Origin of the sequence: Cupriavidus sp. WGlv3 (genome assembly GCF_023952475.1) — a bacterium.
In the GTDB taxonomy this organism is placed as follows: Bacteria; Pseudomonadota; Gammaproteobacteria; order Burkholderiales; family Burkholderiaceae; genus Cupriavidus; species Cupriavidus phytorum.
The window spans coordinates 115,343-172,103 of record NZ_JALHRX010000007.1 but is presented as its reverse complement, the minus strand read 5'-3'; the positions used below and the strand labels follow the sequence as shown (position 1 = coordinate 172,103).

51 protein-coding genes and 1 pseudogene (2 of these 52 cut by a window edge) are annotated in these 56,761 nt (G+C 63.4%); 28 read left to right on the top strand and 24 right to left on the bottom strand.

Translation table 11 applies throughout. From position 1 onward, the window contains the following. The 4 genes from MKD38_RS14495 to MKD38_RS14480 form a co-directional block, all read right to left on the bottom strand. Positions 1–424 carry the 5' portion of a CBS domain-containing protein gene (locus MKD38_RS14495; RefSeq protein ID WP_092315278.1) on the bottom strand. The gene continues 17 nt to the left of window position 1, outside the view, so the window shows 424 of its 441 coding nt (coding positions 1–424); its start codon is at positions 422–424; the stop codon falls past the left edge of the window. Positions 425–581: 157 nt separating this feature from the next. Then, on the bottom strand, positions 582–2,003 hold the full coding sequence (gene dbpA, locus MKD38_RS14490; protein ID WP_252677800.1) for an ATP-dependent RNA helicase DbpA: 1,422 nt from the start codon (positions 2,001–2,003) through the stop codon (positions 582–584). 22 nt (positions 2,004–2,025) lie between these two features. Beyond that, the gene (locus tag MKD38_RS14485; RefSeq protein ID WP_252677799.1) at positions 2,026–2,973 is read right to left on the bottom strand and encodes a DUF72 domain-containing protein; all 948 of its coding nucleotides are present in this window, start codon (positions 2,971–2,973) and stop codon (positions 2,026–2,028) included. A gap of 152 nt (positions 2,974–3,125) precedes the next feature. After that, positions 3,126–4,328: a DUF4382 domain-containing protein gene (locus tag MKD38_RS14480; RefSeq protein WP_252677798.1), complete on the bottom strand. Its 1,203-nt coding sequence runs from the start codon at positions 4,326–4,328 to the stop codon at positions 3,126–3,128. Positions 4,329–4,630: 302 nt separating this feature from the next. Here MKD38_RS14480 and MKD38_RS14475 point away from each other — a divergent pair, with 302 nt between their 5' ends. Next, a complete protein-coding gene (locus MKD38_RS14475) occupies positions 4,631–6,430 on the top strand; it encodes a methyl-accepting chemotaxis protein (protein WP_252677797.1) in 1,800 nt (599 codons plus the stop codon). A 12-nt stretch (positions 6,431–6,442) separates the two neighbouring features. On the opposite strand, the gene MKD38_RS14470 is transcribed toward MKD38_RS14475, so the two are convergent. Further along, positions 6,443–6,886: a helix-turn-helix domain-containing protein gene (locus tag MKD38_RS14470; RefSeq protein WP_252677796.1), complete on the bottom strand. Its 444-nt coding sequence runs from the start codon at positions 6,884–6,886 to the stop codon at positions 6,443–6,445. Positions 6,887–6,951: 65 nt separating this feature from the next. Here MKD38_RS14470 and MKD38_RS14465 point away from each other — a divergent pair, with 65 nt between their 5' ends. Together MKD38_RS14465 and MKD38_RS14460 are read left to right on the top strand one after the other, a co-directional pair. Continuing rightward, a complete protein-coding gene (locus MKD38_RS14465) occupies positions 6,952–7,842 on the top strand; it encodes a class I SAM-dependent methyltransferase (protein WP_252677795.1) in 891 nt (296 codons plus the stop codon). Then, positions 7,835–8,356 (top strand): DUF2938 domain-containing protein, encoded by a 522-nt coding sequence (locus MKD38_RS14460; RefSeq protein WP_252677793.1) that lies wholly within the window; start codon positions 7,835–7,837, stop codon positions 8,354–8,356. The genes MKD38_RS14465 and MKD38_RS14460 overlap by 8 nt, the downstream gene beginning before the upstream one ends. 19 nt (positions 8,357–8,375) lie before the next feature. Here the strand turns inward: MKD38_RS14460 and MKD38_RS14455 are convergent, their stop codons facing one another. The 3 genes from MKD38_RS14455 to MKD38_RS14445 all read right to left on the bottom strand — a co-directional run bounded on the left by MKD38_RS14455 (position 8,376) and on the right by MKD38_RS14445 (position 9,410). Then, positions 8,376–8,699: a nucleotide pyrophosphohydrolase gene (locus MKD38_RS14455; RefSeq protein WP_252677791.1), complete on the bottom strand. Its 324-nt coding sequence runs from the start codon at positions 8,697–8,699 to the stop codon at positions 8,376–8,378. A 94-nt stretch (positions 8,700–8,793) separates the two neighbouring features. Then, entirely contained in the window at positions 8,794–9,135 is a 342-nt protein-coding gene (locus MKD38_RS14450) for a type II toxin-antitoxin system RelE/ParE family toxin (RefSeq protein ID WP_252677789.1), read from the bottom strand. Beyond that, complete coding sequence (locus tag MKD38_RS14445) at positions 9,135–9,410, bottom strand: type II toxin-antitoxin system Phd/YefM family antitoxin (RefSeq protein WP_252677787.1); 276 nt, start codon at positions 9,408–9,410, stop codon at positions 9,135–9,137. Before MKD38_RS14445 ends, MKD38_RS14450 begins: the two co-directional genes overlap by 1 nt. Positions 9,411–9,626: 216 nt before the next feature. Between MKD38_RS14445 and MKD38_RS14440 the strand changes: the two genes are divergently transcribed. The 9 genes from MKD38_RS14440 to MKD38_RS14400 all read left to right on the top strand — a co-directional run bounded on the left by MKD38_RS14440 (position 9,627) and on the right by MKD38_RS14400 (position 17,600). Continuing rightward, positions 9,627–10,421 (top strand): IclR family transcriptional regulator, encoded by a 795-nt coding sequence (locus tag MKD38_RS14440; RefSeq protein ID WP_252677785.1) that lies wholly within the window; start codon positions 9,627–9,629, stop codon positions 10,419–10,421. Positions 10,422–10,504: 83 nt separating this feature from the next. Then, on the top strand, positions 10,505–11,260 hold the full coding sequence (locus MKD38_RS14435; RefSeq protein WP_252677783.1) for a glutamine ABC transporter substrate-binding protein: 756 nt from the start codon (positions 10,505–10,507) through the stop codon (positions 11,258–11,260). 18 nt (positions 11,261–11,278) lie between these two features. Continuing rightward, positions 11,279–11,947 (top strand): amino acid ABC transporter permease, encoded by a 669-nt coding sequence (locus MKD38_RS14430; RefSeq protein WP_012351355.1) that lies wholly within the window; start codon positions 11,279–11,281, stop codon positions 11,945–11,947. Beyond that, positions 11,944–12,705, top strand: coding sequence for an amino acid ABC transporter ATP-binding protein (locus MKD38_RS14425; protein WP_018006726.1), 762 nt, complete (start codon positions 11,944–11,946; stop codon positions 12,703–12,705). The genes MKD38_RS14430 and MKD38_RS14425 overlap by 4 nt, the downstream gene beginning before the upstream one ends. Beyond that, positions 12,702–13,661, top strand: coding sequence for a formimidoylglutamase (hutG, locus tag MKD38_RS14420; RefSeq protein ID WP_252677781.1), 960 nt, complete (start codon positions 12,702–12,704; stop codon positions 13,659–13,661). Before MKD38_RS14425 ends, hutG begins: the two co-directional genes overlap by 4 nt. Before the next feature lie 184 nt (positions 13,662–13,845). Continuing rightward, the gene (locus MKD38_RS14415) at positions 13,846–15,240 is read left to right on the top strand and encodes a saccharopine dehydrogenase NADP-binding domain-containing protein (protein WP_252677779.1); all 1,395 of its coding nucleotides are present in this window, start codon (positions 13,846–13,848) and stop codon (positions 15,238–15,240) included. Further along, positions 15,240–16,415: a glutathionylspermidine synthase family protein gene (locus MKD38_RS14410; protein ID WP_252677777.1), complete on the top strand. Its 1,176-nt coding sequence runs from the start codon at positions 15,240–15,242 to the stop codon at positions 16,413–16,415. The genes MKD38_RS14415 and MKD38_RS14410 overlap by 1 nt, the downstream gene beginning before the upstream one ends. Positions 16,416–16,418: 3 nt before the next feature. After that, positions 16,419–17,141: a hypothetical protein gene (locus MKD38_RS14405; RefSeq protein WP_252677775.1), complete on the top strand. Its 723-nt coding sequence runs from the start codon at positions 16,419–16,421 to the stop codon at positions 17,139–17,141. 60 nt (positions 17,142–17,201) lie between these two features. Beyond that, entirely contained in the window at positions 17,202–17,600 is a 399-nt protein-coding gene (locus tag MKD38_RS14400) for a DUF350 domain-containing protein (protein WP_115679043.1), read from the top strand. A gap of 112 nt (positions 17,601–17,712) precedes the next feature. Here MKD38_RS14400 and MKD38_RS14395 read toward each other — a convergent pair whose 3' ends face one another. The 4 genes from MKD38_RS14395 to MKD38_RS14380 all read right to left on the bottom strand — a co-directional run bounded on the left by MKD38_RS14395 (position 17,713) and on the right by MKD38_RS14380 (position 20,340). After that, positions 17,713–18,171 (bottom strand): DUF2846 domain-containing protein, encoded by a 459-nt coding sequence (locus MKD38_RS14395; RefSeq protein WP_252677774.1) that lies wholly within the window; start codon positions 18,169–18,171, stop codon positions 17,713–17,715. Continuing rightward, positions 18,168–18,497 carry a hypothetical protein gene (locus tag MKD38_RS14390; RefSeq protein ID WP_252677772.1) on the bottom strand — a complete coding sequence of 110 codons (330 nt, stop codon included), beginning with the start codon at positions 18,495–18,497 and terminating at the stop codon, positions 18,168–18,170. Before MKD38_RS14390 ends, MKD38_RS14395 begins: the two co-directional genes overlap by 4 nt. A gap of 77 nt (positions 18,498–18,574) precedes the next feature. Further along, the gene (locus MKD38_RS14385) at positions 18,575–19,192 is read right to left on the bottom strand and encodes a hypothetical protein (protein WP_252677770.1); all 618 of its coding nucleotides are present in this window, start codon (positions 19,190–19,192) and stop codon (positions 18,575–18,577) included. A gap of 377 nt (positions 19,193–19,569) precedes the next feature. Continuing rightward, positions 19,570–20,340, bottom strand: coding sequence for a GntR family transcriptional regulator (locus MKD38_RS14380; protein WP_371925696.1), 771 nt, complete (start codon positions 20,338–20,340; stop codon positions 19,570–19,572). Positions 20,341–20,447: 107 nt separating this feature from the next. Here MKD38_RS14380 and MKD38_RS14375 point away from each other — a divergent pair, with 107 nt between their 5' ends. The 3 genes from MKD38_RS14375 to MKD38_RS14365 all read left to right on the top strand — a co-directional run bounded on the left by MKD38_RS14375 (position 20,448) and on the right by MKD38_RS14365 (position 23,662). After that, complete coding sequence (locus tag MKD38_RS14375; protein WP_252677766.1) at positions 20,448–21,230, top strand: SDR family oxidoreductase; 783 nt, start codon at positions 20,448–20,450, stop codon at positions 21,228–21,230. A 71-nt stretch (positions 21,231–21,301) separates the two neighbouring features. Next, positions 21,302–22,234 carry a 3,5-dioxohexanoate:acetyl-CoA acetone transferase gene (gene kce / locus MKD38_RS14370; RefSeq protein WP_252677764.1) on the top strand — a complete coding sequence of 311 codons (933 nt, stop codon included), beginning with the start codon at positions 21,302–21,304 and terminating at the stop codon, positions 22,232–22,234. Between the two features lie 120 nt (positions 22,235–22,354). Then, positions 22,355–23,662, top strand: coding sequence for an MFS transporter (locus MKD38_RS14365; RefSeq protein WP_371925695.1), 1,308 nt, complete (start codon positions 22,355–22,357; stop codon positions 23,660–23,662). Between the two features lie 22 nt (positions 23,663–23,684). Here the strand turns inward: MKD38_RS14365 and MKD38_RS14360 are convergent, their stop codons facing one another. Together MKD38_RS14360 and MKD38_RS14355 are read right to left on the bottom strand one after the other, a co-directional pair. Further along, complete coding sequence (locus tag MKD38_RS14360) at positions 23,685–25,043, bottom strand: XAC2610-related protein (RefSeq protein ID WP_252677760.1); 1,359 nt, start codon at positions 25,041–25,043, stop codon at positions 23,685–23,687. Further along, complete coding sequence (locus tag MKD38_RS14355; protein WP_252677758.1) at positions 25,040–25,639, bottom strand: hypothetical protein; 600 nt, start codon at positions 25,637–25,639, stop codon at positions 25,040–25,042. Before MKD38_RS14355 ends, MKD38_RS14360 begins: the two co-directional genes overlap by 4 nt. 177 nt (positions 25,640–25,816) lie before the next feature. Between MKD38_RS14355 and MKD38_RS14350 the strand changes: the two genes are divergently transcribed. Beyond that, complete coding sequence (locus MKD38_RS14350; RefSeq protein WP_252677756.1) at positions 25,817–26,650, top strand: YdcF family protein; 834 nt, start codon at positions 25,817–25,819, stop codon at positions 26,648–26,650. Between the two features lie 36 nt (positions 26,651–26,686). Here MKD38_RS14350 and MKD38_RS14345 read toward each other — a convergent pair whose 3' ends face one another. After that, the gene (locus tag MKD38_RS14345; RefSeq protein WP_252677754.1) at positions 26,687–27,589 is read right to left on the bottom strand and encodes a LysR family transcriptional regulator; all 903 of its coding nucleotides are present in this window, start codon (positions 27,587–27,589) and stop codon (positions 26,687–26,689) included. A 110-nt stretch (positions 27,590–27,699) separates the two neighbouring features. Between MKD38_RS14345 and MKD38_RS14340 the strand changes: the two are divergent. Then, positions 27,700–28,601 (top strand): annotated as a pseudogene (locus tag MKD38_RS14340) (aldo/keto reductase family oxidoreductase). Between the two features lie 1,001 nt (positions 28,602–29,602). Next, positions 29,603–32,245 (top strand): bifunctional diguanylate cyclase/phosphodiesterase, encoded by a 2,643-nt coding sequence (locus tag MKD38_RS14335; protein WP_252677750.1) that lies wholly within the window; start codon positions 29,603–29,605, stop codon positions 32,243–32,245. Positions 32,246–32,406: 161 nt separating this feature from the next. Here the strand turns inward: MKD38_RS14335 and MKD38_RS14330 are convergent, their stop codons facing one another. The 3 genes from MKD38_RS14330 to MKD38_RS14320 all read right to left on the bottom strand — a co-directional run bounded on the left by MKD38_RS14330 (position 32,407) and on the right by MKD38_RS14320 (position 34,934). Further along, a complete protein-coding gene (locus MKD38_RS14330; protein ID WP_252677748.1) occupies positions 32,407–32,736 on the bottom strand; it encodes a DUF1484 family protein in 330 nt (109 codons plus the stop codon). A gap of 366 nt (positions 32,737–33,102) precedes the next feature. Beyond that, positions 33,103–33,831, bottom strand: a complete 729-nt coding sequence (locus tag MKD38_RS14325; RefSeq protein ID WP_252677746.1) for a hypothetical protein — start codon at positions 33,829–33,831, stop codon at positions 33,103–33,105. Between the two features lie 107 nt (positions 33,832–33,938). Beyond that, on the bottom strand, positions 33,939–34,934 hold the full coding sequence (locus MKD38_RS14320; RefSeq protein WP_252677744.1) for an HNH endonuclease signature motif containing protein: 996 nt from the start codon (positions 34,932–34,934) through the stop codon (positions 33,939–33,941). A 507-nt stretch (positions 34,935–35,441) separates the two neighbouring features. Here MKD38_RS14320 and MKD38_RS14315 point away from each other — a divergent pair. Further along, a complete protein-coding gene (locus MKD38_RS14315) occupies positions 35,442–37,313 on the top strand; it encodes an AAA family ATPase (RefSeq protein ID WP_252677742.1) in 1,872 nt (623 codons plus the stop codon). Then, positions 37,291–38,667, top strand: coding sequence for an LlaJI family restriction endonuclease (locus MKD38_RS14310; protein WP_252677739.1), 1,377 nt, complete (start codon positions 37,291–37,293; stop codon positions 38,665–38,667). Before MKD38_RS14315 ends, MKD38_RS14310 begins: the two co-directional genes overlap by 23 nt. Here the strand turns inward: MKD38_RS14310 and MKD38_RS14305 are convergent. The 5 genes from MKD38_RS14305 to dnaA form a co-directional block, all read right to left on the bottom strand. Then, positions 38,560–39,957 carry a DNA adenine methylase gene (locus tag MKD38_RS14305; protein ID WP_252677738.1) on the bottom strand — a complete coding sequence of 466 codons (1,398 nt, stop codon included), beginning with the start codon at positions 39,955–39,957 and terminating at the stop codon, positions 38,560–38,562. The genes MKD38_RS14310 and MKD38_RS14305 overlap by 108 nt on opposite strands. Before the next feature lie 16 nt (positions 39,958–39,973). Then, a complete protein-coding gene (locus MKD38_RS14300) occupies positions 39,974–41,500 on the bottom strand; it encodes a DNA adenine methylase (RefSeq protein WP_252677736.1) in 1,527 nt (508 codons plus the stop codon). 571 nt (positions 41,501–42,071) lie between these two features. Next, complete coding sequence (gyrB, locus tag MKD38_RS14295; protein ID WP_252677734.1) at positions 42,072–44,597, bottom strand: DNA topoisomerase (ATP-hydrolyzing) subunit B; 2,526 nt, start codon at positions 44,595–44,597, stop codon at positions 42,072–42,074. A 253-nt stretch (positions 44,598–44,850) separates the two neighbouring features. Further along, entirely contained in the window at positions 44,851–45,966 is a 1,116-nt protein-coding gene (gene dnaN / locus MKD38_RS14290; RefSeq protein WP_062796045.1) for a DNA polymerase III subunit beta, read from the bottom strand. 369 nt (positions 45,967–46,335) lie between these two features. Then, complete coding sequence (dnaA, locus tag MKD38_RS14285; protein WP_252677732.1) at positions 46,336–48,102, bottom strand: chromosomal replication initiator protein DnaA; 1,767 nt, start codon at positions 48,100–48,102, stop codon at positions 46,336–46,338. An 812-nt stretch (positions 48,103–48,914) separates the two neighbouring features. On the opposite strand from dnaA, the gene rpmH reads away from it, so the two are divergent. From rpmH to tam, 5 genes are all read left to right on the top strand, one after another. Continuing rightward, positions 48,915–49,049 carry a 50S ribosomal protein L34 gene (rpmH, locus tag MKD38_RS14280; protein ID WP_008650850.1) on the top strand — a complete coding sequence of 45 codons (135 nt, stop codon included), beginning with the start codon at positions 48,915–48,917 and terminating at the stop codon, positions 49,047–49,049. Positions 49,050–49,110: 61 nt separating this feature from the next. Continuing rightward, positions 49,111–49,626, top strand: coding sequence for a ribonuclease P protein component (gene rnpA, locus MKD38_RS14275; RefSeq protein WP_256504871.1), 516 nt, complete (start codon positions 49,111–49,113; stop codon positions 49,624–49,626). 10 nt (positions 49,627–49,636) lie between these two features. Then, positions 49,637–49,918 carry a membrane protein insertion efficiency factor YidD gene (gene yidD / locus MKD38_RS14270; protein WP_082818812.1) on the top strand — a complete coding sequence of 94 codons (282 nt, stop codon included), beginning with the start codon at positions 49,637–49,639 and terminating at the stop codon, positions 49,916–49,918. Positions 49,919–49,939: 21 nt separating this feature from the next. Beyond that, positions 49,940–51,610 carry a membrane protein insertase YidC gene (yidC, locus tag MKD38_RS14265; RefSeq protein ID WP_252677728.1) on the top strand — a complete coding sequence of 557 codons (1,671 nt, stop codon included), beginning with the start codon at positions 49,940–49,942 and terminating at the stop codon, positions 51,608–51,610. A 289-nt stretch (positions 51,611–51,899) separates the two neighbouring features. Next, the gene (tam, locus tag MKD38_RS14260; RefSeq protein WP_252677726.1) at positions 51,900–52,670 is read left to right on the top strand and encodes a trans-aconitate 2-methyltransferase; all 771 of its coding nucleotides are present in this window, start codon (positions 51,900–51,902) and stop codon (positions 52,668–52,670) included. Positions 52,671–52,730: 60 nt separating this feature from the next. On the opposite strand, the gene MKD38_RS14255 is transcribed toward tam, so the two are convergent. Further along, positions 52,731–53,168, bottom strand: a complete 438-nt coding sequence (locus MKD38_RS14255; protein ID WP_252677724.1) for a PaaI family thioesterase — start codon at positions 53,166–53,168, stop codon at positions 52,731–52,733. A 179-nt stretch (positions 53,169–53,347) separates the two neighbouring features. On the opposite strand from MKD38_RS14255, the gene MKD38_RS14250 reads away from it, so the two are divergent. The 3 genes from MKD38_RS14250 to MKD38_RS14240 all read left to right on the top strand — a co-directional run. After that, positions 53,348–54,166, top strand: coding sequence for a CHAD domain-containing protein (locus tag MKD38_RS14250; RefSeq protein ID WP_252677722.1), 819 nt, complete (start codon positions 53,348–53,350; stop codon positions 54,164–54,166). Between the two features lie 81 nt (positions 54,167–54,247). Then, complete coding sequence (gene mnmE, locus MKD38_RS14245; RefSeq protein WP_252677721.1) at positions 54,248–55,675, top strand: tRNA uridine-5-carboxymethylaminomethyl(34) synthesis GTPase MnmE; 1,428 nt, start codon at positions 54,248–54,250, stop codon at positions 55,673–55,675. Between the two features lie 127 nt (positions 55,676–55,802). After that, positions 55,803–56,761: the 5' portion of a glycosyltransferase gene (locus MKD38_RS14240; protein ID WP_252677720.1), read on the top strand. It continues 286 nt past the right edge of the window; the window shows 959 of its 1,245 coding nt (coding positions 1–959); it begins with the start codon at positions 55,803–55,805; its stop codon lies off the right edge, out of view.

Sequence of the window (56,761 nt, the reverse complement as noted above, 5' to 3'; positions counted from 1 at the left end):
TGATGTAATGCTCCAGCTGCTCGATGATGAACTGCTGTTCCGAGATGATGTCCTTGACCAGGTCGCCGATCGACAGCATGCCGATCAGCTCGTCGCCCTGCATCACCGGCAGATGGCGCAGCCGGTGCCGGGTCATCAGCGCCATGCATTCGTCGGTAGTCTGGTTGGCGCTGACGTAGATCACCGCGTTGGTCATGATGTCGCGCACCAGCGTCTCGCGCGAGGTGCGCTGCATCAGGATCACCTTGCGCGCGTAGTCGCGCTCGCTGAGGATGCCCTTGATCTCGCCATGCTCGATGACCAGCAGCGCGCCGATGCCCTTCTCGGCCATCAGCTGCAGCGCGGCATAGACGGACGCCGTGGGCGGAATGCTGTAGATGGCCTGACTCGGCTTGGACTCCAGAACCTGGCGTGCGGTTTTCATCACCAACTCCTTTTCCGTCGAGAAAACATGCGGCTGGCGCTACCTGCCTTGCTGCCAATGGAAACAGAGTAGCAAAGGATCGCGCGGGCTTACAGGGTGACTTACGCTAATCTTTGTAAGCAAGGGTGTGGCGCCGCCACTACTGCCGCCGCCCGCACTACTCGGTCAGCATCCGCACCTTCACCTTCTTGCCCTTGACCTTGCCGGCGTTGAGCCGCTTCACCGCCTCGCGCCCGATGCTGCGCTCGACGGCGATATAGGTCGACATTTCCAGCACATTGATCTTGCCGATCTGCTCCTTGGCAAAGCCGGCCTCGCCGGTCAGCGCGCCCAGGATATCGCCGGGGCGGATCTTTTCCTTGCGGCCGCCCAGCATCTGCAGCGTCACCATCGGCGGCAGCAGGCGCTCGGTGCTGGCCGGTGTGAGCTCGGCCAGCGGGTGCCATTCGAACTCGCCGCCGTGGTGCTGCTCCAGATTGCCCACGCGCCCCATCTCGTCCATGCTGACCAGGCTGAAGGCCCAGCCCTCCTGATCGGCGCGGCCGGTGCGGCCGATGCGGTGCACGTGGACTTCCGGGTCGGGCGTGATCTCGACATTGATCACCGCTTCGAGTTGCGCGATATCCAGCCCGCGTGCGGCCACGTCGGTGGCCACCAGCACCGAGCAGCTGCGGTTGGCAAACTGCACCAGCACCTGGTCGCGCTCGCGCTGCTCCAGTTCGCCATGCAGCGCCAGCGCCTGGTAGCCCTGCGCGCGCAGCAGCTCCACCAGGTCGCGGCAGCGCGCCTTGGTATTGCAGAACGCCAGCGTGCTGGCCGGCCGGAAGTGGTCCAGCAGCCGCCCCACGGCGTTCAGACGCTCACTTTCTTCCACCTCGTAGAAGCGCTGGCGGATGGTGCTGTTGTCGTGCGTCGCCTCCAGCTTGAGCGACTGCGGATGGCGCAGGAAGCGGTGGCTGAGCTTGTCGATGCCGGGCGGATAGGTTGCGGAGAACAGCAGCGTCTGCCGGTCGCGCGGGCAGCGGCTGGCCACATAGGCGATATCGTCGAAGAAGCCCATGTCGAGCATGCGGTCGGCCTCGTCCAGCACCAGCGTGTTGATGGCCGACAAGTCCAGGCTGCCGCGATCGATATGGTCCAGGATTCGCCCCGGCGTGCCGACCACGATATGCGCGCCGTGGATCAGGCTGTCGACCTGCGGGCGCATCGGCGCGCCGCCGCACAGCGTCAGCACCTTGACGTTCTCTTCGGCGCGCGCCAGGCGGCGGATCTCCTGCGTGACCTGGTCGGCCAGCTCGCGCGTCGGGCACAGCACCATGGCCTGCACGTCGAAGCGGCGCGGCTCGAGCCGGTGCAGCAGCGCCAGCCCGAACGCCGCGGTCTTGCCGCTGCCGGTCTTGGCCTGCGCCACCAGGTCCTGGCCGGCCAATGTGATCGGCAGGCTGGCCGCCTGGATCGGCGTCATTTCGTCATAGCCCAGCTGCGCCAGCGTGGCGAGCATGGCGGGCGACAAGGGCAGGGTGGAGAAAGCGGGGCCGGCTGGCGGCGGCGCGGGGGCTTGGACGGGGGTCGAGTTCATGCGCGATTATAGCGAGCCGGCGTCAGGCATCCGCGGCGGCGGACGGGCTCCAGCCCAGCCGCTCCAGTAGGGCCTGAGCGGCGGCCGGCGCGCGTTCCTTGGCACCGTTGATAAAGAAGATAAAGACCTCGCGCTTGCGTGCCGCGGGCTTGCGGTCCTCGAGCATCGGCAGGTCATCCGGCTGCGCGCCCTGCGCCCACGTCTGCGCGCGTGCGGCCCATGCGTCGAGCGCCTTCGGACCATAGCCGGTGTTCAGCTTCGCGCTGCTTTCCATCAGCCGCGCGTAGACAAAATCCGCGGTCAGGTCGGCCATCGACGGGAATTTCTGCGCGTCGGTAAAAACCGTCGCGGCCTTGTACTTGCGCGCGAGCTTGAGGTAGTCGGCCGACCTGAAACTGTCGTGCCGCACCTCCAGCACGTGGCGCAGTGTCACGCCTTCGACGGAGGCCGGCAGCAATTGCAGGAAGGCCTCGAAGTCTTCCGCATCGAACTGCTTGGTCGGCGCGAACTGCCACACCACCGGCCCCAGCTTGCTGCCCAGCTCGGCAATGCCGCTGTCGATAAAGCGCGCGATGGAGTCGCCGGACTCCGCCAGCACGCGGCGGTTGGTGGCAAAGCGCGAGGCCTTCACCGCAAAGACAAAGTCATCCGGCGTCTCGTCGCGCCACTTGGCGAACGAGGTGCGCTTCTGCGTACCGTGATAGGTGCTGTTGATCTCGATTGCGCTGAGATGCCGGCTGGCATAGGCCAGTTCGCGCGACTGCGCCAGCTTGGCGGGATAGAAGTTGTCGCGCCACGGCGCGTAGTTCCAGCCGCCGATGCCGACGCGCACCAGCCGAGCCGGCGCGGCGGCCTTGCGCGATGGCGCGGTCGATGGGGATTTGGACGCGGCTTTGGTTGCGGCTTTGGTTGCGGCCGCAGAGGTTGCGGCAGGCGTGGATGCGGCCTTCGCCGCGGTGCGTGCTGGCATGGCGCGGTCTCCCGAGACGCGAGACTGGCAGTCTAGCGGGAAACCGCGCGATGCGGTAACGGTGCGGTGGCGATGGCGGCCAAACCGATCGCCCATGAAAAAACCGGAAGAGGGCAATGCCCCCTTCCGGCCCGCTCCCCGATCCCCCGGGTTCAGAACGAGAAATTCAGCAGCACGTCCGCGATATTGACGTCCGCGGGCTGCGCCTGCACGGCCCCGCCAACGCTGGTGGCCTGGATGCTGTACTTGCCTGCCGCGGCGCCATCCGGCGACAGCGGGATCGGCAGCGCGGCCTGGTAGGTGCCGATCACCGGCGCGGCAACCGGCAGCGCGGGTTCGGTCGCGAACAGGCTGTAGGCACCGGTATCGCTGGCCGCCGCGGTCGCGGCGATTTCAAAGGTGCCGCCGCTGACCAGTTGCAGCGCGCGCAGCGTGGCTTCGGCCGAAGCCGGCGCCACCACGCCCGAGACGCGGCGATAGGTGGATGCCGGCAGCGTCATCGGCGCCGCAGCGGTCGAGATCGCCGTGGGCGTGCCCACCACCACCGGCACGGCGCGCACGATGCCCGCCGCCTTGGCGTTGGCCGCACCCGGCACCACCACCACGTCGACCGGACCGGCCGTGCTGCTTTGCTCGATCGGCGACAGGCGGAAGCTGCCGTTGGCATCCGCCACGGTCGACTTCACCACCACGCCGTTGCGTTCGGCGTAGACGCGCGCACCCGGGGCCGCGGCCACCACGCCGTTGACTTCGCCGCTGACGGTCATCGGGATCGCGGTCACCACCGGCTTCAGGCCATAGGTGCCATTGCCGCGCGTCACCACCGACTTGCAGGCGTCGAAGTCGAGCACCAGGTCGGTCAGCGTGTCGCGCGCCACCGTGAACGGACGATTGATCTTGATGCCCGACTGCACCGCGCTGGGCGTGTCGAGCGGCTGCTCGGCGCCACCCACGGGCACCACCGAATTGGCCAGGGCCGAGGCACCGCTGCCGCGGTTGGCGTCCAGCACCAGGCGCACCTGCTGGTAATCGCCGGCCGGCAGTGCGGTCTGGCCCAGCACCGTCATCACGCCGTTGGTCAGCGACAGCAGGTCGATCCTGCGCGCGGGCACGACGTCGATATCGACCCAGCCCCCGGCGCTGGCCTCGGCGCTGGCGCTGCTGTGCACGCGCACCTTGTTGACGGTGACGAAGACATTGTTGAAACCGCAGGCCGGCGCATCGGTCATCGATACCTGCAGCGTGCCGCGCCCGGGGCCGTCATCGCCGCCGCCACCGCCGCAGGCGGCCAGTGCAAGCACGCCGCTCAGGGCCAGCAGTCGCAACGGTGCAGAAGTATTAGAAAGGACTGACACGGTGGGTTCTCCGCATTGTTGTTCGTGGGTTGATCGCAGCATATGTCGCAGTTCGCATATCCGTTGTAAATCTTTGTAATCCATTGTGAAAAAGTCCGTGCATTGCTTTGCATAGGCGCGCAGGAGATCCCAGACGATCGCAACGGTATGCGGGGCATTGTCTCGTCAACGCCCGGCACCGCGCGCGAATGCATCACATCGCTCAAGTCGGGAGGCCGCGCTCCGTATACAGCGGAGTGGAAATCCCACGCCGCAGATTCCTGCAAACGCCCCCAACGATTCCTTACGAAGGATTCCCCTTGATGTTCATTACCATCCGCGCGCGGATCGTCGCCCTGTGCGTCGCCATCGTGGTCGCCGCGCTCGCCATCAATACGGCACTGAACCAGTTCGTTGCCAATCGCCATAACGAAGACGCCATCGACAGCAGCCTGGCCGCAGTGCAAAGCGGCCACGCCAGCGCCATCGTCGACTGGGTGGCCTCGCACAGCCGGATGATCGATTCGCTGCAGGACGCCGTGCTGCAGCCCGAACCCGATGCCGCGCTCAGGCAGATCGCGCAGGCCGGCGGCTTTACCAACGTCTACGTCGGCTACGCCGACAAGACCGCGAAGTTCTCCAACCCGCAAGGCATCCCGCCCGGCTACGACCCCACCGGCCGCCCGTGGTACCAGCAGGCCGCCGCGGCCGGCAAACCCGTGGTCACGCCGCCTTACGTCGATGCCGGCACCGGCAAGCTGGTGGTGGCGTTTGCCGCGCCGGTGGTGCGCGACGGTGCGGTGCAGGCCGTGGTGTCCGGCGATGTGGCGATGGATACGGTGATCGCCAACGTCAAGGCGATCCACCCGTCGCCGGCCAGCTTCGGCATGCTGGTGGCCAGGGACGGCAACATCGTCGCCCACACCGACGACAAGCTCACGCTAAAGCCCGTCACGGAACTCGTGCCCGCGCTGAGCGCCGACAAGCTCGCCGCGCTGGCCGACGCCAAGACGCCGCTGGAAGTCGACGTGCACGGCAGCGCCAAGCTGCTCGGCGCGCGCGCCATCCCCGGCACCGACTGGCTGGTCATCGTCGCGCTGGACCAGGCCGAGGCCACCGCCGGCATGCGCTCCGTGCTGTTCGCCTCGGTGATCGCGCTGGTGCTGATCGCCGGCGTCGCCGCCGCGGTGGTGTGGGGCGTGGCGACGATGTCGCTGCGCGGCCTGTCAACCGTGCGCGACGCCATGGACGCGATCGGCTCCGGCGACGGCGACCTGACCCAGCGCCTGCCCGCCGACGGCAACGACGAGGTCGCGCAGATCGCGCGCGCCTTCAATACCTTCGCCGACAAGCTCTGCACCATCATGCGCCAGATCCGCGACGCCAGCGAATCGGTGCGCGCCGCGTCCGACGAAATTGCCGCCGGCAACATGGACCTGTCGCGCCGCACCGAGTCCGCCGCCGCCAGCCTGCAGCAGACCGCCGCGTCGATGGAAGAAATCACCGCCACCGTCGGCCAGTCGGCCAGCTCGGCGCAGCACGCCAACGAATCCGTCGCCGCCGCCTCGCGCGTGGCCGGCGACGGCGGCGTGGTGATCGGCGAAGTGATCAGCACCATGGGGCAGATCGAGACCGCGTCGGTGAAGGTGTCGGACATCATCGGCGTGATCGAGGGCATCGCCTTCCAGACCAACATCCTGGCGCTGAACGCTGCTGTCGAAGCCGCGCGCGCCGGCGACCAGGGCCGGGGCTTCGCCGTCGTTGCCGGCGAAGTGCGCGCGCTGGCCCAGCGCAGCGCCCAGGCCGCGCGCGAGATCAAGATCCTGATCGAGACCACCGTAGGCAGCGTCGCCTCCGGTTCCGAACAGGTGCGCCGCGCCGGCGACACCATGGGCGAGATCGTCAGCAACGTCTCGAAAGTGACCGGAATCATTAACGAGATCACTCACGCGACGATGGAACAGACGCGCGGCATTCAAGAGGTGAATATGGCGGTGAGCCAGCTCGACCAGATGGTGCAGCAGAACGCTGCGCTGGTGGAGCAGTCGACCGCGGCGGCGGCGGCGCTGCAGACGCAGGCCAGCAGTCTTGCCGGGGCGGTGGGGCAGTTCAGGCTGGGCTGAGATCCCCGGCACTCATCGCGCTTTGGCGGGCGGCACGGCTGCCCGCTCACGCCGCCCGCCGATCGCCCCCGTGCCCGCCGCCTGCACGATGCGCCGGAACGTCGGGCATTCCATATGGCTGGGCGCCGGGCACACCGCCGCGTGCCGCAACCCGTCGCGCATCGCCGTAAGCTTGCGGATGGTGCGGTCCAGCTCATCGGCCTTGGCGGCCAGCATCTGCCGGTCGATGCGCGGCTGGCCCTGCGGCGAGAACATCCGCGCGATGTCGTCCAGCGAGAAGCCGGCCGCACGGCCCAGCGCGATCAGCGCCAGCCGCTCCAGCACCCCCGCGTCGAACACGCGCCGCATGCCGCGCCGGCCGATCGATGCGATCAGTCCCTTTTCCTCGTAGTAGCGCAGCGTCGAGGCCGGCACGCCAGCCTGCCGCGCCACTTCCGCAATATCCAGGCTTTTCACCGCTTGACCTCAAGTCGACTTGAACTGGCACAGTGTAGCTTCCAGCCAAGCAAGGGGATACGACCATGGGTGAACAACGGCAAATCAGGAGCAACGGCGGCGAACAGGCCGCACTGTGGAACGGTGCATCGGGCCAGGCGTGGGTCGAGCACCAGGGCCTGCTGGACGACATGTTCCGGCCCCTGGAAGAACAACTGGTCCAGGCCGCCGGCATCGCCGCGGCACAGCGCATCCTCGATGTCGGCTGCGGCACCGGCAGCACCACGCTGGCGCTGGCGCGGCACATCGGTGCGCAAGGCCACTGCACCGGCATCGACATTTCCGCGCCGATGCTCGCCGCCGCACGCTCCCGCGCACAACGCAAGGGCATCAACGCAAGCTTTGTCCACGCCGATGCGCAGGAGCACGCCTTCGCGCCGGCAAGCTTCGACCTGATCGTGTCGCGCCTGGGCGTGATGTTCTTCAGCGACCCGGTGCGCGCCTTCGCCAACCTGCACTGGGCCGCGACGTCCGACGCCACGCTGCACTGCATCGCCTGGCGCAGCGCCGCCGAAAACCCCTTCATGACCACCGCCGAACGCGCCGCCGCGCCGCTGCTGGATCTGCCGCCGCGACAGCCGGACGCGCCCGGGCAGTTTGCCTTCGGCGACCGCGAGCGCGTGTTGTCGATCCTGCAAGCGAGCGGCTGGGGCGATATCGAGCTCCGCCCGACCGACGTGACTTGCACGCTGCCGGAGCCGGCCCTGGCGGGCTACCTGTCGCGGCTCGGCCCGGTCGGGCTGGCCCTGCAAGGCGCCGACGCCACCACGCGCGAGCGCGTCGCCACCATCGTGCGCGCCGCATTCGAGCCTTACGTGCACGGCGACACCGTGCGCTACACCGCGGCGTGCTGGACCATCACGGCCCGCGCGACCGCGGCCGCGCCGTGCAACGGCAAGGACGCCGGCCATGCCTGATAGCACGACAACGATGCTGCTCCATGCCACGGTGATCGGCACCGGCGCCACGCTGGTCATGGACGCCTGGGCCATCCTGCGCAAACGGCTGCTGGGCGTGCCCGCGTTGAACTACGGCCTGGTCGGGCGCTGGCTGGCCTGGCTGCCACGCGGACGTTTCCACCATCACCCCATCGCCGCGACTCCACCGGTGCGCGGCGAGCAGGCCATCGGCTGGATCGCGCATTACCTGACCGGCATCGCGTTCGCGGGAATACTGCTGGGGCTTTGGGGCCTGGACTGGGTACGCCAGCCGACGCTGGCGCCGGCCCTGGCGGTCGGCATCGGCAGCGTCGCAGCGCCCTTCCTGCTGATGCAGCCCGCGATGGGCGCAGGTATCGCGGCCAGCCGCACGCCACGGCCGAATCTGGCGCGGATGCATAGCCTGGTCACGCACGCGGTGTTTGGAGTGGGGATGTATGCGGCGGGTTGGGCGGCGCGACTGATCGCCTATCCGGGTTGGTCCTGGGCGTGAACGCACCCGGCTGTGCAACTCACTCCGGCACCGGATACTTCCTTGCATTGCTTTCCATCTTCGCCCGCACCGCGGCGTCGAGGTCCACGCCGAGCGCCGTCACCAGCTGGGTCAGATAGATGGTGATATCCGCCAGCTCCTGCTCCACGTGCTCGCGCTTGGGCGTGGTCATGATGGCGCGCGATTCGTCCTCGGTCTGCCACTGGAAGATTTCGACCAGTTCAGAGACCTCGACGCTCAGTGCCATCGCGAGGTTCTTGGGACTGTGGTACTTGCCCCAGTGACGGGCTTCGCCGAAATCGTAGGCGGCTTGCTGGAGGTTCTTGATATCGATCAGCGGCATGGTGGTCTGGCGAATGCTTCGTTCAGCGCACGCCTGCACTGGCGTGCGCAATGGTTGAGTTGCCCTGGGGCAGGCAGCGGAGGGCCTTCGCGGCTCAAGCGCCGAGCAGTCGGCGCGCCAGCAATGCCTGCAGGTCGCGCCGGCCATCCGCGATGACATAGATGATCACGCTGTCGTCAATCAGGCGATAGATCACGCGATACGGCTTGAATGCGGTCTGGCGATATTCCCGGATACCCAGCGCGATCAGTTCGGCCGGATAGTTGCCCTTCTCGGGGAAGCGCGCAATCTGGTCCACCGCTTCCAGCAACCGGTCCAGCACGTAGTCCGCGTTATCGACACTGTCGAATTCCGCAATGTAGTCGTGGATGGATTCCAGGTCCTGTTCGGCCCCGGCGGTAAGCAGGACCTCATGGCGCTTGCCGCCCGCCGACATCAGCCGGCGGCCCGCTTGCTGCGCAGGCGCGCGACCACGTCCTTGACCGGTTTGAGCTTGCCGGCGGAGATTTCCTGGTTGCCCAGCGCCAGGATCTTGAGCAGGGCCAGCGTTTCCTGCGTCTGCTCGAACGACGCAACGTCCTGCAGCACCGCGCGGGCCTCGCCGTTCTGGGTGATCACCAGCGGCTCGCGCCGCTCGTTGACTTGCTCCAGTACCTCGGCGGCATTGGCCTTCAGGTAGCTGATCGGCTTGACCTGGGAAGAGTAGCGCATGATGTGGGCCTGACTGTGCAATGGACCGAATATAGACTTTATTCGGTCCTGCCACAACCGCCGGCACCTGGGCGAGTTTTCTCCCGCACCAAGCGGCGCCTCACGCACCTAGCCGCACAAATTGCCATTGAGCAAGGGTTATCCCTAGGCACGCATTCCCATTTTCCGGGACTAGCGGTTTTGATTTCCGGGAATCCGGTCCTATTCTTGGGCCCCATGTTGAATGCTGTCGACCCAACCATCGCCCCGGAACTGACGGCTCCCACGTCCACCGAATCGGCCCAGCCCGCTGGCGGCGCCGATCGCGTGCTGTTCGTGCTGGCCGCGCTGGCGCACCATGGCGCGCCGATCACGGTGCGCGAGCTGGTGGCCCGGACCGGCCTGCCCAAGAGCACGCTCTACCGCCAGCTGATGCTGCTCAAGCGCTGGGGCTTCGTGCTCGAGTCCGACGGCGAATACGCGCCGGGCCCGATCAGCCTGCAGCTCGCGCTGGGGTTCGACATGGCCTCGCACCTGGCCCGCGAAGCGCTGCCCGACATGCGGTTGCTGGCACAGCAGTCGGATGAAAGCGTCGGCCTGGTAGTTGCGGTCAAGGACCACGCGGTGTGCCTGGAGATGGTGGAGAGCCGCCAGTCGCTGCGCTGCTCGTTCGAGAAGGGCCGCGGCGTGCCGCTGCGCGCGGGCGCATCAGCGAAATCGCTGCTGGCCTTCATGCGCGACGATGCGCGCGAGCGCGTGGTCCGGGCCCAGTGCGAGCCGGCCGAAGCGGAACAACTGCTGGCGGAACTCGCTGCGATTCGCGCGACCGGCTATGCCGTCAGCGAGGGTGAAGTGGACCCCGGCGTGTGGGGCGTGAGCGCGCCGCTGTTCTCGCGGCGGGCCAAGGCCGACGCGCTGGGCTCGATCACGCTGATGGTGCCGGCCACGCGCCGGCAAGGGCGCGAAAGCGCGCTGATCGACATGACCGTGGCGGCAGCCATGCGGATTTCCGCGCGGTTGCAGTCTTACTGAACACAGCAGAGCAATCTTTTACCGCACCGTCCGCAGGCCTGCGCGACGGCAGATTTCCCGTTCCCGGAAAAAAGGAGACCCCCATGAACCTTCGTCGCAAATGCCTGATCGCCGGCCTCTCGGCCGTGGCCGGACTGACCTTCGGCGCGGCCGCGCACGCGCAGGACAGCAACGTGCTGCGCGTCGCCACCGACGCCACCTTCCCGCCGATGGAATTCATCGAGAACGGCAAGCGCACCGGCTTCGACGTCGAGCTGGTCGAGGCCATGGCCAAGACCATGGGCAAGCAGGTGGAATGGACCAACATCGACTTCAAGGGCCTGATCCCGGGCCTGGTCTCGCGCCGCTTCGACATGGCCGTGTCCGGCATCTACATCACCCCGGAGCGCCGCAAGGTGGTGGACTTTACCGAGCCTTACTACACCGGCGGCCTGGTGGCGCTGGTCAAGAGCGGCAACACCGCCATCAACAAGCCGGAAGACCTGAACGGCAAGAAAGTCAGCGTGCAGGTGGGGACCAAGTCAGTCAGCTTCCTGCGCGACACCTATCCGCAGGTGCAGCGCGTGGAAGTCGAGAAGAACCAGGAAATGTTCAACCTGGTCGAGATCGGACGGGCCGATGCCGCCGTGACCGGCAAGCCCGCCGCGATGCAGTACGTGAAGACCCGCGGCGGACTGCGCATGGTGGAGCAGCAGCTGACCACCGAGGAATACGGCATGGCGGTGCGCAAGGACACGCCCGAGCTGACCCGCGCGCTGAATGCCGCGCTGGCCAAGGTGAAGGCCGATGGCACCTACGCGAAGCTGACCCAGAAGTGGTTCGGCGCGGCCGCCAAGTAAGCCAGGCGGACCAATACCATGGAACTGGATTTTTCTCCCGTCTTCGCCGGGTGGCCTGACATCCTGCACGGTGCCGTCATCACCGTGCAGGTGACGGCCTGCGCGCTGGTGCTGGGCTGCGTGATGGGCCTGCTGGTCGGCATCGGCCGGCTGGACCCGAAGCGCCGCGTCATCTACGGCATCTGCACCGCCTACGTGACCTTCATCCGCGGCACGCCGCTGCTGGTGCAGCTGTTCCTGCTGTTCTTCGGCCTGCCGCAGTTCAACATCCTGCTGCCGGCCTTTGTGTGCGGCGTGATCGGGCTGGGCATCTATTCCGGCGCCTATGTCTCGGAAATCGTGCGCGGCGCGATCCAGTCCGTCGACAAGGGCCAGATGGAAGCCGCGCGCTCGATCGGCATGTCGTCCGGCCAGGCGATGCGCGCGATCATCCTGCCGCAGGCCATCGTGCGCATGATCCCGCCGCTGGGCAACGAGTTCATCGCGCTGATCAAGAACTCGGCGCTGGTGTCGCTGCTGACCATTGCCGACCTGATGCACGAGGGCCAGAAGATCATCAGCGTGTCGTACCGGTCGCTGGAGGTCTACCTGGCGATCGCGCTGGTGTATCTGATCCTGACGAGCGCGGCCGGGCTGATCCTGCGCCGCGCCGAACAACGGCTGCGCATGGGAGGCATGGTGCAATGAGCGATTCCGCAATCATCCGGATCCGCAACCTGGGCAAATCGTTCGGCAGCCACACGGTGCTGCGCGGCATCGACTTCGACGTGGAACCGTCGCAGGTGGTGGTGGTGATCGGCCCGAGCGGCTCCGGCAAGAGCACCTTCCTGCGCTGCTGCAACGGCCTGGAGCAACCCGAGGCCGGCACCATCGACATCGTCGGCAAGCGCCTGGTGACCGACGGCCAGCTGATCGACGAGCAGGGGCTGAACCAGCTGCGCACCGAAGTGGGCATGGTGTTCCAGTCGTTCAACCTGTTCCCGCACCTGTCGGTGCTGCATAACGTCACGGTGGGGCCGCGCATGCTGCGCGGCGTTTCGCGCGACGACGCCGAGCGCAAGGCAATGAGCCTGCTCGAGAAAGTCGGCCTGGCGCACAAGGCCCACGCCATGCCGGCCAGCCTGTCCGGCGGCCAGAAGCAGCGCGTGGCCATCGCCCGCGCGCTGGCGATGGAGCCGCGCGTGATGCTGTTCGACGAGCCGACCTCCGCGCTGGACCCCGAGCTGGTGGGCGAAGTGCTGCAGGTGATGAAGGTGCTGGCCGCCGAAGGCATGACTATGGTCGTGGTCACCCATGAAATGGGCTTTGCCCGCGAAGTGGCCGATGTGGTCGTGGTGATGGATGGCGGCGGCATCATCGAGGCCGGGCCGCCGTCGGTGATCTTCTCCGCGCCGACGCAGGAACGCACGCGCGGCTTCCTGCAGGCGGTGCTGACGCGGGCATGAGGATGGCAGTGACGCAAAACCCCTGGCAGGGCCGTATCGACCACGGCGAGCAGGGCGACACCACGCGGCTGTTCCGCATCGTGCAGGCGCTGGATACCGCGGACAACGCGGACACCGCGCCGCTGGACCACGCGCCGGTATTGCTCGGCTTTCGCTGCGATGCCGGCGTGCTGCGCAACCAGGGCCGCCCCGGCGCCGCCCACGGCCCCGACGTTATCCGCCAGGCGCTGGCCAACGTGCCGGCGCACGGCCTGCCGGCGCTGTACGACGCCGGCAATGTCAGTTGCGACGACGGCGACCTGGAATCTGCCCAGCAGGCGCTGGCGGACGCCGTGCGCGCGGTGCTGGCGCGAGGCGGCTTTCCGCTAGTGCTGGGCGGCGGCCATGAAGTGGCCTGGGGGACGTGGCAGGGCCTGCGTGCGCACCTTGACGCGCAGGATGACGGCGGCCGCGTGCTGATCGTCAATATCGATGCGCACTTCGACCTGCGCTCCAGCCGGCCCGCCAGCTCCGGCACGCCGTTCGACCAGATCGCCCATGCCTGCGCGGAGCGCGGCCAGCCGTTCGACTATGTCTGCCTGGGCGTCAGCCGCCTCGCCAATACGCCGGCGCTGTTCGGCCGTGCAGAGACGCTGGGCGTGTGCTATGTGGAAGACGTCGACATGCAGGAGCGCCACCTGGCTGCGCGGCTGGCGGAGCTGTCCGCGCGCATCGATGCGGCCGACCATGTCTACCTGACCATCGACCTCGACGCCCTGCCGGGCGCGGTGATGCCGGGCGTGTCGGCGCCCGCCGCCTACGGCGTGCCGTTGCCGGTGGTGGAGGAAGTCGTACGGCTGGTCCGCCGCAGCGGCAAGCTGCGCGTGGCTGACCTTGCGGAGTACAACCCCCAGTACGACCGCGACCACCTGGGCGCGCGCGTGGCGGCGCGGCTGGCCTGGCGCCTGCTGCGCTGAAGCGCGGGCCATAGGCCCGGCCGGCAGTTGGCAGCCGCCGCGCGCGGCGATAGTATTGCCCTTCGCTAGATTTAGCGATTCTGATCAGAATTGATAAAGCCAGGCAAGGGCAGTCCTGCGCCGGCGCGGCCGTGGCCGCGTCCGGGGATCCGCCGCTTGCCGTTTCTCGGGCGGAAGGGTCTGCGTGATCGAACAAATCGTCATCGTTGGTTTCGGCTGCATCGGCCAGGCCGTGCTGCCGCTGCTGGAGCGGGCCTGGCCGCGGGCAGCGATCACCGTGGTCGACCGCGTGCTGGACCGCGCGCGCCAGCAACTGGTCGCAGCGCACAAGCTGCACGCCATCCAGGCCACCATTACCGCGGCCAACTACGAAACCATGCTGGCCCCGCTGCTTCGGCCCGGCACTTTCCTGCTGAACCTGGCGCCGTCCGTCTGTAGCCGCGACCTGATTGCGCTGGCGCAAGCGCACGGCGCGTTCTATGTCGATGCTGGCATCGAACCCTGGGACTACGAAGCCGATCCGCGGGCCTCGCACCTGAGCAACTACGCGCTGCGCCACGAGCTGCTGGCCTTCGCCAGCGGCCGCGAGACCCTGCCGACCGCGCTGGTGGCGCATGGCGCCAATCCCGGACTGGTTTCGGTGCTGGTCAAAGCCGCACTGATGGCACTGGCCGGCAAGGCCGGATTGAATCAGCCGGAACCCGGCGATCGCGCCGCGTGGGCCGCGCTGGCGCGCACGCTGGACGTGCGCGTGATCCAGGTCGCCGAATATGACAGCCAGCAGGCCCCCGGCTATCCGCGCGACGGCGAGTTCGCCAACACCTGGTCCGCCGAAGGCTTTATCACCGAGTGCCTGCAGGATGCCGAACTCGGCTGGGGCAGCCATGAACCGCGCTTGCCGCCCGATGGCTACCGCCATGGCTACGGCAACGGCGCGGCGATCGCGCTGGACCGGCCGGGTCATCGCACGCGCGTGCGCTCGTGGTCGCCGGTACACGGTCCCTTCGACGCCTACCTGATCACGCACAACGAATCGATCTCGATCGCCGAATACCTGACCGACACCCGCGCCGGCCAGCCGCCGTATCGCCCCACCGTCTACTACGCCTACCGCCCCACCGCTGCCACGCAGGCCTCGATGCAATGGCTGGACGACCGCGCCGCCCCGCGCGTGCGCGGCGAACGCATCCTGCGCGACGAGATCCAGTGCGGCGAAGACGAACTCGGCGTGCTGCTGATGAGCGGCCGGCACGGCGCGGTCTGGCATGGCTCGCGACTGTCGGTGCAGCGCGCGCGCTCGCTGGCACCGTACAACACCGCCACCAGCCTGCAGGTGGCATCGAGCCTGGTCGCCGGCATGCGATGGATGCTGGCCAATCCGTCGCGCGGCGTGGTGGAATCCGATGCGCTCGACTTCGGCCCCGTGCTGGCCGATGCCGCGCACTGGTGGGCGCCGCTCAGCATCGCATTTACCGACTGGCTGCCGCGCCCCGGCGCCGCCTCGCTCGCCTTCACCGACTTCCTGCTGGACGGCACCACGGTCCGGCCCGAACCCTCCCTGCTGACCATTGCCTGCTGATGCAACGCATCCCGCAAACCCCGCGACGCAACTGGCCGCGCGAACTCGAGAAGGTGGGTTTCCACTTCCATTCGCTGGACGAGTTCAACGTTCCGCGCGAAGTCGATGACCACACCTTCTTCTACTGGCGCGAAGACGCCGCCTACGCCTTCAGCAAGCAGGAGGTCGAAACGCTCTATGCCGCCGCGCACGACCTGAACCAGCGCTGCCTGGAAGCCGTGCAGCACGTGATCGACCACGACCTGTTCGCGCGCCTGGCCATCGACCAGGACTTCGCGCAGCTGATCCGGACCTCGTGGGACCGCGACGAGCCCACGCTGTTCGGCCGCTTCGACATGACGCTGGACCAGCACGGCGTGCCCAGGCTGTACGAGTTCAACGCCGACACCCCGACATCGCTGATCGAATCCGCCGTCGCGCAGTGGTACTGGAAAGACGCCGTGCAGCCGCAGGCCGACCAGTTCAACAGCCTGCACGACGCCCTGGTGGCACGCTGGCAATGGCTGCGCAACCACTACCGCAGCGCCAGCCTGCTGCACCTTGCCTGCATGTTCGACAGCCAGGAAGACGTCTGCAACACCGAGTACCTGATGGACACCGCGCTGCAGGCCGGCTGGTCCGTCAAGCTGATCGACCTGCAAGACATCGGCACCGACGGCCGCGGCAACTTCTACGACGCCGACAACGTGCCTATCGAAGTCGTGTTCAAGCTCTACCCATGGGAATGGCTGGCCACCTCCGACTACCGCGACCAGCTGGCGCACAGCCCGGTGCGCTGGGTCGAGCCGCCCTGGAAGGCGGTGCTGTCCAACAAGGCCATCCTGCCAATCCTGTGGGAGCTGTTTCCCGGACATCCGAACCTGATCGAAGCCAGCTTCGACGCAGGCCACTTCGCCGGCCGTCCGCACGCGAAAAAGCCCTTCCTGTCGCGCGAAGGCGAAAGCGTGACGCTGCTCACCCCGGAAGGCGACCGCGTCCACAACCCCGGCGAGTATGGCGAGGAAGGCTTCGTCTACCAGGCCTACGAACCCGCGCGGCGCTTTGACGGGCGCTACACCACGCTGGGCGTCTGGATCGTCGACGACGTGCCCAGCGGCCTGTGCGTGCGCGAAGAATCCGGGCCCATCGCCAAGAACACCAGCTTCTTCGTCCCCCACTACTTCACCCCCGCATAAGCCATGGCCAACAAGAAGAAGGGCACCAAGCGCTCCAAGTACGGCAGCCCATACATGCCCGGCCGGGGCGGCTCCGGCGGCCCGTCGCCGCGCATCGCCGCCTACCAGGCCGAGCAGAAAAAGCAGGGCGGCTCGCCCGCGCTGTGGATCGTCGGCGCCTGCGCCGTGGTCGCCGGCGTGGCCGTGCTCGGCTCCTGCAGCGACGACGCCGACGACGACCCCGGCGTGACCGTGCGCCGCGCCAGCTACGCCACGCTGGAAGACTGCGAGGCCGACTGGAACACGCCCAACGACTGCGAAAGCGTGCCGCTCGACGACCCCAGCACCATCTACAGCTCCAGCCTCGACGCCCCCGCCAGCGACGCCGCCGGCTCCGGCACCACCCACAGCAGCAACGCGTACTACGCACGCTGGTACGGCCCGTACTACACCGCCAGCGGCACCGTCTACCACCCCAACGGCACCCAGACCCAGCGCGATATGACGTCCGGCCCGCTGCGCCCGATGCAGGTCTACGACCGCAACGGCACGCCCACGCAATCCTTCACCAACGCCACCCCGCGCGCCGCCATGGTGGAAGAAGCCACCGTGCGCCGCAACTCGCTAAGCGGCGGACGCTCCATGGGCCTGACCATGCGCTCCGCCGCCGTATCGCGCGCACCGGTGGTATCGCGCGGCGGCTTCACCAGCCGCTTCGGCAGCTTGGGGCGCTCCGGCGGCGGCTGAATGCCCCTGCCGAACGCCATCCCGCACGCAAACCCAGACAACCGACAACGAGTCCATCCAATGGTCAATACCATGCACCCGGCGCTTGCCTACCTGATCTACATCGTCACCGGCTTTGCCATGCTGGGGCTGTTCCTGCTGGTCTATACGCGCGTCACGCCGCATCGGGAATTCACGCTGATCCGCGAGGGCAATATCGCGGCGGCATTGTCGCTGGGTGGGGCGGTGCTGGGGTTCTCGCTGACGCTGTCGTCGAGCATTCAGCACAACGCTACGTTTGCGATGTTCTTGCTGTGGGCGTTTGGGGCGTTTGCGGTGCAGGTGCTGGCTTACCTGGTGGCGGCGCGGGCGCTGGGGGGTGTCAGTGAGGCGATCTCAAGTGATAACCGCGGGGTGGGGGCGGTGATGGGGGTGATTTCGTTGTCGGTGGGGGTGGTGAATGCGGCTTGTTTGACGTGAGGCGAACTCGAGAGAATTCCGAAGCCCCGTAACCAATATCGCCTCTCCGCGCTGACACAGACGCTTACCTCCCAGGCTCCCCGACGGAGACCCTGGGGGGCGGCCGCGCCGCTTACTTCGCCGGCGCCTTGACTACGTCGCCGGTGTAGCTCAGCGATGCCAGATCTGCCTTGGCCTTCTCAGGCGTCTCGAGTTCCAGCACGACGCGGCCCACCATCAAGCCCATCGACGGTGAACTGCGCACGTATTTCGTCTCGCCGGCGTCCAGCACGAAGCTAAGCGTCTTTTCGGTTTCGGTCGAAGCCGAGGCCACGTACTTGCCGGCAGGGCGATCCACAAAGAAGAAGCCGCCGGGCTTGGACTCGCCCACTACCTCGTTGTTCAGACGCAGATCCGGCTGGATCGCCGCGCCGAACATCGATGCCGAGCGCAGGAAGTAGACCCGGCCGTCACCCCGCTTCAGCGTCGGAATCGACGCCTCCATGTCGGCGTGTTTTACGCCGGAAGCACACCCGGCCAGCAGTGACGACACCGCCAGTCCGGCGAACAGCATGCGTGCGACCCGTTTCATTCTGATTCTCCCAAGTTCAAAGGTACGGCTGTGGATAGCGGGGAATAGTTCTGTTCCCCGGGCAAATAGAAGCCCACCAGGGTCTGGTTATGGATGACCAGGTAGGCTTCGTGTACCTGGCGTCCTTCGATGGTGAAGATGGTGCCGACAGGCCGGAAGACATCGCCCTGTGGAACGCGGCCTGCTTTCGACCAGACTGACTTTTCAGGCAGCGTGCGGGAATAGCCAGTGTCAAGTTTGATGGTTGTAGCGGTCAGGATCTGGATGCGTCGGGCGGCCGCGCTTGGTTGGGTGACCTCGATAGCCGATGGGGCCGTTGCAATCATCGGGGCACAGGCAGCAAGCGCTAAGCAACATCCAGCAGCAAGTCCATATCGCCGCATGTGGTGTGGAAATGACAATTTCACTCGGGTAACCGTTTGAATCGATATTTTGAAAAATGCTTGGCCGTGCCAGTAGGAATCCCGCCAAGCCGCAGGCTCATGTGAACCTGCATCGAATCCTCCGAAACCAGATTCCCTTGATCATCTAGGTAGAGCATTGCCACCGAATCCGTGGTATTCGGTCCGAATTCTGATCTGCCACCTTTGCTAGCTCCTCCCCATATGATCTTTCCATGAGAACCGGTGCATACGAGTCTGCCTTTGTCTTCAAACGAGAGGGCACGTGATGCGCTTTTACCATTCTCATAGTTCACGCTAACTCGGAATGACCGCGCGGCGAACCTCGTCACTTCTCCGTATTTTGGATACGAGGTACGGCTTGAATCAGATCTTGCTGCGCTCATAAATTTCATCGCGTCTGCGCTACTAGCAAATGGGAAGACATAGTCAATGCGCATAGTCTTGGCCCATCCTTGAGCCGTGGCGTCCCCATCCAAGAGTTCGCCGCTGCCCTCATATCGGCCACTCAGGTCGGGGCAAGCAACGCTGGCGTAGTCAGCCGGATCAATATTGTTACCACCGGCCCCTGGGTAGTTCGGCGGCGAATGAAGGCAGCCTGAACAGACCAGGGCCATCATCAAAACTATTGGCCATGCGGCTATGGCTAGCCCTGACGTGCCTTCGTGATACGTACTTGCCCGTATTTGACCCATCGCCCGCGCTCCTGCCTTGCTGAATGGGCGCGGCTTCAGCTCCTGGTCGCTACGGAGACATCTCGATCACTTCAAGGCGTCCGTAGCGCTATTCGCCGCGCTAAGTTTGGGGCGAAAGTAACAAGCGGACTCCAGGGCAAATATAGGGGGCTTCTTAATTCTTATCGAACCTTACATTTCGTTGGATGAATTCAACGGAATCCCGAAACACTTCAGCATCAAAACATATCAGCCGGAACTTTGATTTAGGCCATTTTTATAGCCCGCTGATATGGGCGAGCAGGCGACCTGGCCGATGCAGATCAGCCCTTCAGCCCGGCACGCCCTGCCTTGGTACCGCGTTTCACGGCCATCAACGTGGCTTCCGTTCCCTTAGCCGTCTCCGTACTGACTAGCACCCCCGCCGAGACAATATAGACGGCCGCGCTCTCGATATCCCCGCGCAGCGCCGCACAGGCCGCCGCACCGTCATGCTTGCGCAGCGCCTCGACCAGCTTGTCGTGATGTTTGACCGCGACGCGTTCCTCCACGCGGCGCGACCCGGAGCGCAGATCATGGTTCAGGATCGGCCCGATGCGCAGCCACTGTGACTCGATCATCTGCAGCAGGATCGGCATGCCCGCCGCCGCGTAGACGGCAAAGTGGAAGGCCTGGTTCGCGGCGATGACAGCGGCGCCGTCGGGATTGCGCTTGGCCATCTCGTCGGCAAAGCGGCGGTGCAGGGCCTGCACCTGCTTCAGCTCCTCGTCGGTGATGCGCTCGGCCGCGGTCGCGGTGGCGAGCCCTTCGAGCTCGATCCGGATCTTCGTGATTTCCTCGAACTGGCTGACGCTCATGCGCGGCACGCGCAGCGCGCGGTTGGGCGTGAGTTCGAGGGCCTGTTCGGCGACCAGCCGGTGCACCGCTTCGCGCACCGGCATCACGCTTACGCCTAGGGCTGCAGCGATGTTGCGCAAGGAAATCTGCTCGCCGGGCATCATCTGGCCGCTGACCAGCAACTCGCGCAGCTGCGTGTAGACGTCGCGGCTGAGGGTCTGGCGGACTAGAGGCGTCACAAGGTCATTCAGGCTCATGCGGCGAAGCATAGCACATAGGGTTATTCTCTATACTTGATCTGTGATCACAGTTTTAATCTTCGTCCGGAAGGCAGGCACCGGCCTGCCCTGAGGAGATTGAAACCATGTGGAAGGATGAATCGCTCGCCGGCAAACGCGTGCTGGTCACTGCGGGTGCCAGCGGCATCGGGCTGGAAATTGCACGGGCGCTGGCCGAAGCGGGCGCCCGCGTCGCGGTCTGCGACGTGGCCGGCGACGGACTGGAACGCGTGTGCGCCGAGTTGCCGGGCGTGGTGGCCGTCAGGGCCGATGTGTCGAAGGAAAGCGACGTCGAGGCGCTGTTCCAGGCGTTGGACCAGGCCTTTGGCGGCCTTGACGTGCTGGTCAACAATGCCGGCGTTGCCGGACCGACCGGCGGCGTCGAAACGCTGTCGCTGGCCGACTGGGAACGCACGCTGGCCGTCAACATTACCGGCCAGTTCCTGTGCGCCCGCGCCGCGGTGCCGCGCCTGCGGCAAGGCCGCTCGCCGTCGATCGTCAACCTGTCTTCCGCCGCCGGGCATCTCGGCATGCCGGGCCGTTCGGCCTACTCCGCCTCGAAATGGGCGGTGGTGGGCTTTACCAAGTCGCTGGCGCTGGAACTGGGCGCCGACGGCATCCGCGTCAACACGGTGCTGCCCGGGGCGGTCGACGGGCCGCGCATCCGCGCCGTGATTGCCGCGAAGGCCGAGTCGCTGGGCAAGCCGCTGGAGGAAGTGACGCGCGACTACACCTCGCAGGCGGCGCTGGGCCGCATGGTGACGATGCGCGATATCGCCGACATGGTGCGCTTTCTGTGCAGCGACCAAGCCGCCAGCGTGCATGGGCAGGAGATGGTCGTCGACGGCCTGACCCAGGCGCTCAGCTAGCGCGCCTCTCGCATTCCTTGCACCGCGGGTTATCCGCGATGCGGACCACCAACATCGACAAGGGAACCACCATGGCCAAGCGAGCCAAAGCCATCATCACCTGCGCCCCGACCGGCGCGATCCACACGCCCAGCATGTCGCCCCATTTGCCGGTGACTGCCGACGAGATCGCCACCGCCGCCATCGACGCGGCACGCGCCGGCGCCGCCATCCTGCACCTGCACGCCCGCGACCCCAAGGACGGACGCCCGTCGCAGGACCCGGAGCTGTTCCGGTCGTTCCTCGCCAGGATCCGCGCCGAGACCGATGCCGTGATCAATATCACCACCGGCGGCAGCCCGCACATGACCGTCGACGAACGCATGCTGCCGGCCACCACCTTCAAGCCGGAGCTGGCTTCGCTGAACATGGGTTCGATGAACTTCGGCCTGTTCCCGATGCTGGAGCGCTTCAAGGATCTCCGTCACGACTGGGAGCGCGAGCACCTGGAGAACAGCCGCAACCTGATCTTCAAGAACACCTACCAGGACATCGAGAACATCCTGCGCATCGGCAATGCCAACGGCACGCGCTTCGAGTTCGAGTGCTATGACATCAGCCATCTCTACAACCTGCGCCACTTCCTTGACCGTGGGCTGGTCAAGGGTCCGGTGTTCATCCAGTCGGTGTTCGGCATCCTGGGCGGCATCGGCCCTGATCCGGAAGACCTGATGCACATGCACCGCACCGCGCAGCGCCTGTTCGGCGACCAGTTCCGCTGGTCGATCCTGGGCGCCGGCCGCAACCAGATCCCGCTGGCCACCATCGGCGCGGCGATGGGCGCCAACGTGCGCGTCGGCCTGGAGGACTCGCTGTGGATCGGCCCGGGCCAGCTGGCCGCGTCCAGCGCCGAGCAGGTCACGCGCATCCGCACCGTGCTGGAAGCGCTGAACATCGACGTCGCCACGCCCGACGAAGCCCGCGACATCCTCGACCTCAAGGGCGCCGCAGGCACCGCGTTCTGAACCGCCGGGCCGCCATGGCGCGGCCCGGGCAGGCATCGATCACCGAAGACATCAAACAGGCCGAACGGCAAGCCCGCGCCACGGGCGCGGCGCCCGGATCCGCCGATGGAGACCACGCACATGCAGACCGTACCCGCCTCGGGCGCACCGCCGCTGGCCGCGCCCACCGACCGCCCGCTGACCGCGCTACTGTTCCGCAAGCTCGTGCCCTTGCTGGTGCTGTCGTATGTGATCAGCTTCCTGGACCGCACCAATATCGCGTTGGCCAAAACGCACATCGCGGTCGACCTGAACATCTCGGCCGCGGCCTACGGGCTGGGCGCCGGCCTGTTCTTCCTCAGCTATGCCTTCCTGGAAATCCCGAGCAACCTGATCATGCACCGGGTCGGCGCCCGCTTCTGGATCACGCGCATCATGGTGACGTGGGGCCTGCTGTCGGCGGCAATGGCCTTTGTCCAGGGCGAGACGTCCTTCTACATCATGCGCGTGCTGCTTGGCGCGGCCGAGGCGGGACTTTTCCCCGGCGTGATGCTCTACCTGACCTACTGGTTCGGTCGCGAAGACCGCGCGCGGGCGGTGGGTTACTTCCTGCTGGGGGTCTGCATCGCCAACATCGTCAGCGGCCCGCTGGGCGGGGCGCTGCTGGCCATGGATGGCATTTGGGGCTTCAAGGGCTGGCAATGGATGTTCGTGCTCGAAGGCCTGCCCGCCGTGTTCCTGGCCGCCGTGGTCTGGAAGAAGCTGCCCGACGGACCGGACAGCGCGCCATGGTTGACTCCGGCACAGGCCCAGGCCGTGCGCAGCCGACTTGCCGCCGAAGCTGCCGATGCCAGCACCGGCAAGGCCGGACACTCCTTCCTTGGCGCCATGCGCGATCCGCAGGTATGGCTAGCGATCTTCATCTACTTCTGCCACCAGATCTCGATCTACACGGTGATCTTCTTCCTGCCGGGCATCATCGGCACCTACGGCAAGCTCACGCCCGTGGAGATCGGCCTGCTCAACTCGCTGCCGTGGATCGCTGCCGCCATCGGAGCCGCCTGGCTGCCCCGCCATGCCAACACCCCGGGCCGCGGCCGCCGATTGCTCTGCCTGGGACTGGCCGTGATGGCTGGTGGCCTGCTGATCGCCGCCTTCGCCGGCCCGGTGATGGCGCTGGTGGGCTTCTCGCTGACCGCGCTGATGTTCTTCGTGGTGCAGTCGATCGTGTTCCTGTTTCCGTCGTCGCGCCTCAAGGGTGTAGCGCTGGCAGGCGGGCTGGCGCTGATCAATACTTGCGGGCTGATTGGGGGATTCATCGGGCCGTCGGTGATGGGGCTGATCGAACAGGCGACCGGTAGCACGCGTAATGGACTGATCATCATGGCGGCGCTGCTGCTGGTGGCGTGTGCGGTGGCGCCTGCGTTGCGGCAGGGGCAGGAGCGATGAGAGGAGGTGCCGGGGCGAGTGCTCAATCGCCCGGAGATCGCCTACGTGTTTCGCGGTAGTGCATCTTCCCGTCGCGTAGGCGACCGGTCGTGATACTGACCCACTCGCCGTTCGCGTACTCATCCTTGCTGAATACAAGCGTCAACTTGCCACGCACGTAGCGATAGACCTCGGAATAATGGCTGCAACAGCTGCCACGCTGCGCGCTGTGAACGGTCCGTGTCTTTGGGTCGATCCACAGCTGAGTCAGCTCTGACAATTCCCGGGAGAAACCGAACTGGCGCCGCGCCGGGTCGTACAGGAACACATTAGTGGTACTGTTAGGGCCCGCGCCGCCAGACATGCCGTGTATCGCAATATCCGGATGGCCGTCGAAGTTGGCGTCTACCACTTCGATCGCTTCCTCGCGCAGCACATAACCGCCATCCGATTGGAAATCGCGCAGTACCTGCAGGCGATGGCCGCCGTGCCGCGACAGCACTTCAATGGCAACCGGTTGAGGCTCATCCGTGTCGCTGACGCCAGGTACCACGCCTACGCGAAATCGGAAGTCACGGGTCGTGGCGCGCTGCGCCACCCACTGCACAGGGTCGACATCGTCGCGGTCGATCCACCCATGGCGAGCTTTGCCATGTTCGAAGTAATCGACCTCGAACCATTCCGACTGACGGTCCAGTACTGCGAGGAACGTTCCTGCCTTCAGCTCGGAACGGTTATTCGTGCGTTCACGTGAAGCAAACATCGGGACCGCGCTTCCTAGGAAGAGAATGTCCTGGTAAGGACGTACCTTTTCCAGCGTAAAACGATCGGTACGGTAGGTGACCTCGACGCGCTCGATCCACTTGCCATAGGCGGCGGAGTCACACACGCCGAGCAGGCAGCCGACCCTGTCGTCCTGAGTGGGAGTACGTTCAGGCGGGTTATGCATGCCGGCAAGATCGCGTCGCCGGGGCGGCTGGCGCAGGACAAAGCAAGCAAGGGTCCGCTCGGACAGCGCTTCCTCGCCAGCACAGAACGGATTGGTGGTCGAATAATCGTTCCAGCCTGGCATGGCATAGGCAATGCAAGACCGTTCGCCACGCTCGGCCTTGTAGCCGTCCACGGTCAGGAACAGCACCCTGTTGCGCTCGGGTTCGGCATATCTCGCTTCGCGTGACACCACGGCATACGTGACACCGGCCGCTGCGGGGAAAGCATGCTCGAATCTCTCTTCGATGTGCTTATTGGTCCCGGCTTCAGCGCGCTGCACAGCGGTCACGTAGGAACCGGCGTCTATGCGGTAGATGCCTGGGGTCAACGCGGCGCCATAGGCGTGTCCGGCAACAGCACCGCCAAGTATCAGCCGGGCAAGTGGGAGGAGTCTCACGGATGAGAGGTTCATTTAGTTTCCACCGGCTTGAACTCCTTCACATTCGTCATCTTGTAATACAGCTGCAAAGTCGCAAGTTCCGATGATGGGATTCGCCCCACATAAGCAGACCTGACGAAGGCGGCACTGCCGCTTCCATTGCTTTCCATCACACACACATATCGTCGCCCATGTTGGCGCAGCAGAGCATAGCCAGCAAGGACCGGCTGTTCGACTCGCGAGGGTCGGTGCTTTCCAAGAGCGACCGCACGTCTGATGTACCCGCGACGCACTCCGACGAAAATGAAGTCGTTGCTTCCGCGCTTGCTGGTTGCGTAGCCAATCGTATGCTTGTTGTTTGCGCCCCCGGGATTGAATAACTGGTAACCGGGTACAGTAACGTCGTCCAAAAGATCCGCCTCTCCCTCAATCTGGGTGATTGAGATCGAAGCGTCCGACGGTCTGTCGAAGAGCAGGCAACTGTCGATGATGGCTGCCGGTACATGCCCAGCGTGAGCGGGTACGGATAGCACAAGCAGGGAAACTGCAACGGCCATCCATTCGTGGTGCCAAAAAATCGCTCCATCCAAACGCGCGCCGTTTCGGAGTGCAAAACGAATGTCAGGCATTGTGGCTCCAGGTTGGCTGCTCCCGCGCCAAGGTTTAGCTAACAATGACTCGTGGATCCATAGGCCGAGCCTTAAACTCGCTCTTTTCCATGACCACACCTTCACATATCGCTGAGATCCTCGCCCTGGCCGAAGTCCAGTCGCAGACCGTCGGCACGTCGCTCTATCAGGTGGTCTATGCCGTTTGATAATCCAGCAATCAACGATCTGGAGATCCCTGCATTGAAACGAAACACCCGCTGGATACGCCTTGCCCTGGCGCTGGTAGGCGCCGTGCTGATCGGCGATGCCGTCGCACTGATGGGGATGGGCTTGTTCAACTTCGGCATCACGTTGCCGGCGTGCATTGGCATCGCGTTCCTGCTGCTCGCGCTGTGCTGGAATGGCGTGGCGCGATGGCGGAAAGCGGATCGGCGGCGGCAGTGGCTTTGGCGTGCCGGATGGATGGCGTTCGCGGTGTGGCTGGTTACTGTCGGTGTTTTCTTTTATGGCATCCGCAGCGGCATGGGCGCTTCCGTACCCGCGGGGACAGCGGTGAAGGCGATCATCATTCTTGGATCTGGCACCCCTAACTGCAAGGCGTCGCCGACATTGATTGCGCGACTGGATCAGGGACTAGTGCAGGCGCAACGGTGGCCGCAGGCCAAGGTCGTTGTGAGTGGCGGGCAGGACTTTGGGCTGCAGTGTGTCGAGGCGGACATCATGGCCGACTACCTCGTTGCGCGCGGGATAGCGGCGGACAGGGTGATTCGCGAAGGACGCAGTACCAGTACCGAGGAGAACCTGGTGTTCAGCCGGCGGTTGCTGGAGCAGCAGGGCGTCGATGCTGCCGGTGCGCTTGTCGTGGTGACCAGCGATTTCCACGTGCGGAGGGCGGTGGGGATCGCGCGGAAGGCGGGGTTCGGGGAGGCATTCGGCGTGGGGGCCCGGACGCCTTTGTATCTTCGATTCAATGCGTGGTTGCGAGAGTATTTTGCGGCGATCAGCAGCTGGATTTTGAGGGAGTACTGAGGCCTCGCCTTGCGGCACTTCGCAGCACCCGCGTGCTCAATCCGCTGCCGCCGGCGCCTTCAAAAAATCCACAAACGCCCGCAACGGCGCCGGCAAGTGCCTTCGCCCGGGATAGTAAAGAAACGGCCCCGAGAACTTCTGCCACCAAGGCTCAAGAATCGGCTCCAGCGCCCCGCCGTCGAGATACGGCCGCAGCTTGCCCTCGAAGATGTGGATCACCCCAACCCCCGCCAGCGCCGTACTGATCGCCAGGTCGATCGATGCAGCAGGCCGGATCAGCAACCGGTGCGGAGGATCCAGTCGCAACTCCTCCCCATCCCGCTCGAACACCCACGGTGGCGTGGCGCCGCTGGCGAACTGCCCGCGCAGGCAGACGTGCGAGAGCAACTCGCGCGGGTGCTCCGGCCTGCCGTGCCGGTCGAGATAGCCAGGCGTTGCCGCCGTCGCGAAGCGTTGCACGCGCGGCCCGATCGGGATGGCGACCATGTCCTGCTCAAGCCGCTCCTCGTAGCGGATGCCTGCGTCGCAGCCGATGGCCAGCACGTCGACGAACCCATCCTCGACCACAAGTTCTACGCGGATGTCGGGGTAGGCCTCCAGGAACGGCGGGAGGATGGCTGGCAACACCGTCCACGCGGCGCTCGACGGCACGTTCAGCTTGAGCGTGCCGGACGGCTTGTCACGGAAGGCGTTCAGGACGTCCAGCGCGGACTCCATCTCGCTGAACAGCGGCGTGAGCCGCTCAAGCAGGCGCAGCCCCGCTTCGGTCGGGGCGACGCTGCGGGTGGTGCGGTTAAGCAGGCGCAGGCCCAACTTCGATTCCAGGCGGCGCACGGCGATGCTCAGGCTAGACGCCGACACGCCGCTGATCCGCGCCGCATCCCGAAAGCCCCCGGCGCGGGCCACCGACACAAACGCGGCCAGATCGTTGAATTCCATCTCAGTGTTCAAATTTTGAAACAGCCCATTCAATCTAGGCCGGATTATCAAACACTGCAACGCCAAACATACTGCCGCCACTGTTCAGCCAAACCGAATCAAGGAGCGCCATGTCCCCCATGTCCCAACCTCGCCGTCCCGCCACCACCTACACGCTTGCCGGCCGCACAGCAACCGCATGGGCTACGGCGCCATGCAGCTCGCCGGGCCTGGCGTGTTCGGCCCGCCGAAGGACCGCGGCGCGGCCATCGCAGTGCTGCGCGAAGCCGTGGCGTCCGGCGTCAACCACATCGATACGAGTGATTTCTACGGGCCGCACATCACCAACCAGCTCATCCGCGAAGCCCTCCATCCTTACCCGGATGACCTGGCGATCGTCACCAAGGTAGGCGCCCGCCGCGGCGAAGACGCCTCGTGGTTGCCGGCACTTGAGCCGGAGGCCATCCGGCAAGCAGTCCATGACAACCTGCGCAATCTGGGTGTCGAGGTGCTGGATGTCGTCAACCTGCGGATCATGGGGGATATCCATGCGCCATCGGAAGGCTCGATCGAAAGGGAAGTCACTGCGCTGGCCGAGCTGCAAAGGCAGGGACTGGTCCGCCACATCGGGCTGAGCAACGTAACTTCGGCACAGGTGGCGCAGGCGCAGAAGATTGCGCCGGTTGTCTGTGTGCAGAACCAGTACAACCTGGTGCAGCGTGGCGATGATGCGCTGGTGGATGAGCTGGCGGAGCGGGGGATTGCGTTCGTGCCGTTCTTCCCGCTCGGCGGGTTCACGCCGATTCAGTCGGCGGGGTTGTCAAAGGTGGCGGAAGGGATCGGAGCGACGGCGATGCAGGTGGCGCTGGCCTGGTTGCTGCATCGGGCGCCGAACGTGCTGTTGATTCCCGGGACTTCGTCGGTGGGGCATTTGAGGGAGAACTTGAAGACGGGGGAGATTGTGTTGACCGATGCGGTACTGGCGGAGCTGGATGCGATTGGCGGAGCTATGCGCGGGCATGCGTTTGCATGAGGATGTCGCGGCGATCAGCGGCTCGGTCGTGAGGGAATACTGCGGCTTCAGCCCATGGATACCCGCCACATGCTGGCGGAGCTGAAGCCGACGCCGGACCAGCTGGAACGTGCCCGTGCGCACCGAAGGAGCGAGCAGAACGACATAGGGTGACTGTGTCAGCACAAATAGAGGTGTTCGAAGACAGAGGCTTCATTCCCTGCAGAGAGAGACGCAATGACCGACAACGATGACAAGAAACCGCCGCCGCCTCCCTGGTGCACGGGCTTTGGGCTCGCTCGCCTTCTTTGCGCCCTGGTGCTGGGTCTTGGGGGCTTCCTTTGGTCCGTCTGGCTGTTGGTCACCGGCCGAGGGGAAGAATCCATGCTCCTGATGCTTGTAACGTGGGCATGTGCACGCTTTTTGGCCGGTAGCTTGAACGGCTACAAGGGATAAAGGCAGCGTAATCCCGTGCAATTGAATTGCGCTTGCTTGAGTAGGCCTCAGCGATCAGCGGTTCTATCTTTAGGGACACCGAAGCATCAACTTGCCCACTGATTTGGTGGCCGACCAGAACGGCGCGAGGCCAGACGGCTCGCGCCGTTCTGCGATCAGCGGATGGGTGTTGAGGGAGTATCGAGGCTTCTGCGTCCGTTGTGTCGAGCCGCACATCCTCCACCAATTGCGAGAATGAGGCCCACGTCTTTCGCGGGTTCCACGGCCGTAAAGGATGCCTGATGTTCGCCTGCGCGGGCAAGAATGCGGTGCCACGATGTCTGCCGCTAAAATGCCTTAGCCCCTTTGGGGGGCGTCAATCAGCCGGAATGGCACATAGGTTTCCATAATGACCCCGCCCTTCGCAGTCGCGAGCGGGGCAAAATCAAGACGTTACGCTTTCGGCGCAAGCCGGCCCCGGCTCCGCGGTGAGCACGGGACTAAAGTGCGTGCTACTTGTCGGGCCCGCTGACCTCGACTAGCCTGCTATGGCTGCCAATCATTCGCTGCGCTGCGATACCCATTTGATGCCAGAACGCCCGACCACCCGCTATGACAAGGCGCTGCAGCGCCTGCGACGGGCCTTTTCCCCGTTGAACCTGGCGGCGGCTGCGTGGCTGATCGCAACATGGGCGTTCGCGGCGTATCAGCTCGTGAGCGAGCGGGATCGCTTGCTGCACGACGCCGCGAAGCGTACCCAGGCGCAGGCCCAGGCGTTCGGCGCGTACTCCAAATCCAGCATCCTGCGACTGTCCGAGTTCCTGCTGGACCTGCGGGCCAGTTGGCTGGTCAGCCAGCCTGGGTTCATCGACATGGTGCGTGAGCGGCAGAACCTGGTGGTGGACCTGTCGTTCCAGGTGTCGGTGATCGACAAGCATGGCCTGCTCATCTACTCGTCCATCGCCGGGCCCGCGCCCGGCCAGAAGGTCGACCTGAGCGGGCGCGAGCATTTCCGGGTCCATCAGAACGCGGGCGGGCGCGACATGCTGTTTATCAGCGACCCGGTGAAGGGCAAGGTCTCGGGCAAATGGTCGATCCAGTTCACGCGCCCCATCCTGCGCGCCGGCAGCTTCGACGGGGTCATCGTGGTCTCGGTCAGTCCGGAGCAGTTCGCCAGCTTTGCGCAGACCTTCACTGAACGCGATGGCGAGGTGGCCTCGGTCATCAAGACTTCCGGAATGGTCCTTGCGCGCGTGCCGGCGCTGGAGGGCACGCTGGCCAGGGCGGTCAGCAACAGGCCGTACCTCGCCAGCGGGTCGCCCGCGACCGGTAGTTATCGGGCGGTGTCGGGTTCCGAAGGCGTGGAGCGGGTCTTCGGCTATTACCGTTTGCCGGAGTACGGGCTCAATTTCGTGGCGGGCGAGGCGGTCAGCCTGGTGCTGGCGCCCTACGAGGTCTATCGCCGCGTGGCCCTGGCCGGTGCCATGGCTTCCACGCTGCTGCTTGCCCTGCTGTACTACAGCCTGCGCCGCTCCATGGCGGAGCGACAGCGCCATATGGAGGAAATGCGGCTGGCTTCGCTGGTCTATTCGTCCAGCAGCGAGGCCATGATGGTGACGTCGCTCGATGGCACCGTCATCGACGTGAATCCGGCCTTTGCCGCCGCCACCGGTTATACCGCCGCGGAGATCAGGGGCCGCCCGGGCTACAGCGTCAGCGGGGCGGGCAATGCGGCGGGGCTGGTCGATCGCCTGCGGGCCACCGTGGCAAACAAGGGAAGCTGGAGCGGCGAACTCTTCATCCGCCGCAAGGACGGCAGCGAGTTTCCCGCCTACCTGACCGTGGATACCTACCTGGCCCACGCGTATGGCGAACGCTGCCGCGTTGCGCTGATCCATGACATGACCGAGAAGCGCCAGGCGGAGGAAGTGATCCGGCACCAGGCCAATTTCGATGCGCTCACGGACCTGCCCAACCGCCGCCTGTTCTTCGACCGGCTGGAGCAGGAGATCGGGCGTTCGCGCGGCACGCAGGATGCGGTGACGCTGCTGTTCATCGACCTGGATCGCTTCAAGGAGGTGAACGATACCCTCGGCCACGACCAGGGCGACCAGTTGCTGCTGGAGGCGGCGCGGCGCATTGCGGCATCGGTGCGCGCGACAGATACCGTGGCGCGGCTGGCCGGCGACGAGTTCACCGTGATCCTGCCCGCGGTGGGCGACGCCGGCGTTGCCGGGGACATTGCCCAGGCGATCCTGCAGCGGATTGCCGCGCCTTACCGCCTGGCCGGCGAGCTGGTGGTGGTGTCGGCCAGCATCGGCGTGGCGACCTGGCCCAGGGACGCCGACAACGCCGAGGCCCTGCTGGTGTGCGCCGACCAGGCGATGTTTGCCGCCAAGGCTGAGGGCCGCAATCGCTGGAAGGTCTTCTCGCAGGCGCTGCTGCAGGTGGAGCGGGAGCGCCTGCGCATCACGCAGGACCTGCGCACGGCGCTGGCATCCGGGCAGTTCGCGCTGCACTACCAGCCCATTGTCGATCTGCGCACCGGCAAGGTCTGCAAGGCCGAGGCCCTGATCCGCTGGGACCATCCGGTGCGCGGGCCGATCCGTCCGGCCGATTTCATTGCCGTTGCGGAAGAATCCGGCCTCATCATCGACATCGGCCGCTGGGTGCTGACCGAAGCGCTGGACCAGCTTGCGCGCTGGCAGGTGATGCTGGGCAAGGACTTCCAGATCTCGGTCAACAAATCACCCGTGGAGTTTAGCGCCCCTGCGAGCGGGCCCGAGTCCTGGTCCAGCATGATCGAGCGCAGGAACGTGCCGGTGGGCAGCCTTGTCATCGAGATCACCGAAGGCTCGCTGATGGAGCAGAACGCCGATGTCATGGACCAGCTCTCCCGCTTCCAGGCGGCCGGCATCGAGATCGCGCTCGACGACTTCGGCACCGGTTACTCGTCCTTGTCGTACCTGCGGCGCCTGGACATTGACTACATCAAGATCGACCAGTCCTTCATCCGCTCGCTGACGCGGGGGCCGGACGACGTGGCATTGTGCCACGCCATTATCAGCATGGCGCATGCGCTGCGCATACGGGTGATTGCGGAGGGTGTGGAGACGGAGTCGCAGCGGGACATTTTGGTGGCGGCCGGGTGCGATTACGGGCAAGGGCACTTCTTTTGTCCGCCGGTGGAGGCTAGGGCGTTTGAGGCGTTTGTGAGTGCGGTGACTTGAGGCGAGCGGCGCCTTTCAGTAGGTTTCGGTGGTCGGGGCTTGAGCTTGACTGGACATCGAAACATCAACTTCAGCACAACCTCCAGGCCACAACCAGAACGGCGCGAGACCAGCTCGCGCCGTTTTACTGTCAGGCCTGCATTGCGCAGGCCTGTCCCTCGTCAAGCAAGCGCCTGCAGGCGATCAGCGCACCGGTCGATCTGCCGTTTGAGCGGCGCAATCAGGGCGTGCAGGCCGATGCTGTCAGGGGTATCGCCGGCCTGCAGGTCCAGCAAGGTCAGGACTGACTGGAAGCCTGCGCTGACGCGTAGAAGGTCGTCGCTGACTTCGAGGATGTGGTCCTCGAGGGTGACGGCTTTGCTGGTTTGCGGTGGGGCAGCCTTGGCGCGGCGGCGGAATTGGGCGCGGTCGACTTTGGCCAGGTTTTCGGCTAGCTGGGCTTGTTTTTGGGCGAGGGTGGGCTCTTGGGGAGCTGGGGTGGTGGGTTGCATTGCGAACCTCCTTGCATCGGTGATAGAGGCCCGCCGTCCGCTGTCAATCGGGTGGGCGAGCACGGAGCAGGGTTGACAGACCGGATGCAAGGACCGGCGAGCCCCGGGGGCTCCCCCGCCACTGCCCGCCCGTAAGGGTGCGCATAGGCGAAAGACGAGAGGATACCGCCTCGTGGCTCGTCCGGCTTGCATGGATTCAGGCTGTCAAACCTGGTCGACCATTGTGTTGGTGACGCTACCAGTCTCGCAGGACAACCCTCGCGGAGCTATGCGCGAACTCTCAAATTTTGGCGATCTGCTTGACAACAATGTGTCCGATTGCACGCCAATTGCTACCTGTGGCGGCGTCTGGCGGCCGGCTCGCAGCTATAGTTTTTCGTCCACTTCTCCCGCATGCCTAAGAATGACAGTGAACCGCTCTAGCGCGAGGGCGATCTCAATGAACCTCAAGGCAATCACATAGAAGATGCCCGCTACAGCCGCGGCTGTGTACCAAAGGAACAGCGAGAATGGATCGCTACCTGTGGACTTTGCCATCGTCACAACAACGGTTCCCAACAAGGGAATCAGCCCTACCTTCTCGAGGGCGCCAACGAACATTGCAACGCGTAACCGCGCGTCGGCTGCAACCGCGGCAAAATAGTCTTCCGCGAACCTGATTTGCTTTCGGGTATAGACACGGCGAACACTGCGAATGGTTTCGTACCAGCGAGCCATATTTTTCCCGACATCACGAAGCACATCCGTTTCCATCGTTTTCCATTCCCGGATCGTGCTTTTCGCGCTGGAAATAGATGCGATCACAGTGGCGACTACTCCCACCAACAACAGGCCCAGCGTCGCATAGTTGGATATCGGAATATTGAGGAGCGTAGTGGCGGTGTTCGCCACCCATCCCAGCGCGAGTGCGCCAATTCCGATCACCTTGGACAAGGCTCGCACTTGGGAGATCTCTTCGTTGCCCTCGATAAAGCCCTCAAGCCTCATCTGAAGAAGATCTGCCATTAATGCGTCCAGGGCAAAGGCATCCGAGCCTGCTGTTTGGATTCCCTTGGCGCCAACGCCCGCCACTACCTTTTGTTCTTGTTGTGACAATTGAATTCCTCGGCTGCTTGGTAGCGTCTGCGCGGCGCGTATTCGCTGACAGTCTATGGCTGCATAGTATCGTCAAAGTATGGGGTCAACGGCGACTTCTCTCGATCTCAGACTGCTGGCAGTCGAATACCGACACCGTCGTATTCGCGATAGCAATCTCGCACGGTCGGATGCAGACCAACGTGTCCATCATCGGTGAACCATAGAAGCCGGCAGTCGTAGAGCGCATGCAGGTCCTTGCGGAGGAGCACGCCATCGGTCACGTCGTTGTGGCCCAAACGCCAATTTCTGCCTCTCAAATGCGCCGCGTCAAGAGCTCTCACCACATCACAACCACTAACGACGCACCTTCCTTGACAAGCTTCAAAGATACGGCGTCGGAAGACCGCCTGATCCGGGCGAACTTCGACACTGACAAATTGAGCAGCCCTCGACTTAAGATCCCGCACGGGAGCGGCAGATTCTGGGGCAGGCTGTATCTCGGTCCGTTTCCAGTAGGCATATAAACGCCGTCGCTCTCCGTCGTTGCTCTTAACGCCGAACTCTGACACAAGGTCGACAACGCACTGACCATCTTCTGGCTTTACGAGCAACGCCGTGATGATCGGCTCACGAAGCTTTCGCGACTCCCGCCCCAGGACCTCGATCGCGCGATGCAACTCCAATTGGCTCATACCGAATGCCGCCATGGTGTCTAGGGGGGTCACTGTTCGTCGATGGCGAGCGACCGCGATTAGCCAGTCCCGTAGCACCGACAGTTCCGGTGAGTAACCCACCTCGACCGCTGTTGCCGCATTCCTAGTGGAATTGATATCCCGAATCTTGAACCCATCCAGTAGCGCCACAATGCGCGGTTGAACGTTCGGCCCCACATGCTTCGCGGGCATCAAGCCGGGTACCCAACCAGAGCCGAGATCTCGTAAGACGGCTGAGATGTTCTGCATGCGGCGCTCAAATGCCTTAGCGGAACGACCGAACTGTCCCTCTAACTCGCGATAGATTGCGCTTTTATTGACGCGTTGGCCCGCAAGGTAAGATTGAGCCATCTTCTTGTACGCGCCAACAGATGCAGCTAGCTCGGCATCGCTCCAGCCATCGTCCATGTTCTGATCCCCGCCTCGAAGTCGGATTTTCAGAATATTCTGACAGACAGGCGGAAAAAGCGCTGGGGGAACCGCAGACGCAGCCGGGCAAGACCTCCGTACGCCAAAGTTGGGGAAAGATTAAGGCAGGAAAATCAGCCCCACAATCGCTTGGCAGGAACTAGGAAATGGCTGAGAGAACCGATGCGGGGGCCTGGGCTCACGTCACCGAGAGCTCTCAGGCTTCGACTGTTCAACTGACTCCGGCGAGGCATCTGGCCGCGAACCAGGTCGCCAACAGCAAACCAAGCGGTGCTCGTGTCCGCACACGAGGTTGCCAGCTCAGCAGAAACACGTTACCTTCAGTCGAAAGTTACGATTAGGATACAACAAGGCACCTAGTTGCTGTACCCCACAGAGGTCTCGCGCTTTATGCGTGATACTCGCTTTAGAAACCGATCTCCTCACAGCGGCGGCAATGCGAACATTGCAAATTCGCGTGGGTGAGGCCTGAGATACCATAGAGAGATGGCTTGGCTAACATCAGACCAGCAAGAAACCCTAGCATTAGTTCTTGAGCCTCGGCCCCTGCGAACGAAGAAGGGAAATCCTGCCATTCGAGACTTGTCCCTATACTCCAGCGAACTGAAATCGCTAATTCAAATTGCCACCCAAATCGAGGCGATCGAGTCATCCGGAAAAATTCTAGCGGATATTGAACGGACAAGGGATCGCTATTTTCGGACACTATCGATTCACGGCCTAGTAAAAGGTAGCCCTGCGGAACCGAAGCTTACCCCAGCGGCAGACATTATCATCGAAGGCCTGAAGAAATCACGCGATCCGTTATGGTGGAGAGAAAATCGGCATGAAATAGAAACACCTCTCTTTCGCAAGCAGGTAAGCAACATTCTCAGCATTGGCGAGAACGCGGTCACCACAGCGTTTAAGGCAGCATTTTTTAACGCCCAGACCTTTTTTGACACCGTCCCCGCGAACGCAGTCTCTTCAATCCTCGACGACCTTGATTTGCTAAAGCTTTTACAATTTATCAACTCGTCAGGCTATGAACCCGAGCGTCTATTTCGCCTGAGCAACGAGGAACAAACAGCTTTTTTCGACACGTATAAATTCGCCTCCACTTCATTAGCGAGCGCTCCAGCGCCAGAATCGCTCATCGAAGTCTCGACAAGAGATTATCTCAAAGCGGCACAACAATATCAAAGCGATGTTCGATTCCGTATTTCTGGTTTCCTACATGCATTTCACGAAGTCAAACTGGAAATGGGAGTCAGCTTTCCGCGCATCGACCCTTCTGAGAATTTCTATACCCAACTATCCAAATCCGGACACAGCTCAACAGCCGCGTCGCCGCTCGAAGCTAAAACCATCAAAACCCTGAAACACGGGCATCAACTTATTGTCGCAGGATGCCCAGGATCCGGCAAAAGCTACTATCTCGCACAATTGCTTGATGGCACTCAAGTTTTTCGCATCCAATTTCACGCAGAGACATCGTATTTTGACTTCGTTGGAAATTATAAGCCAACGCCACTATATGAGCTTACGAATCCCCCATTGGCGCTGATTAATGGCGACGGCACAGAGGCAACACATGGTCGCCCATACATCGACTATAAGTTTGTCCCGGGGCCATTTTCTTTAGCACTGAAGGAAGCATTGACTGACGCTGAAAAGAACGTCATTCTGCTAATTGAAGAGCTAAATCGGGGTAATGCAGCGGCAGTATTTGGAGACTTTTTTCAACTTCTGGACCGCTCCGCCGATGGAAGTAGCACTTACGACATCGAAGCTCCGGCAGATCTCGCTGCCTATTTAGTAAGAAACGGAGCCCTTCAGCCTGGACAACAACTCCGACTACCATCGAATCTCTATTTGTGGGCAACTATGAACAGTGCTGACCAAGGCGTCTTCCCCTTGGACACGGCCTTTAAGCGCAGGTGGGAATTTGTCTATAAGGGTTATTCTGAAGCGTGTAGGTATCCCAAGGAAGCATCATCGATCCAGTACGGCAAAAAAAGCTATGCATGGGACGATTTCCGCGCACGCATTAATCGGAAGCTGATTGAGCTTGGGATTCATGAAGACAAGTTGATAGGTCCCTATTTTCTCACGGAAAAGCAACTTACTGACCCTGACGCTATACTCAACAAGCTCTTTCTGTATCTTTGGGAAGACGTGCTGCGGTTCCGTCAGACTGAACTTTTTCAAGCCACCAGTTTCTCCGAAGTCGTAGACATCTGGAGTGCCGGCAGTGGCACACCACTGCTACTCGACTTTTCGGGCCTTACGGCCATTGAAACTGATGCCTCCACAAGTGTCCCGCTGATTGTTCCAGATAAAGCGGGATCGGAAAATGCGCCTGGACCTGCCGTGTAGCATGAGTATCTTAGTTCAACTTGACGGAGCGATAAAGGCTGAATCCTGCTGGCGGGAGATATTGAATTGCAACCACGCAGAGTTTCTGTCGCTGATTGAGCGCGGAATTTTCAGAAACGCGGATCAGGGCTACGAGCTTAGCTTTGTAGGCATTGTGGTTGGAAGAGAAAACATATTTTTCGGGGCACCCAAGTATTGGAATCCGCAGGACAAGCGGTTCTTGCTTATCGCAAAGATTCTGCGAACATATTTCAGCAGGTCTGCCAGCCGCAGGGCCGTAGACGAGACTGTTGAAAATCTGCACTTTGCGAGTGAAAAGCCGCTCCGAGAATTCGACGCCCTTCACACGCTGCTAGAATGGTACAAAAATCACGGTATATATACTCACGAACGAATCAGCAAAGGAAGTGTAGGCGACAGGGACGACTGGAGACGTACCTTGGCTGCAAAGACACCAATGATTTCTGGCAACGGGGTTTTGTATGCGCAGACGGTTTCCGTTAGACGAACACAAATTAGGAACGAAATCAGCGACCTCCAAGTGGCCATTCTCAGAAATTTGCTCGAAAAGTATGAGGTACCGATCCCCGAGGAGCTAGCCCAACGTTTTGCTGAATTGCGCCCGTCATTTACCAGTGAAATCAATAACTCAATGGCAGCACCGTACTTTATCCGGGTAATCGAAGATGAACGTAGGCGCACATTCCGAACCGATCAATTGGTTCTGCTGGATATATTATCGGAATTGCTTCGCATCTCGAGCGGTTTAAGTGGTAATCAGGCTCAGCAGTTCTTTGGAACCACAGCATTCTACTATGTCTGGGAGGACGCTTGTCGCTTGCTCTTTACGTCGCACGATGCGGATTCGGAAGGGGAAGAGCTTGCGCAGCCACTGTGGCACATCAGAGGCGATAACGGAAAAGCAAAGAAGATACTATCAGGCGGCGAGCAAAGGCCAGATGTATTAACGAAGCTAGATGGCTATCGCCTTATTCTCGACGCGAAATACTACTTCCCTTTTCCGCACTCAAAACCCGGATGGGGCGATATTGTCAAACAGCTGTTCTATCTGGAGAGCACTCCCTCAGATGACGGAACGAAGCGCATAAACGCCTTTCTGCTTCCCGACCCGAGAGTCGTCGACTTTAACTACGGTGGATCAGTAGTTGTTTCGCGAGGTCCCAAAGCTTTATTCTCTCCGATTGAGACATGGACCATCAATCCAGACCTAGTCTTCCAGCACTACCTACGCTTCACCGGACGCAAATGCAACGATCGAGTCCTGCAATTTATCGCGAGGAGAAATAACGTGCTTGAAGATATCATCAAGACCGAAACGTCGATTTGCACCTAGCGCAGATAAATCAACCGCTTTTTTTCGCATAGCGCGTTTCTTTACCCCCCAAAAGAGATATTCGTTTACCAGTTGCTTCTGCTCTCCGACGCGACTTTGATAGTTCCTTCGAACGTCTAATGCCGGCACCACCTCGCAATCAGAGAAGATGGTTCTATCCTCAAATATGGCGCGCAATTCTCGCAGCCCCTGGTCTGTTGGCTTGTCAACTTTGGACCAATGATTCCAGTGATTACGCCCGCTGTAATAACTCAAAACCACGTAGCGGGAATCGACATTATCAAATAAGGACCTTAGACTAGTCACAAATCTGTCCTTATAGCAAAAATCACTACTATAATCATCTTCAGGCTGCTGACCACGAACGTACTCGAGCTTCGACAAATACCCCGCCAACTCCTCCATAAAGGGAAACGCCGCAACGAAATTCAGCAAATGATAATAGGCGGTATATTGCCGAAAATTGTAAGGAGGGTCGATGTAGCAAACGTCATGCGGTCCAACCACAGATGAAAATGGAAGTGCATCGTTATTGGCAGCCTCGAACCGCCCCTTCGATGCAAAGGTTATTGGTAACCGAAGAAAGAAGTCCTGCTGGGCGTTTGGCCAAATTCGATTTCGATTAAAATCATGAAAAGTCCCGTTGACGTTTGCAGTAATCGTAATCTCCTCTAGAATACTGGTCATCAGCAAGAATGCCTCCGTTAGGGAAAGCTCTCCTTTTTGCCACCACCTCCTTATAGTTGGCAGAACCGCATCCAAAAATAGCGCATTCTCTCGCGAGAAGTAGTTTCTCTTACCGGCGGTCCCTCGCTGGCTTACGAAACAAGCTCGCTCGCCCCACTGTGTAAAATATTCCGTAATGGGCCCTGGCTTTGCATTGGCCTCCCCCAGCGATTGCAAATAAGCCAGAGTGCGTGCAAGAGGCAAGAGACTCCTCCACAGATCTGATGCAGACACATGGGAAGGAAGATATGCGCCACTTGCCCGCTTCGCCCCTCGCAGGAACTCGATGTGAATTCGCTCCATGCGGATTTCTTCCACACGACGCTTCGCTGTTACCTCGAATCTAGGGTACTCCCTCAGTCCGACATAAACTTGGCCAAGGACATAACTGAATCTATTTATGTCACCTAGCGCGACATCAAAATCCCTGGCCCGAAAATATCGAGATACATTAGTGGTCCCAGCAAAGAGATCCGATATGCTGCCGGCTCTTGGAGCTCGCTCCACAATAAAATTGTGAAGCAATGGCAAGATGGCCGTTTTGTTTCCGATGTATTTTTCCACGGTAATCCACCCCCACTTAATGCGTACAGATTAGGAACTTTTCAGCATTTTCCAATGAGCTCGCATTTAGCGATGCCGCATTTAGCTTTCTATGGATGTGATTATCCGGCTCATATAATTCCACATGGGAAAAATATTTCCCAGCGAGATTAACTAGATCCACCATGGACATAAGCCTTGGCCGATGCCCCTCATCTTCCTCAAAATGGGAGTATGAGAGCAAAAGCGATGCCTCTTTTTTTGCCAATCGCGAAAACATCGAGGCATATGCTTGAGCCGCGGCGCTAGGAATACAGAACGGAGATTGATAGCGACCAGCCCGATAAATACCCCGCATGACCCGACGCTGCCCCAGTCTGACGGTTTCGTCTAACGAGGGCTCGTCTCGGTGCACTAACGTTTCGAGTACATGATAGAAACGACTGTAGTGATCGATAGTGTATGGTGGGTCTGCATAGTAGACTTTGCAGTCTACTGGGTTCTCTAGGTAGCTCAGAACGTCGCCGCGTATTACCTGGTGGCTGAAGTCGTTCGGATTTGAATTATTCCCCCACTTCTTTGCCCAAGCCCGAAATACCTCCTCGACATTGAGATTTCTGTCTCGGAGAGTTCGTTGAAGTAATAGCGGCTGAATACCGCCATCAGCCTTAATAAGCTTGATCGGTTGCGCAAATTGCTTGCCCACGGTGTTCACAATTTCGCTAGCGACACTAAGTAGAACGCCCTTGAGCGAAGCCCCTATGTCTCGAGGCTGTTCTGCAATGGTCATGTAGAGGGCATCTAGACCGATTGTCTGCCAGTACGAAAAATATGGGCCACCGAAATAGTTTGTCGCTGTCGTACTGGATGCTAAAAGATTGGATGTGCTGACATTCGCCAATGTCGCTTCCATAGCCATTACTAGCTCTCGTGGGCGATTGTGCAATGGACATTGAGCGTTTGCCGCCAAGGAACCAGACTCAACGATTGCCGTTAGTGCGCTATAATTACCTTCCTTCGCGGCGGACAACGCTTGCTCCTCGTACCTCAGAAGCGGACTATATATCGCCGCCAAGTAAGAAGTAAGCTCAGAATATCGATTCCAAAAGGATTCGCTATCGGCATTCTCAAAATGCTCCTGCTTTCCGGAAAGAAGAGCAACTCCTAGCACCTCAGAATAACCTTGGATGTCGACAGCAATGATTGGATGCTCCCCACTTAAAAAATGACTCACAACCCCAGAACCGCAGAATAAATCTCCCACCGTTTCACCAGCGGATGCCATCCCCTGTATCAGAGTGCGGACGGTTGACACCAATCGAGCTTTGCTTCCAAGATACTGAATTGGGCGAAACACCTCACGATTGGCGGAGGGAAATACCTGCGCATCGCGTCTTGCCGCAACTTCCAACTTGTCAAGAGCCGCTACAAATTTGGCGGAGATTTTTGTTTTGCCAGCTTCCCACTTATTCACTGTTCCGGGTGCAATACCCAGCACCTGCGCGAGCTTTGTCTGCGATAGGCCAAGGCCGAGCCGAAGTGTTTTAATACGCTCTGAGTTCATAGATGTGATTATAAGCACATCTAGTGATGAAATGCACTCCTATCGCTCTTTCAAAACACTGATGTGTCATATCGTCCGCCTCCACGGGAGGCTGTGACCAAGCACTGGTACTGTATGCACATACAGTACGCCCGTCAAGAGCGCTGCGCGATACCTCTACACTATGAAGGCTCCCGTGGCTTTGGCGGACCCACAGCAACCCACACATTCCCCCGCTACCTTGCGCTGCACGTTTAGCATTTTTCTCGAAGATTCATTCTCACGAATGAACTCACGTTTGGTGTTGCGCTGCTCGGCAGAAGCATAGAATTGAGCGGCACCAAGATCGCGATAATATCCAACTATCACAAGTTAAGTCGGAATTCGTGGCATTGATTTTTAGCAGATTGACCAGCCCTCACAACGCAATAGCATATGATTATGCTGGGAGTGTACTGAAGGCGGATAGCGGAAAAGAAAAAGCCAACCCACTTTTGGGGTTGGCTTTTTCGCACGCCTACAAGGGATTGCGGCATTCAGGGAAAAGCCCAGAACTTGGCAAGCACTTCATCCCTAACGGTCGGTACATCAATCAAACATCAATATTCCGCGCCACCAACGCATTGCTCTCAATAAAGTTCCTTCGCGGCTCCACCTCATCCCCCATAAGGGTGGTGAAGATTTGGTCGGCAGCAATAGCATCCTCAATCTGCACCTTCAGCAGTCGCCGCTGCGTAACGTCCAGCGTCGTCTCAAACAGCTGCTCAGGGTTCATCTCACCAAGACCCTTATAGCGCTGACGCGAAACGCCACGCTCAGCTTCCGCAAGCAGCCACTGCATTGCCCCGTGGAAATCATTAACAGTCTGATCGCGCAGCTTTTCCCCTTCACCACGCTGCACCTTGGTGCCTTCCGGGGTCAGACCCTGGAAAGTCTTAGCAGCATTGGAGAGGGCAGCGTAGTCAGCGCCATGAACAAAATCCGCATCCAGATGCGACAACCGCACGTTGCCATGATGACGCCGCGCAATCATCAACCGATGCTTATCCGTCTTCTCATCAAACTGCGCGTAGACATCAGCCGTACCGTCATCATTAACAGCCGCCCCAATCAACGTCTTGGCATGCATCTCAGCCAACTTGGCCTTCAACGCCACAGCAGACGCCTCAGCAGCAGCCGCGCTATCCAGATCCAGCGCCACCCCATCAGCAATCGCACGCAGGGCATCAGTATCAACAACCCGTGACAAGCGAGAAATCACCCCCTCAGTCAACTGATACTGCCGCGCCAACTCAGTCAGCGCCTCCCCATTGATCTCCGAGCCATCCGGCCGCACCAGCACAGCCTTCTCCATCGCCAGCTTCAGCAGGTAGGCATTGAGCTCAACATCATCCTTAATATACCGCTCTTCCTTCCCATGCTTGATCTTGTACAGCGGCGGCTGCGCGATATACACATACCCGCGCTCGATAATGTCCGGCATCTGCCGATAGAAGAACGTCAGCAGCAGCGTGCGGATGTGCGATCCATCCACGTCCGCGTCAGTCATGATGATGATGCGGTGGTAGCGCAGCTTGTCCAGGTTGTAGTCGTCCTTGCCGATGCCGGTGCCCAGCGCGGTGATCAGCGTCAGCACTTCCTGGCTGGACAGCATCTTGTCGAAGCGGGCGCGTTCTACGTTCAGGATCTTGCCCTTGAGCGGCAGGATGGCCTGGAACTTACGGTCGCGGCCCTGCTTGGCGGAGCCGCCCGCGGAGTCGCCCTCGACCAGGAAGAGTTCGGACTGGGCGGGGTCTTTTTCCTGGCAGTCGGCTAGCTTGCCGGGCAGGCCCATGCCGTCCATCACGCCCTTGCGGCGGGTCATTTCGCGGGCCTTGCGGGCGGCTTCGCGGGCGCGGGCGGCGTCTACGATCTTGCCGCAGATGGTCTTGGCGTCGGCGGGCGTTTCCAGCAGGAAGTCGGTCAGGGCCTTGCTGACCAGTTCTTCCACGGGCAGGCGCACTTCTGACGAGACCAGCTTGTCCTTGGTCTGCGAGCTGAACTTGGGCTCGGGCACCTTCACGGACAGCACGCAGGCCAGGCCTTCGCGCATGTCGTCGCCGCTGGTTTCTACCTTGGCCTTCTTGGCGATCTCGTTTTCTTCGATGTACTTGTTGATGACGCGGGTCATCGCGGCGCGCAGGCCGGTCAGGTGGGTGCCGCCATCCCGCTGCGGGATGTTGTTGGTGAAGCAGAGCACCTGCTCGTTGTAGCCGTCGTTCCACTGCATGGCGACTTCCACGGCGATGCCGTCTTTCTCGGCATTGGCGTAGAAGATGTTGGGGTGCAGGGTGGTCTTGGCGCGGTTGATGTACTCGACAAAACCCTTCACGCCGCCGGAGAAGGCAAAGTCTTCTTCCTTGCCGGTGCGCTGGTCGACCAGCTTGATGTGGACGCCGTTGTTCAGGAACGAGAGTTCGCGGATGCGCTTGGACAGCACCTCGTAGTGGAACTCGACGTTGGTGAAGATTTCTTCATCCGCCAGGAAGTGGACTTCGGTGCCGCGCTTGTCGGTGGCGCCGGTGATCTTCATCGGCGAAACTTCGACGGGCTGGCCGTCGGGGCCTTCCACGGTCTCGATGATGCGGTTCTGCACTTCGCCCTTGGCGAATTCGATCAGGTGGACCTGGCCGTCGCGGCGCACGGTCAGGCGCAGCCACTTGGACAGCGCGTTCACGCACGACACACCCACGCCGTGCAGGCCGCCCGATACCTTGTAGCTGTTCTGGTTGAACTTGCCGCCGGCGTGCAACTCGGTCATGGCGATTTCCGCCGCGCTGCGCTTGGGTTCGTGCTTGTCGTCGAACTTGACCAGCGGCGGGATGCCGCGGCCGTTGTCGACGATGGAGATCGAGTTGTCGCTGTGGATGGTGACCTGGATCTCGGTGCAGTAGCCGGCCAGCGCTTCGTCGATGGAGTTGTCCAGCACCTCGAACACGAGGTGGTGCAGGCCGGTGCCGTCGGAGGTGTCGCCGATATACATGCCCGGGCGCTTGCGCACCGCCTCCAGGCCTTCCAGGATCTGGATCGAGGAGGCTCCGTAGGTGTTTTCCTGTTGCGGATTCTGCTGTTCGGTCATGTCTTTCCTACTTACGGCGAATGCGGGATCGGGGCCGGGCGGGCATGGCTGGCATGCCGGCGGCGGGGCGCGATGGGTCCGCATGGCGGGTTACTAAAAACGGCAAAAGGGGCGGATCGTCGTAACGATCCTGCCCCCGCGGCGGGATATTCATCCCCTGGACGTACCGGCCGGGGCCGGGTGTCGTAGCGTGCCGTTTGCTGCTCCGGTTGTTGTCTGCGCTGGTTGTGGCACAGGTCCTGTCACCGGATCATCAGATGCGCATCGGCATGACGACGTACTTGAAGTTGTCGTCGTCCGGCACGGTGATCAGCGCACTCGAATTCGAGTCGCCGAGGCTGACCTGCACCTGCTCGGTCTTGAGGTTGGCAAGCACGTCGAGCAGGTAGGTCACGTTGAAGCCGATATCGAGCGCGTCGCCCGAGTAATCGAGTTCCAGCTCTTCCTGCGCCTCTTCCTGGTCGGCGTTGGTGGAGCTGATCTTGAGCATGTGCGTGTCGAGGATGCAGCGCACGCCCTTGAATTTGTCGGTGGTCAGGATCGCGGTGCGTTGCAGCGCCTGCTGCAGCTGCACGCGGTCGATCGCGAAGGCGTTCTTGTAGCCCTTGGGGATCACGCGCTGGAAGTCCGGGAACTTGCCTTCGACCAGCTTGGAGATCAGTTCGATATTGGCGAACGTGAACTTGACCTGGTTGGCGGCCAGCTGCACCGTGACCGGATCGTCGTTGTCTTCCAGCAGGCGCTGCAGTTCCAGAATGGTCTTGCGCGGAATGATGACTTCCTGGCGCGAGCCGACACCAGCGGCTTCGTTTTCCAGCTCGACGCCGCAGTAGGCCAGGCGGTGGCCGTCGGTGGCGACTGCCATGACCTTCTTGCCGTCCACCACCAGCAGCATGCCGTTCAGGTAGTAGCGGATGTCCTGCTGCGCCATGGCGAAGTGGACCATCGCCAGCAGGTGCTTGAAGGTCTTCTGCGGCAGGCTGACGCTGGCGTTGAATTCGCTGGCTTCGGCCACGGTCGGGAATTCTTCGGCGGCCAGCGTCTGCAGGGCAAAGCGGCTCTTGCCGGATTGCACGGTCATGCGCTTGTCGTTGAGCGACAGGGCGACGTCGCCGTCGGGCATGGCGCGCAGGATGTCCAGCAGCTTGCGCGCGGCCACGGTGGTGGCAACGCTGTCATTGCCGACGCCGCATTCGGCATGCGTGGTGATCTGGATTTCGATGTCGGTCGACAGGAAGGATACGTTCGACCCGGACTTGCGAATCAGCAGGTTGGCCAGGATCGGGAGGGTGTGGCGGCGCTCCACGATGCCGCTCACGATTTGCAGCGGACGCAGCAGGTTGTCTCGCGAGGTTTTGACCAATTGCATTGAATTTATCCTTCGTCGTTTGTAATCGGCGACCGCAGAACGCAAACAACTCCAAATTCACTTAGGAATCAAGGAGTTAATGTGCCATTGTACCAAGGATAAGCCGCTGCGGTGAAGCGGGGCGGGACCGGCCGGCGGGCCAGCTGTGCCCAAAAAGCCACGCTGGCGCCAACCGTTCTTGCCATCCCGTCCCGACTCACCGCAAAGCCTTATCAGTGGCCACTTTCCGGACACTTGCCCCGGCGACGCTGACGTTAATTCCCCAGGCGCCACGGGATGTCCGTGGCGCGCACCCTACAGTATGCCAGCCCGGCGGGGCTGGCCCTTCAAAACGCCGTCCCGGGAGCCGCCCCGGGTACCAGCCGGCGATCAGCCCTTGAGCGTCTGCTCCAGCACGTGCAGCTCATGGTTGAGCTGCGCATCCTTGCTGCGTTCGTCGGCAATCTTGCGCACGGCGTGCAGCACGGTGGTGTGGTCGCGGCCGCCGAAGAGTTCGCCGATCTCCGGCAGGCTCTTCTGCGTCAGCTCCTTGGCCAGGTACATCGCGATCTGGCGCGGCCGTGCAATATTGGCAGGCCGCTTTTTCGAATACATGTCAGCGACCTTGATGTTGTAGAAATCCGCGCAGGTCTTCTGGATGTTCTCGACCGAGATCTGGCGGTTCTGCACGGTCAGCAGGTCCTTCAGCGCCTCGCGCGTCACCTCGATGGTGATGTCCTTGCCGTGGAAGTTGCTGAACGCCAGGATCTTGCGCAGCGCGCCTTCAAGCTCGCGCACGTTGGAGCGCAGGTGCTTGGCAACGAAGAAGGCGACCTCTTCCGGAACGTTGACGTTCTCGGCGGCGGCCTTCTTCATCAGGATCGCCACGCGCATTTCAAGCTCGGGCGGCTCGATCGCCACGGTCAGGCCGGAATCGAAGCGCGAGATCAGGCGGTCGTCGATGCCGGTGATTTCCTTGGGGTAGGTATCGCTGGTGATGATCACCTGCGCCCGGTTGGCGATCAGGGCCTCGAAGGCATAGAAGAACTCTTCCTGCGTGCGGTTCTTGCCAGAGAAGAACTGGATATCGTCGATCAGCAGCAGGTCCAGCGAGTGGTAGTAGCGCTTGAACTCGTCGAAGGCCTTGCGCTGGTACGCCTTGACCACGTCGGACACGTACTGCTCGGCGTGGATGTAGCGGATGCGCGCGCGCGGGTTCTCCATCAGCATGTGGTTGCCGATGGAGTGGATCAGGTGGGTCTTGCCCAGGCCCACGCCGCCGTACAGGTACAGCGGGTTGTAGGACTTGCCCGGGTTGTTGGCGACCTGGATCGCCGCGGCCCTTGCCAACTGGTTGGCCTTGCCGGTGACGAAGTTGTCGAAGGTCAGGATCGGGTTCAGGCGCGAGCGCTCGTGGACCGTGTCGCTGGGCTGGTGGCCGGGCATCTGCGCGGCGTTGCCCATCGCGGCATGCGGATGCTGGCCCTGCTGCGGCGCGCGGTAGGAGCGGGCGCTGGCTTCGGCGGGATCCATCTGGACCACGTCGATCTCGCCCAGGTCGGCGTTGTGCTGCGGGTGGTGCTGGCCGGGATGCTGGCCCATGCCCTGGCCACGCGCGCCGGCCGGAACCGGGGCGGCAGACGGCATGCCGGCGTGGTTGCCTGTCGGGTGGCCATATGGCGGCTGTCCCAGGCCATACGCGGCCGCGCTCGGGTAATCGCCATAGCCGGGCTGCGCCGGCTGGCCAGGCATGGCAAACGGGGCCTGGCCGCCCATCGGCTGGCCGGGCTGGGCGCCGGGATAGCCGCCCATGCCCGTACCCGGTGCTGCGTGATGTTCCATGCGGTCCATGCCGCCCGCGCCCATGCCGGGCTGGGCCGGCTGCATGTAGGCAGCGGCGCGGCCCGACGCGGCGGGATCGAGCACGAACTGGACACTGACCTGCGCTTCCCAGTATTCGCAGGCGAGGGCGGTGATGCGCCCCGAAAACTGACTCTTGACCCAGTCGAGCTTGAAACGGTTGGGCGCAGCAATCCGCAGCGCATGCGTTTCTTCATCGAACGCAACGGGCGCCAGCGGCTTGATCCACGTTTTGAACTGTTGCGGCGTCAGCTCGCGCTCGAGTTGCGCGGCTGCCGCCTGCCAGAAATCTTGCATTGTTTGTTGTTGGCTAATCGCACCCGGCGCCGCCTTGCCAGCGGCACCGGGTACGCCACGGGCGGCGTATGCGCCGCGTAGTCCGGGCCGCCTCGGCTGTATTGGGAATCCATTTCCCACGGTCGAGGCCACCGCGGCATGCCATGCCGCCGCCAGCGAGCTTTCCGGCTCGCCGCACTGGCGTGCGTAAGTCATGCGTTATCGCGGTGGGGGGCCCGGGTTGCGCCTGCGCCACGCAGCCCGTGTTGTGTTTGGACCCGGATTGTACCCCCGCCCCTGAGTTATCCACAAAGGATAAGTCTGTGGACAACTTGTGCAAATGCAGTGGATTGATGTGCACAACCCCTGCTGTGGCGCGGGTTTCCGGGGTGCGGAAAACGGCAAAAATTCAGGCAAAACAGGGACTTCGCCTGTGGATGGATGCAATAGAGGTGCCCCTCGGGTCACACGCAGTTACCCACTGGTCGTTGTGGACAATGGGCCACCACGGGGCACATGGCGGTGTGGCAATTGTGCCGGTGCACACAGGCCTGCGCCTTGACATCGCCGCTGAAACTGGGTTAAATGCCGGGTTCTGCGATGCGGCAGGGGATCACGTATGCGCATCGCCGGGTCTGGCCTGTTCGTGCCGTCCGCGCCCACAGGCCACGCCTGCATCGCGCCGCCGGCCGGCAGCAAGACAGAACCAGAATCGTCGGCAACACCGCGGCAGTTCCTTGCCAGCGGCAGCCCCATGCGAACCATACGCGGCGGCCACGGCTCCCCGGCACCGGCCGAAGTCAGGCGCGCCCAGATCAACCAGAGAGTGCAACATGAAACGTACCTACCAACCTTCCGTTACCCGCCGCAAGCGCACCCACGGTTTCCGTGTCCGCATGAAGACCCGCGGCGGCCGTGCCGTCATCAACGCACGCCGCGCCAAGGGCCGCAAGCGCCTGGCCATCTAAGGGCCGGGCGACCGGTCCGGACCGCGGCAACGCGGTCCAGGCCAACCGCCTCGCTGTCCGGATGGCCGGTAGCTTGCCGCAGGGTGCAGTGTTCCCGCTAGCTTTGCCAGGCGTGTCTACCTTTGCCTTTCCCAAAGCCGCGAGGCTGACAAAGACGGATGAGTTTTCATCCGTTTTTGCTTTGCGGCCCCGGCGGCGCAGCACCCACTTCGTGCTCTATGTACGCGCCAATGACCGGCCGGAAGGCCGCCTGGGCGTGGTGGTGGGCAAGAAGTTTGCGCCACGCGCCGCCGAGCGCAACCTGGTGAAGCGCATGGCGCGCGAGCTGTTCCGCCAGCGCCGCGAACACCTGGCCGGGCGCGACGTGCTGCTGCGCCTGCAAGCGAAGTTTCCGCGCGCGGAATTTGCGACGCGCGCGGCGGTCCGAAGGGCATGCGCGGCGGAAATCGCCAGCCTGCTCGAGGTAGCGGCCAGGCCACTGCCGCCACCCGCGCCGCCTGCCTCGCCCCCGGCGCCGCCCACCGCGGCACCACCGGCGAGCCCCTCGCAAAGCCAGCCACCAGGCCAGCCAGCCTGACCGCCCCGCCATGAAGCGAATCCTGCTAGCCCTGCTGCGCGTCTACAAGATCGCCCTCAGCCCTTACCTGGGCTCGCAGTGCCGCTTCCTGCCGACCTGTTCCGACTACGCCCGCGACGCCATCGTCCATCATGGCGCCGCGCGCGGCAGCTGGATGGCCGCCTGCCGGCTGTGCCGCTGCCATCCTTTCGCGCAAGGCGGGTATGATCCCGTGCCGGGCACGGAAGCTGACACGCCGGTCCATGCCGCCACAGGCCGTGCGCCCGTGGCAATCCGTCTGCCCAGACCCTGATTTTTCCGACCACAGCCAGACATGGATATCAAACGCACCATCCTCTGGGTCATCTTCTCGATGTCCCTCGTGCTGCTCTACGACAACTGGCAACGCGCCAACGGCCATGCGTCGATGTTCTTCCCGAGCGCGACGCAGCAGCAGGCCGCTTCGGCGCCGGCCGCCAGCGGCGCTGCCGCGCAGGGCGACGTGCCCAAGGCCAACGTCCAGCCCGGTGCAGCCGCACCGGCCGCTGGCGCCGCGCCGCAAGCCGCGGCCCAGCCCACCGGCGAGAAGATCGTGGTGACCACCGACACGGTGCGCGCCGAGATCGACACCGCCGGCGGCATCGTGTCGCGCCTGGAGCTGCTCAAGGAGCATGAGAAGGACGGCAAGCCGGTGGTGCTGTTCGAGCGCGACAACGTGCGCACCTACATGGCGCGCTCGGGCCTGATCGGCGGCGACCTGCCCAACCACACCACGCTGTTCACCGCGGCCCCGGGTCCGCGCACGCTGGACGGCGCCGACCAGCTGCAGGTGGTGCTGACCGCCGAGAAGAACGGCGTGAAGCTGGTCAAGACCTACACCTTCCGCAAGGGCAGCTACGTGGTCGACAGCAAGTTCGACGTGACCAACGCGGGCACCGCGCCGGTCTCGCCGACGCTGTACCTGGAACTGGCGCGCGACGGCAGCAAGGTCGAGCAATCGCAGTTCTACAGCACCTTCACCGGTCCGGCGGTCTACACGGACGCCGACAAGTACCACAAGATCGACTTCGAAGACATCGCCAAGGGCAAGGCCACCGTGCCGGCCGCCGCCAACAACGGCTGGGTGGCGATGGTGCAGCACTACTTTGCCTCGGCGTGGATTCCGCAGACCGGCAAGGAGCACAGCTTCTACGTGCAGCAGATCGATCCGAACCTGTACCGCGTGGGCATCCAGCAGCCGCTGGGCGAACTGGCCCCGGGTGCGAGCGTGAGCACCGATGCGCGCCTGTTCGCCGGCCCGCAGGAAGAGCACATGCTCGAGAAGATCGCCCCGGGCCTGGAGCTGGTGAAGGACTACGGCTGGCTGACCATCCTGGCCAAGCCGCTGTTCTGGCTGCTGGAGAAGCTGCATGGCTTCCTGGGCAACTGGGGCTGGTCGATCATCGCGCTGACGGTGCTGATCAAGCTGGTGTTCTTCCCGCTGTCGGCGGCAAGCTACAAGTCCATGGGCAAGATGAAGGACCTGCAGCCGCGCATGACGTCGATCCGCGAGCGCTACAAGAACGACCCGCAGAAGATGAACCAGGAGATGATGGGCCTGTACCGCACCGAGAAGGTCAACCCGCTCGGCGGCTGCCTGCCGATCGTGATCCAGATCCCGGTGTTCATCGCGCTGTACTGGGTGCTGCTGTCGTCGGTGGAAATGCGCGGCGCGCCGTGGCTGGGCTGGATCAAGGACCTGTCGGTGCCGGATCCGTTCTACATCCTGCCGATCGTGATGGCCGTGTCGATGTTCGTGCAGACCAAGCTGAACCCGACCCCGCCGGATCCGGTGCAGGCCAAGGTGATGACGATCATGCCGCTGGTGTTCTCGGTGATGTTCTTCTTCTTCCCGGCCGGCCTGGTGCTGTACTGGGTGGTGAACAACATCCTGTCGATCGCGCAGCAGTGGCAGATCAACCGGATGCTGGGCAAGGGCAAGGCCGCGGTGGTGGCCAAGAGCTAAAGCCTGTTGCAAGAAGCGGTGATGGAAAGCCCGGCAGAGATTGCCGGGCTTTTTGTTTTTGCTGAGGCTGAGGGCTTGTGCAATCTCGACGGTTTGCTCCCCTCTCCCGCGAGCGGGAGAGGGGCAGGGGGAGAGGGCAGGCGCTGGCATACCGACGCGCTTCACTTCGTGGACACTCCGGCCCTCTCCCCCACCCCTCTCCCGCAAGCGGGCGAGGGGAGCCTTGTTCCGGCGGCGTTGGCTGCGGCAGGCGTATCCTACTGGCCTGCCTCAACGTCAGGAGACCCCCATGAGCTGGTCCGCCCACCAATACGTCGCCTTCGAAGACGAACGCACCCGCCCGGTCCGTGACCTGGTGGCTGCCATTCCCAACGAGATCGCGCGCAGCGCGGTGGATATCGGCTGCGGCCCCGGCAATTCCACCGAGGTGCTGCTGGCGCGCTATGCCGGTGCCTCGGTGACCGGGCTGGACAGCTCGCCGGACATGATCGACGCCGCGCGCAAGCGCCTGCCCGACGTGCAGTTCCGCGTGGCCGACATCGGCGCCTGGGACGAGGCCGGCCCGTACGACGTGATCCTGGCCAACGCCGTGCTGCAGTGGCTGCCCGATCATGCCCGCTTGTTTCCCGAACTCGTCTCCAAGCTTTCCGAGGGCGGCACGCTTGCCGTGCAGATGCCGGACAACCTGGAAGAGCCCGCGCACCAGCTGATGCGCCGGGTGGCGGCGGAAGGGCCGTGGGCCGAAAAGCTGGCCGGCGCCAGCAAGGCCCGCGCCGAACGCGCGCCGGCGCGCTGGTACTACGAGCTGCTGCGCCCGCTATGCCAGCGCGTGGACGTGTGGCTGACCACCTATCACCATCCGCTCGCCGGCGGCGCGGCCGCGGTGGTGGAGTGGTTCAAGGGCAGCGGCCTGCGCCCGTTCCTGCAGCCGCTGGACGAGGCCGAGCGCGCCGCCTACCTGGCGCGCTACCAGACCGAGATCGCCAATGCGTACCCGGCGCTGCCGGACGGCTCGGTGCTGCTGCCGTTCCCGCGCCTGTTTATCGTCGCGACGCGCTAACAGGCGTTACGCGGGACGATCATGGATGGCTTCCTTGGTCGAGGTGGGAGCGAGAGGATCTCAGGCCAGGTCCAGCACGCTCATGGTGGCGTTGAGCCGGCTGACCAGCACGGATTCGCCGTGGACATCGGCAAACACGTCGGCCTCGACCACGATGATGGAACGGCCGGACTTGAGCACGTCGGCGCGGCAATGCAGCCGTTCGCTGCGCACGGCACGCAGCAGGTTGATCTTGAATTCGGCGGTGACCACGTGCTGGCCGGCTTGCAGGATGGTCGAGGCCGCCGCGCCGGCGGTGTGGTCGGCCATGGTGGCCTGCACGCCCGCGTGGACGATGCCGCCGTGCTGCAGGTGGCGCGCCGTGATTGCCAGCGTGGACTCGCACCAGCCGTGACCACACTCCGCCAGCGCGATGCCGACGTCGTTGACGAAGGCGGCCTGGCGGAAGCCGGCCTCGATGGTGTCGCGCAGCAGCAGCCGTTCCTGTTCGGTGGTCATGGCGGTTCCTCGTGGGTCGGGGCACTGGTCCCGGCGGATCTGCGCATTCCAGCGTGAAGGGCGCGGCCTGTCAACCGACCGAAAGCGGCGCTGGCGCCGCATGCCGCCCTCGCGCGTGCTGTCGCCTACACTGAAGGCATCTGCGTCCCGCGTGCGCGCCTGACCGCATGCAGTCCGCCATGAACGCCGACGCCCCTTCTCCCAAACTGCGCCGCAAGGCGCGGCCCGCTGCTGCCTTTGCCGCCCTCGCGCAAGCCGGCCTGGCGCGCATCGACGCGTGCCTGGAGCAACTGCAGCACCGCGACGACCCGGAAGACCTGCACCAGTTGCGCATCGCCCTGCGCCATGCGCGCGCGGTGGTCTGGGCCATGGGCCCGGCCCTGCCGCGGCAGGAGCGCGACCGCTGGAAGCGCGACCTGCGCACGCTGGCGCGCGCCACCAGCGCGGCTCGCGACTGGGACGTGTTCCTGGCCGAGACCGTCGGCCCGGCCCGCGAACAGGAGCCGGACGACACGGTACTGGCCGCCATTGCCGACACCGCCCGGCAGCGCCGCAACGCCGCGCGCGAAGCGATGCTGGCGGCGCTGGCTACCTACCGCGACTGGCCGCTGCCGGCGCTGCATCGCGATCTGGCGCACCTGGCGCATCTTGCCGGCCGCGCCCGCAATGACCGCGCCCGCCTCGCGTCGTTTGCACGCCAGCGCGTGCGCCGTGGCCGCAAGCAGCTGCGGGCGCTGGCCAGGAACGCGCGCGATGGCGATCCCGTCGCGGTACACGCGCAGCGCATCGCCGGCAAGCGCCTGCGCTACGTGATCGAGGCGCTGGCGCCGGTGCTGCCGGCGCGCTATACCAGGCGCCTGCATCGCAAGCTGGTCAAGCGGCAGGCCCGGCTGGGGCGACTGGTCGACGGCATCGTCGCGCGCCGCCTGCTGGCCGAGTGCCTGGAGCTGCAGGCGATGCCGGACGATATGCCGCCGCCACTGCCCGGCACCAGCTGACCACTCCGCCTGCCATGGCGGCCCCGCCCACCAGGTGCCACGCGAACCGCACCCGCGCACCCGATCTGCGACAATACCGCCATGACTGCTCCCCAGCTTCCCATTGCCGCCATCGCCACCGCGCCCGGGCGCGGCGGCATCGGCGTGGTGCGCGTGTCCGGTCCCGATGTCGGCCCCGTGATGCGCGCCGTCTGCGGCCAGGCACTGAAGCCGCGCCACGCCACCTACCTGCCGTTTCTCGATGGCAACGGCAAGGTCATCGACCACGGGCTGGCACTGTATTTCCCGGCCCCCAACTCCTATACCGGCGAGGAAGTGCTGGAGCTGCAGGGCCACGGCGGCCCCGTGGTGATGCAGATGCTGCTCACGCGCTGCCTGCAGGCCGGCGACGGCATCGGCCTGCGCCTGGCCGAGCCCGGCGAGTTCACGCGCCGCGCCTTCCTCAACGACAAGCTCGACCTGGCCCAGGCCGAGGCCGTGGCCGACCTGATCGAAGCCAGCACCGAGGCCGCGGCGCGCTCGGCCGCGCGCTCGATGGAGGGCGAGTTCTCCAACGCCATCCGCCAGCTGGTGGACAAGGTCATCCACCTGCGCATGCTGGTGGAGGCCACGCTGGATTTCCCCGAGGAAGAGATCGATTTCCTGGAGCAGTCCGACGCGCGCGGCCAGCTTGCCACCATCCGCGATGAACTTGGCGCGGTGCTGGCGCAGGCGCGCCAGGGCGCGCTGCTGCGCGAGGGGCTGTCGGTGGTGCTGGCGGGCCAGCCCAACGTGGGCAAGTCGTCGCTGCTGAACGCGCTGGCCGGCGCGGAACTGGCCATCGTCACGCCGATTGCCGGCACCACGCGCGACCGCGTGCGCGAGACCATCCAGATCGACGGCATCCCGCTGCATATCATCGACACCGCGGGTCTGCGCGAGGACGCCCACGACGAAGTCGAGCGCATCGGCATCGAACGCACCTGGGATGCCATCCGCCGTGCCGACATCGTGCTGCACCTGGTCGACGCCACCGACTACCTGCGCCACGGCCTGTCCGAGATCGACGACGCCATCGACGACAAGCTCAGCGGCCAGCTGCCGCCGGGCGCGCCGATCGTGCGCGTGGTCAACAAGATCGACAAGGCCCCCGCGGTGGGCGAGATGATGTTCGGCGGCAACCGCCCGCACGTGGTCGCCGCCAACGGCCCCAACCCAACCGAGATCTGGATCTCGGCCCGCACCGGCGCCGGCATCGAACTGCTGCGCCGCGAGCTGCTGCGGCTGGTGGGCTGGCAATCCGGCAACGAAGGCACCTTCCTCGCGCGCGAACGGCACCTGACCGCGCTGCGGCAGGCGCAATCGCACCTGGACGTGGCCGCCGAACAAAGCCAGCGCCAGGCCCAGGCGCTGGACCTGTTCGCGGAAGAGCTGCGGCTGTCGCAGGAGCACCTGAACAGCATTACCGGCGAGTTCACCAGCGATGACCTGCTGGGGACGATTTTTACGCGGTTTTGTATTGGGAAGTAGGGCGGGGGGTCCAGATGTTCGAAAAGGCCAAGATCGCCTGTACCCAATCCGAGCATGAGGTTCCTGACCATTTCGGTGACATGACCAACATGGTCCAGATTGGGTCGCCTAAGCCATCGCTACCTCCATGCGCCTGACCCTCATCACCTTCGGCACCCAGGGCGACTGCCGCCCCATCGTCGCCTTGGCCCTGGGCCTGCGTGAAGCCGGCCACGACGTACTGATGCTGGGCGAACGCTCGGCCGCGCCGCTGGCCGCGGAGCATGGCATCGCGTTCGAGCCCATGGCCGGCGATATCCAGCAGACCCTGGCGCCCGGCGGCGCGCTGCACAAGCTGATGACCGAGGGCGGCAACGTGGCCGAGGCCACGCGCGCGTTCGGGCGCATTGCCGAGGACAACACCGAGGCGTGGATGGCGCAGCTGGCGCAGGCGGCGCGCGATGCGGATGCGATCGTGTTCTCGGGGCTGACGGCGTATGTGGCGCTGTCGGTGGGCGAGCAGCTTGGCAAGCCGGTGATCGCGGCGGGGATGTTCCCGATCTCGCCGACGCGGGCGTTTCCGTCGGCGCTGCTGCCGCCGCTCAGGATGCCGGGGTGGGCCAACCGCGCCAGCCATCACCTGATCAACTTCGTGCTGTGGCGGATGTTCCGCAATGCGACCAATGCGGCGCGGTCCCGGCTGTTCGGCGTGCCGGCGCGCAAGGCGATGTGGCCGGCGTTTCCGACGCTGTATGCGATGTCGCCGCACCTGGTGCCGCGTCCGGCTGACTGGCATGGCGACTGGCTGGTAACCGGGGCCTGGGCCCTGCCGCCGCAGCCGGACTGGCAGCCGGACGCACCGCTGCGCGACTTCATGGCCGCGGGCGAGGCGCCGCTCTATATCGGTTTCGGCAGCATGGCGGGCTTTGATCGGCACAAGGTGGTGTCGGCGCTGGTGCAGGCGGTCGACGGGCGGCGCGCGCTGTTCTATCCGGGTTGGAGCGGCATCGACGTGGGCGCGCTGCCGGCCAATTTCCATGTGGTGGGCGCGACCCCGCACGACTGGCTGCTGCCGCGCGTGGCCGCGGCCATCCACCACGGCGGTGC

Excerpts from the sequence above, each read along its gene's own strand:
- dbpA (WP_252677800.1), bottom strand. The coding sequence starts at position 2,003 with ATGAACTCGACCCCCGTCCAAGCCCCCGCGCCGCCGCCAGCCGGCCCC.
- MKD38_RS14485 (WP_252677799.1), bottom strand. The coding sequence starts at position 2,973 with ATGCCAGCACGCACCGCGGCGAAGGCCGCATCCACGCCTGCCGCAACC.
- MKD38_RS14475 (WP_252677797.1), top strand. The coding sequence starts at position 4,631 with ATGTTCATTACCATCCGCGCGCGGATCGTCGCCCTGTGCGTCGCCATC.
- MKD38_RS14465 (WP_252677795.1), top strand. The coding sequence starts at position 6,952 with ATGGGTGAACAACGGCAAATCAGGAGCAACGGCGGCGAACAGGCCGCA.
- MKD38_RS14460 (WP_252677793.1), top strand. The coding sequence starts at position 7,835 with ATGCCTGATAGCACGACAACGATGCTGCTCCATGCCACGGTGATCGGC.
- MKD38_RS14455 (WP_252677791.1), bottom strand. The coding sequence starts at position 8,699 with ATGCCGCTGATCGATATCAAGAACCTCCAGCAAGCCGCCTACGATTTC.
- MKD38_RS14450 (WP_252677789.1), bottom strand. The coding sequence starts at position 9,135 with ATGTCGGCGGGCGGCAAGCGCCATGAGGTCCTGCTTACCGCCGGGGCC.
- MKD38_RS14445 (WP_252677787.1), bottom strand. The coding sequence starts at position 9,410 with ATGCGCTACTCTTCCCAGGTCAAGCCGATCAGCTACCTGAAGGCCAAT.
- MKD38_RS14440 (WP_252677785.1), top strand. The coding sequence starts at position 9,627 with ATGTTGAATGCTGTCGACCCAACCATCGCCCCGGAACTGACGGCTCCC.
- MKD38_RS14435 (WP_252677783.1), top strand. The coding sequence starts at position 10,505 with ATGAACCTTCGTCGCAAATGCCTGATCGCCGGCCTCTCGGCCGTGGCC.
- MKD38_RS14430 (WP_012351355.1), top strand. The coding sequence starts at position 11,279 with ATGGAACTGGATTTTTCTCCCGTCTTCGCCGGGTGGCCTGACATCCTG.
- MKD38_RS14425 (WP_018006726.1), top strand. The coding sequence starts at position 11,944 with ATGAGCGATTCCGCAATCATCCGGATCCGCAACCTGGGCAAATCGTTC.
- hutG (WP_252677781.1), top strand. The coding sequence starts at position 12,702 with ATGAGGATGGCAGTGACGCAAAACCCCTGGCAGGGCCGTATCGACCAC.
- MKD38_RS14410 (WP_252677777.1), top strand. The coding sequence starts at position 15,240 with ATGCAACGCATCCCGCAAACCCCGCGACGCAACTGGCCGCGCGAACTC.
- MKD38_RS14405 (WP_252677775.1), top strand. The coding sequence starts at position 16,419 with ATGGCCAACAAGAAGAAGGGCACCAAGCGCTCCAAGTACGGCAGCCCA.
- MKD38_RS14400 (WP_115679043.1), top strand. The coding sequence starts at position 17,202 with ATGGTCAATACCATGCACCCGGCGCTTGCCTACCTGATCTACATCGTC.
- MKD38_RS14395 (WP_252677774.1), bottom strand. The coding sequence starts at position 18,171 with ATGAAACGGGTCGCACGCATGCTGTTCGCCGGACTGGCGGTGTCGTCA.
- MKD38_RS14390 (WP_252677772.1), bottom strand. The coding sequence starts at position 18,497 with ATGATTGCAACGGCCCCATCGGCTATCGAGGTCACCCAACCAAGCGCG.
- MKD38_RS14385 (WP_252677770.1), bottom strand. The coding sequence starts at position 19,192 with ATGATGGCCCTGGTCTGTTCAGGCTGCCTTCATTCGCCGCCGAACTAC.
- MKD38_RS14380 (WP_371925696.1), bottom strand. The coding sequence starts at position 20,340 with ATGAGCCTGAATGACCTTGTGACGCCTCTAGTCCGCCAGACCCTCAGC.
- MKD38_RS14375 (WP_252677766.1), top strand. The coding sequence starts at position 20,448 with ATGTGGAAGGATGAATCGCTCGCCGGCAAACGCGTGCTGGTCACTGCG.
- kce (WP_252677764.1), top strand. The coding sequence starts at position 21,302 with ATGGCCAAGCGAGCCAAAGCCATCATCACCTGCGCCCCGACCGGCGCG.
- MKD38_RS14365 (WP_371925695.1), top strand. The coding sequence starts at position 22,355 with ATGCAGACCGTACCCGCCTCGGGCGCACCGCCGCTGGCCGCGCCCACC.
- MKD38_RS14360 (WP_252677760.1), bottom strand. The coding sequence starts at position 25,043 with ATGAACCTCTCATCCGTGAGACTCCTCCCACTTGCCCGGCTGATACTT.
- MKD38_RS14355 (WP_252677758.1), bottom strand. The coding sequence starts at position 25,639 with ATGCCTGACATTCGTTTTGCACTCCGAAACGGCGCGCGTTTGGATGGA.
- MKD38_RS14350 (WP_252677756.1), top strand. The coding sequence starts at position 25,817 with ATGCCGTTTGATAATCCAGCAATCAACGATCTGGAGATCCCTGCATTG.
- MKD38_RS14345 (WP_252677754.1), bottom strand. The coding sequence starts at position 27,589 with ATGGAATTCAACGATCTGGCCGCGTTTGTGTCGGTGGCCCGCGCCGGG.
- MKD38_RS14335 (WP_252677750.1), top strand. The coding sequence starts at position 29,603 with ATGCCAGAACGCCCGACCACCCGCTATGACAAGGCGCTGCAGCGCCTG.
- MKD38_RS14330 (WP_252677748.1), bottom strand. The coding sequence starts at position 32,736 with ATGCAACCCACCACCCCAGCTCCCCAAGAGCCCACCCTCGCCCAAAAA.
- MKD38_RS14320 (WP_252677744.1), bottom strand. The coding sequence starts at position 34,934 with ATGGACGATGGCTGGAGCGATGCCGAGCTAGCTGCATCTGTTGGCGCG.
- MKD38_RS14315 (WP_252677742.1), top strand. The coding sequence starts at position 35,442 with ATGGCTTGGCTAACATCAGACCAGCAAGAAACCCTAGCATTAGTTCTT.
- MKD38_RS14310 (WP_252677739.1), top strand. The coding sequence starts at position 37,291 with ATGCGCCTGGACCTGCCGTGTAGCATGAGTATCTTAGTTCAACTTGAC.
- MKD38_RS14300 (WP_252677736.1), bottom strand. The coding sequence starts at position 41,500 with ATGAACTCAGAGCGTATTAAAACACTTCGGCTCGGCCTTGGCCTATCG.
- gyrB (WP_252677734.1), bottom strand. The coding sequence starts at position 44,597 with ATGACCGAACAGCAGAATCCGCAACAGGAAAACACCTACGGAGCCTCC.
- dnaN (WP_062796045.1), bottom strand. The coding sequence starts at position 45,966 with ATGCAATTGGTCAAAACCTCGCGAGACAACCTGCTGCGTCCGCTGCAA.
- dnaA (WP_252677732.1), bottom strand. The coding sequence starts at position 48,102 with ATGCAAGATTTCTGGCAGGCGGCAGCCGCGCAACTCGAGCGCGAGCTG.
- rpmH (WP_008650850.1), top strand. The coding sequence starts at position 48,915 with ATGAAACGTACCTACCAACCTTCCGTTACCCGCCGCAAGCGCACCCAC.
- rnpA (WP_256504871.1), top strand. The coding sequence starts at position 49,111 with ATGGCCGGTAGCTTGCCGCAGGGTGCAGTGTTCCCGCTAGCTTTGCCA.
- yidD (WP_082818812.1), top strand. The coding sequence starts at position 49,637 with ATGAAGCGAATCCTGCTAGCCCTGCTGCGCGTCTACAAGATCGCCCTC.
- yidC (WP_252677728.1), top strand. The coding sequence starts at position 49,940 with ATGGATATCAAACGCACCATCCTCTGGGTCATCTTCTCGATGTCCCTC.
- tam (WP_252677726.1), top strand. The coding sequence starts at position 51,900 with ATGAGCTGGTCCGCCCACCAATACGTCGCCTTCGAAGACGAACGCACC.
- MKD38_RS14255 (WP_252677724.1), bottom strand. The coding sequence starts at position 53,168 with ATGACCACCGAACAGGAACGGCTGCTGCTGCGCGACACCATCGAGGCC.
- MKD38_RS14250 (WP_252677722.1), top strand. The coding sequence starts at position 53,348 with ATGAACGCCGACGCCCCTTCTCCCAAACTGCGCCGCAAGGCGCGGCCC.
- mnmE (WP_252677721.1), top strand. The coding sequence starts at position 54,248 with ATGACTGCTCCCCAGCTTCCCATTGCCGCCATCGCCACCGCGCCCGGG.